The 57,091-nt window shown below is 71.1% G+C and carries 53 protein-coding genes (2 of these 53 running past the window's edge); 37 read left to right on the top strand and 16 right to left on the bottom strand.

Annotated elements, in window-relative coordinates; all coding sequences use genetic code 11:
* The 7 genes from ACFQVD_RS18655 to ACFQVD_RS18625 all read left to right on the top strand — a co-directional run.
* Positions 1-5 carry the 3' portion of a sugar ABC transporter ATP-binding protein gene (locus ACFQVD_RS18655; protein WP_343964633.1) on the top strand. 1,513 nt of this gene lie to the left of the window's left edge, so only the last 5 of its 1,518 coding nucleotides appear in the window; the start codon falls outside the window, past its left edge; it ends in the stop codon at positions 3-5.
* A complete protein-coding gene (locus tag ACFQVD_RS18650) occupies positions 2-1,051 on the top strand; it encodes an ABC transporter permease (RefSeq protein WP_343964634.1) in 1,050 nt (349 codons plus the stop codon). Before ACFQVD_RS18655 ends, ACFQVD_RS18650 begins: the two co-directional genes overlap by 4 nt.
* On the top strand, positions 1,048-2,034 hold the full coding sequence (yjfF, locus tag ACFQVD_RS18645) for a galactofuranose ABC transporter, permease protein YjfF (protein WP_343964635.1): 987 nt from the start codon (positions 1,048-1,050) through the stop codon (positions 2,032-2,034). Before ACFQVD_RS18650 ends, yjfF begins: the two co-directional genes overlap by 4 nt.
* 63 nt (positions 2,035-2,097) lie before the next feature.
* A complete protein-coding gene (araB, locus tag ACFQVD_RS18640) occupies positions 2,098-3,810 on the top strand; it encodes a ribulokinase (protein WP_343964637.1) in 1,713 nt (570 codons plus the stop codon).
* Positions 3,807-4,475 (top strand): L-ribulose-5-phosphate 4-epimerase, encoded by a 669-nt coding sequence (locus ACFQVD_RS18635; RefSeq protein ID WP_343964639.1) that lies wholly within the window; start codon positions 3,807-3,809, stop codon positions 4,473-4,475. The genes araB and ACFQVD_RS18635 overlap by 4 nt, the downstream gene beginning before the upstream one ends.
* Entirely contained in the window at positions 4,472-5,968 is a 1,497-nt protein-coding gene (gene araA, locus ACFQVD_RS18630; RefSeq protein WP_343964641.1) for an L-arabinose isomerase, read from the top strand. Before ACFQVD_RS18635 ends, araA begins: the two co-directional genes overlap by 4 nt.
* 567 nt (positions 5,969-6,535) lie before the next feature.
* Positions 6,536-7,234: a hypothetical protein gene (locus tag ACFQVD_RS18625; RefSeq protein ID WP_343964643.1), complete on the top strand. Its 699-nt coding sequence runs from the start codon at positions 6,536-6,538 to the stop codon at positions 7,232-7,234.
* Here the strand turns inward: ACFQVD_RS18625 and ACFQVD_RS18620 are convergent.
* Complete coding sequence (locus ACFQVD_RS18620) at positions 7,221-8,345, bottom strand: transposase domain-containing protein (RefSeq protein ID WP_343964645.1); 1,125 nt, start codon at positions 8,343-8,345, stop codon at positions 7,221-7,223. The genes ACFQVD_RS18625 and ACFQVD_RS18620 overlap by 14 nt on opposite strands.
* 127 nt (positions 8,346-8,472) lie before the next feature.
* Between ACFQVD_RS18620 and ACFQVD_RS18615 the strand changes: the two genes are divergently transcribed.
* Positions 8,473-8,835: a hypothetical protein gene (locus ACFQVD_RS18615; protein WP_343964647.1), complete on the top strand. Its 363-nt coding sequence runs from the start codon at positions 8,473-8,475 to the stop codon at positions 8,833-8,835.
* A gap of 25 nt (positions 8,836-8,860) precedes the next feature.
* Here the strand turns inward: ACFQVD_RS18615 and ACFQVD_RS18610 are convergent, their stop codons facing one another.
* Positions 8,861-9,499 carry a hypothetical protein gene (locus ACFQVD_RS18610; protein WP_386271625.1) on the bottom strand — a complete coding sequence of 213 codons (639 nt, stop codon included), beginning with the start codon at positions 9,497-9,499 and terminating at the stop codon, positions 8,861-8,863.
* A 138-nt stretch (positions 9,500-9,637) separates the two neighbouring features.
* On the opposite strand from ACFQVD_RS18610, the gene ACFQVD_RS18605 reads away from it, so the two are divergent.
* Positions 9,638-9,964: a Scr1 family TA system antitoxin-like transcriptional regulator gene (locus tag ACFQVD_RS18605; RefSeq protein WP_364155266.1), complete on the top strand. Its 327-nt coding sequence runs from the start codon at positions 9,638-9,640 to the stop codon at positions 9,962-9,964.
* Here ACFQVD_RS18605 and ACFQVD_RS18600 read toward each other — a convergent pair.
* Entirely contained in the window at positions 9,876-10,274 is a 399-nt protein-coding gene (locus tag ACFQVD_RS18600) for a hypothetical protein (protein ID WP_343964653.1), read from the bottom strand. The genes ACFQVD_RS18605 and ACFQVD_RS18600 overlap by 89 nt on opposite strands.
* A gap of 15 nt (positions 10,275-10,289) precedes the next feature.
* Complete coding sequence (locus ACFQVD_RS18595) at positions 10,290-10,523, bottom strand: type II toxin-antitoxin system CcdA family antitoxin (RefSeq protein ID WP_343964655.1); 234 nt, start codon at positions 10,521-10,523, stop codon at positions 10,290-10,292.
* A 344-nt stretch (positions 10,524-10,867) separates the two neighbouring features.
* On the opposite strand from ACFQVD_RS18595, the gene ACFQVD_RS18590 reads away from it, so the two are divergent.
* The 13 genes from ACFQVD_RS18590 (at position 10,868) to ACFQVD_RS18530 (ending at position 27,993) form a co-directional block, all read left to right on the top strand.
* A complete protein-coding gene (locus tag ACFQVD_RS18590) occupies positions 10,868-12,544 on the top strand; it encodes an ABC transporter substrate-binding protein (RefSeq protein WP_343964657.1) in 1,677 nt (558 codons plus the stop codon).
* Between the two features lie 3 nt (positions 12,545-12,547).
* A complete protein-coding gene (locus tag ACFQVD_RS18585) occupies positions 12,548-13,558 on the top strand; it encodes an ABC transporter permease (RefSeq protein WP_343964659.1) in 1,011 nt (336 codons plus the stop codon).
* Positions 13,558-14,409 (top strand): ABC transporter permease, encoded by an 852-nt coding sequence (locus ACFQVD_RS18580; RefSeq protein WP_343964661.1) that lies wholly within the window; start codon positions 13,558-13,560, stop codon positions 14,407-14,409. The genes ACFQVD_RS18585 and ACFQVD_RS18580 overlap by 1 nt, the downstream gene beginning before the upstream one ends.
* A gap of 6 nt (positions 14,410-14,415) precedes the next feature.
* Positions 14,416-16,428: an ABC transporter ATP-binding protein gene (locus ACFQVD_RS18575; protein WP_343964663.1), complete on the top strand. Its 2,013-nt coding sequence runs from the start codon at positions 14,416-14,418 to the stop codon at positions 16,426-16,428.
* Positions 16,429-16,436: 8 nt separating this feature from the next.
* Positions 16,437-18,494: a hydantoinase/oxoprolinase family protein gene (locus tag ACFQVD_RS18570; RefSeq protein WP_343964665.1), complete on the top strand. Its 2,058-nt coding sequence runs from the start codon at positions 16,437-16,439 to the stop codon at positions 18,492-18,494.
* Entirely contained in the window at positions 18,491-20,167 is a 1,677-nt protein-coding gene (locus ACFQVD_RS18565) for a hydantoinase B/oxoprolinase family protein (protein WP_343964666.1), read from the top strand. Before ACFQVD_RS18570 ends, ACFQVD_RS18565 begins: the two co-directional genes overlap by 4 nt.
* Before the next feature lie 16 nt (positions 20,168-20,183).
* A complete protein-coding gene (locus ACFQVD_RS18560; RefSeq protein ID WP_386368577.1) occupies positions 20,184-21,884 on the top strand; it encodes a hydantoinase B/oxoprolinase family protein in 1,701 nt (566 codons plus the stop codon).
* On the top strand, positions 21,881-23,125 hold the full coding sequence (locus ACFQVD_RS18555; RefSeq protein WP_343964130.1) for an amidohydrolase family protein: 1,245 nt from the start codon (positions 21,881-21,883) through the stop codon (positions 23,123-23,125). The genes ACFQVD_RS18560 and ACFQVD_RS18555 overlap by 4 nt, the downstream gene beginning before the upstream one ends.
* A gap of 73 nt (positions 23,126-23,198) precedes the next feature.
* Positions 23,199-23,588 (top strand): DUF4440 domain-containing protein, encoded by a 390-nt coding sequence (locus tag ACFQVD_RS18550; RefSeq protein WP_343964128.1) that lies wholly within the window; start codon positions 23,199-23,201, stop codon positions 23,586-23,588.
* An 18-nt stretch (positions 23,589-23,606) separates the two neighbouring features.
* Positions 23,607-24,008, top strand: coding sequence for a TIGR04076 family protein (locus ACFQVD_RS18545; RefSeq protein ID WP_343964126.1), 402 nt, complete (start codon positions 23,607-23,609; stop codon positions 24,006-24,008).
* Positions 24,009-24,019: 11 nt separating this feature from the next.
* Positions 24,020-25,066: an LLM class flavin-dependent oxidoreductase gene (locus ACFQVD_RS18540; protein ID WP_343964124.1), complete on the top strand. Its 1,047-nt coding sequence runs from the start codon at positions 24,020-24,022 to the stop codon at positions 25,064-25,066.
* A 162-nt stretch (positions 25,067-25,228) separates the two neighbouring features.
* Positions 25,229-26,656, top strand: a complete 1,428-nt coding sequence (gene kynU, locus ACFQVD_RS18535; protein WP_343964146.1) for a kynureninase — start codon at positions 25,229-25,231, stop codon at positions 26,654-26,656.
* Positions 26,653-27,993, top strand: coding sequence for an FAD-dependent oxidoreductase (locus ACFQVD_RS18530; RefSeq protein WP_343964122.1), 1,341 nt, complete (start codon positions 26,653-26,655; stop codon positions 27,991-27,993). The genes kynU and ACFQVD_RS18530 overlap by 4 nt, the downstream gene beginning before the upstream one ends.
* A 76-nt stretch (positions 27,994-28,069) precedes the next feature.
* On the opposite strand, the gene ACFQVD_RS18525 is transcribed toward ACFQVD_RS18530, so the two are convergent.
* From ACFQVD_RS18525 to ACFQVD_RS18510, 4 genes are all read right to left on the bottom strand, one after another.
* The gene (locus tag ACFQVD_RS18525; RefSeq protein WP_343964120.1) at positions 28,070-28,699 is read right to left on the bottom strand and encodes a helix-turn-helix domain-containing protein; all 630 of its coding nucleotides are present in this window, start codon (positions 28,697-28,699) and stop codon (positions 28,070-28,072) included.
* A gap of 128 nt (positions 28,700-28,827) precedes the next feature.
* Complete coding sequence (locus ACFQVD_RS18520) at positions 28,828-29,487, bottom strand: DUF47 domain-containing protein (protein ID WP_343964118.1); 660 nt, start codon at positions 29,485-29,487, stop codon at positions 28,828-28,830.
* Positions 29,484-30,464 (bottom strand): inorganic phosphate transporter, encoded by a 981-nt coding sequence (locus tag ACFQVD_RS18515; RefSeq protein ID WP_343964116.1) that lies wholly within the window; start codon positions 30,462-30,464, stop codon positions 29,484-29,486. Before ACFQVD_RS18515 ends, ACFQVD_RS18520 begins: the two co-directional genes overlap by 4 nt.
* Before the next feature lie 64 nt (positions 30,465-30,528).
* Positions 30,529-30,678, bottom strand: coding sequence for a hypothetical protein (locus ACFQVD_RS18510; protein WP_343964114.1), 150 nt, complete (start codon positions 30,676-30,678; stop codon positions 30,529-30,531).
* Between the two features lie 163 nt (positions 30,679-30,841).
* Here ACFQVD_RS18510 and ACFQVD_RS18505 point away from each other — a divergent pair, with 163 nt between their 5' ends.
* The 5 genes from ACFQVD_RS18505 (at position 30,842) to ACFQVD_RS18485 (ending at position 36,404) form a co-directional block, all read left to right on the top strand.
* Positions 30,842-31,540, top strand: coding sequence for a RibD family protein (locus tag ACFQVD_RS18505; RefSeq protein ID WP_343964112.1), 699 nt, complete (start codon positions 30,842-30,844; stop codon positions 31,538-31,540).
* Positions 31,541-31,566: 26 nt separating this feature from the next.
* Entirely contained in the window at positions 31,567-32,019 is a 453-nt protein-coding gene (locus ACFQVD_RS18500) for a dCMP deaminase (RefSeq protein WP_343964110.1), read from the top strand.
* A 170-nt stretch (positions 32,020-32,189) separates the two neighbouring features.
* Positions 32,190-33,311 (top strand): RNA ligase, encoded by a 1,122-nt coding sequence (locus tag ACFQVD_RS18495; RefSeq protein WP_343964108.1) that lies wholly within the window; start codon positions 32,190-32,192, stop codon positions 33,309-33,311.
* Between the two features lie 442 nt (positions 33,312-33,753).
* Positions 33,754-35,001: a glycosyltransferase family 9 protein gene (locus ACFQVD_RS18490; RefSeq protein ID WP_364155191.1), complete on the top strand. Its 1,248-nt coding sequence runs from the start codon at positions 33,754-33,756 to the stop codon at positions 34,999-35,001.
* Positions 34,998-36,404 (top strand): glycosyltransferase family 9 protein, encoded by a 1,407-nt coding sequence (locus ACFQVD_RS18485; protein ID WP_343964104.1) that lies wholly within the window; start codon positions 34,998-35,000, stop codon positions 36,402-36,404. The genes ACFQVD_RS18490 and ACFQVD_RS18485 overlap by 4 nt, the downstream gene beginning before the upstream one ends.
* Positions 36,405-36,798: 394 nt before the next feature.
* Here the strand turns inward: ACFQVD_RS18485 and ACFQVD_RS18480 are convergent, their stop codons facing one another.
* The 7 genes from ACFQVD_RS18480 to ACFQVD_RS18450 all read right to left on the bottom strand — a co-directional run bounded on the left by ACFQVD_RS18480 (position 36,799) and on the right by ACFQVD_RS18450 (position 44,724).
* Positions 36,799-37,302, bottom strand: coding sequence for a GNAT family N-acetyltransferase (locus ACFQVD_RS18480; protein ID WP_343964102.1), 504 nt, complete (start codon positions 37,300-37,302; stop codon positions 36,799-36,801).
* Positions 37,303-37,394: 92 nt separating this feature from the next.
* Entirely contained in the window at positions 37,395-38,576 is a 1,182-nt protein-coding gene (locus tag ACFQVD_RS18475) for an ROK family protein (RefSeq protein ID WP_343964100.1), read from the bottom strand.
* A 130-nt stretch (positions 38,577-38,706) separates the two neighbouring features.
* Complete coding sequence (locus ACFQVD_RS18470; protein WP_343964098.1) at positions 38,707-40,170, bottom strand: hypothetical protein; 1,464 nt, start codon at positions 40,168-40,170, stop codon at positions 38,707-38,709.
* Between the two features lie 185 nt (positions 40,171-40,355).
* Positions 40,356-41,855, bottom strand: coding sequence for a S1 family peptidase (locus tag ACFQVD_RS18465; protein WP_343964096.1), 1,500 nt, complete (start codon positions 41,853-41,855; stop codon positions 40,356-40,358).
* 85 nt (positions 41,856-41,940) lie between these two features.
* On the bottom strand, positions 41,941-42,900 hold the full coding sequence (locus ACFQVD_RS18460; protein WP_343964094.1) for a LysR family transcriptional regulator: 960 nt from the start codon (positions 42,898-42,900) through the stop codon (positions 41,941-41,943).
* A gap of 386 nt (positions 42,901-43,286) precedes the next feature.
* Entirely contained in the window at positions 43,287-43,895 is a 609-nt protein-coding gene (locus ACFQVD_RS18455) for an AAA family ATPase (RefSeq protein ID WP_343964092.1), read from the bottom strand.
* Positions 43,896-43,902: 7 nt separating this feature from the next.
* A complete protein-coding gene (locus ACFQVD_RS18450; protein WP_343964090.1) occupies positions 43,903-44,724 on the bottom strand; it encodes a patatin-like phospholipase family protein in 822 nt (273 codons plus the stop codon).
* Positions 44,725-44,841: 117 nt separating this feature from the next.
* On the opposite strand from ACFQVD_RS18450, the gene soxR reads away from it, so the two are divergent.
* The 6 genes from soxR to ACFQVD_RS18420 all read left to right on the top strand — a co-directional run bounded on the left by soxR (position 44,842) and on the right by ACFQVD_RS18420 (position 53,151).
* Positions 44,842-45,318, top strand: a complete 477-nt coding sequence (soxR, locus tag ACFQVD_RS18445; RefSeq protein ID WP_343964088.1) for a redox-sensitive transcriptional activator SoxR — start codon at positions 44,842-44,844, stop codon at positions 45,316-45,318.
* A 234-nt stretch (positions 45,319-45,552) separates the two neighbouring features.
* Positions 45,553-48,495 (top strand): cellulose binding domain-containing protein, encoded by a 2,943-nt coding sequence (locus tag ACFQVD_RS18440; RefSeq protein WP_343964086.1) that lies wholly within the window; start codon positions 45,553-45,555, stop codon positions 48,493-48,495.
* Positions 48,496-48,939: 444 nt separating this feature from the next.
* Positions 48,940-49,446 carry a TIGR02611 family protein gene (locus ACFQVD_RS18435; protein WP_343964084.1) on the top strand — a complete coding sequence of 169 codons (507 nt, stop codon included), beginning with the start codon at positions 48,940-48,942 and terminating at the stop codon, positions 49,444-49,446.
* Between the two features lie 219 nt (positions 49,447-49,665).
* On the top strand, positions 49,666-50,040 hold the full coding sequence (locus tag ACFQVD_RS18430; protein WP_343964082.1) for a hypothetical protein: 375 nt from the start codon (positions 49,666-49,668) through the stop codon (positions 50,038-50,040).
* Positions 50,041-50,430: 390 nt separating this feature from the next.
* Complete coding sequence (locus ACFQVD_RS18425) at positions 50,431-51,630, top strand: PucR family transcriptional regulator (protein ID WP_343964080.1); 1,200 nt, start codon at positions 50,431-50,433, stop codon at positions 51,628-51,630.
* Between the two features lie 375 nt (positions 51,631-52,005).
* Positions 52,006-53,151 (top strand): AI-2E family transporter, encoded by a 1,146-nt coding sequence (locus tag ACFQVD_RS18420; RefSeq protein ID WP_343964078.1) that lies wholly within the window; start codon positions 52,006-52,008, stop codon positions 53,149-53,151.
* Positions 53,152-53,285: 134 nt separating this feature from the next.
* Here the strand turns inward: ACFQVD_RS18420 and ACFQVD_RS18415 are convergent, their stop codons facing one another.
* A complete protein-coding gene (locus ACFQVD_RS18415) occupies positions 53,286-54,056 on the bottom strand; it encodes a TetR/AcrR family transcriptional regulator (RefSeq protein WP_343964076.1) in 771 nt (256 codons plus the stop codon).
* 125 nt (positions 54,057-54,181) lie between these two features.
* Here ACFQVD_RS18415 and ACFQVD_RS18410 point away from each other — a divergent pair, with 125 nt between their 5' ends.
* The 4 genes from ACFQVD_RS18410 to ACFQVD_RS18395 form a co-directional block, all read left to right on the top strand.
* Positions 54,182-55,174, top strand: a complete 993-nt coding sequence (locus tag ACFQVD_RS18410) for an ATP-binding cassette domain-containing protein (RefSeq protein WP_386271613.1) — start codon at positions 54,182-54,184, stop codon at positions 55,172-55,174.
* Positions 55,175-55,298: 124 nt separating this feature from the next.
* Positions 55,299-56,129 (top strand): ABC transporter permease, encoded by an 831-nt coding sequence (locus ACFQVD_RS18405; protein WP_343964074.1) that lies wholly within the window; start codon positions 55,299-55,301, stop codon positions 56,127-56,129.
* A gap of 178 nt (positions 56,130-56,307) precedes the next feature.
* Positions 56,308-56,580, top strand: a complete 273-nt coding sequence (locus ACFQVD_RS18400; RefSeq protein WP_343964071.1) for a hypothetical protein — start codon at positions 56,308-56,310, stop codon at positions 56,578-56,580.
* A gap of 116 nt (positions 56,581-56,696) precedes the next feature.
* On the top strand, positions 56,697-57,091 hold the start of the coding sequence (locus ACFQVD_RS18395; protein ID WP_343964069.1) for a TolB family protein. Its footprint extends 559 nt past the window's final position; only the first 395 of its 954 coding nucleotides appear in the window; its start codon is at positions 56,697-56,699; its stop codon lies beyond the right edge, outside the window.

Below are 57,091 nucleotides of genomic sequence, written 5' to 3'. Positions count from 1 at the left end.
CATGAACCGTCTTGCCAGGCACCGCCTGCTGTGGCCGGTGCTCGTTCTCGTCCTGCTGCTGGCGACCAACGTCGTGTTCACCGACGGCTTCCTGTCGGTGCAGATGAAGGACGGCCACCTCTACGGCAGCCTCATCGACATCATCCGCTTCGGCGCGCCGCTGATCCTGGTGGCGGTCGGCATGACACTGGTCATCGCCACCGGCGGCATCGACCTGTCCGTGGGATCGGTGGTGGCCATCTCCGGGGCGCTCGCCTGCCTTCGGATCAGCGAGCTGGACGACCAGAGCGCGGTGGGCGGCGTCCTCGCGGCGATCGGCCTGGCGCTGGTGCTCTCCCTGGTGCTGGGGGTGTGGAACGGGTTCCTCGTCGCCGGGATCGGCATCCAGCCGATCATCGCGACGCTGATCCTCATGGTCGCCGGGCGAGGGCTGGCCCAGCTGGTCACCGACGGCCAGATCATCACCGTCAACAGCGTGCCGTACAAGCTGGTGGGCGGCGGCTACTGGCTCACCGTGCCCTTCTGCATCCTGGTCGTGCTGGTCGTGCTCGCGGTGACCGCCTTCCTCACCCGGCGCCTCGCCCTCGGCCTGCTCATCGAGTCGGTCGGCGGGAACGCCGAGGCCAGCCGCCTGGCGGGCATCCGCTCCCGGGGCCTGACCATCGTGGTCTACGCGTTCTGCGGCCTGTGCGCCGGCATCGCGGGGCTGATGATCAGCTCCAACGTGTCCAGCGCCGACGGCAACAACGCCGGGCTCTGGATCGAGCTCGACGCGATCCTCGCGGTCGTGATCGGCGGCACCTCGCTCGCGGGCGGCCGGTTCTCGCTCGGCGGCACCGTGCTCGGCGCGCTCATCATCCAGACGCTGACCACCACGATCTACTCGATCGGCGTGCCGCCGGAGACGACGCTGCTCTTCAAGGCGCTCGTCGTCACCCTGGTCTGCCTGCTGCAGTCACCGACCTTCAGGGAGAAGGTGTTCCACCGCCCGCGGCGCGGCGCTCCACCCGCCTCCGCGGACGCCGACACGAAGGTGAGGATCACGGTATGACCAGCCTGGGCGTGCTTTCGCCGAACCGGTCGACACCCCGCAAGTACCTGCCGGTCCTGGTGACCGGCGGGTTGTTCCTCGCGATGTTCGTGGTCGGCGGCATCCGCTACGAGGGCTTCGCCTCCGGGCAGGTGGTGCTCAACGTCTTCATCGACAACGCGTTCCTGCTGGTCGTGGCGGTCGGCATGACGTTCGTGATCCTCACCGGCGGCATCGACCTGTCGGTGGGGGCGGTGGTCGCGCTCGCCACGATGATCTCGGCGAGCCTGGTGACGGACGGCGGCTGGCCGCCCGTGCTGGTGATCCCGCTGGTGCTGGCGGTCGGCGCGGTGCTCGGCCTCGCCATGGGCTGCGTGATCCACTACTTCGACATCCAGCCCTTCATCGTGACGCTGGCCGGCATGTTCCTGGCCAGGGGGCTCTGCTACACCATCGGCACCGACTCGATCTCGATCACCGACCCGACGTACACCGGCCTCGCCCAGGCCAGGATCGACCTGCCGGGCGGCGCGTTCGTCTCGCCGAGCGTGCTCGTCGCGGTCGTGGTGATCCTCGCCGGGGCGTACGTGCTGCACTACACCCGGCTGGGCCGCAACGTCTACGCGACCGGCGGCGGCGAGCAGTCGGCGCTGCTCATGGGCCTGCCGGTGGCCAGGACGAAGATCGCGGTCTACACGATCAGCGGTTTCTGCTCCGCGCTGGGCGGTGTGCTGCTCTCCTTCTACATGCTGTCGGGCTACGGGCTGCACGCGGTCGGCATGGAACTGGACGCGATCGCCGCGGTCGTGATCGGCGGCACGCTGCTGACCGGGGGGTACGGCTACCTGCTCGGCACCGTGCTCGGCGTGCTCGTCCTCGGGCTGATCCAGACGATCATCAGCTTCGAGGGGACCCTCAGCTCCTGGTGGACCAAGATCTTCATCGGCCTGCTGCTCTTCGCCTTCATCCTGCTGCAACGCCTCGGTGTGGCGCGGCGCACCTGAATCCCCGGCTCCGGCGCGGGGATCCGCGCCGGAGCTCTCCCCTGTCGAGGTCCTGGAGATTGTGTGAACGCTAACAATGACCGCTACGTGGTCGGAGTCGACTTCGGCACGCTGTCCGGCCGCGCCGTGGTGGTGCGGGTGAGCGACGGCGCCGAGGTCGGCACGGCCGTGCACGAGTACGCACACCGGGTGATCGAGGAACGGCTGCCCGGCAGTGCCGTGCGGCTGGGCCCCGACTGGGCGTTGCAGTCGCCGGAGGACTGGCGGCAGGTGCTGCGCGTGGCGGTGCCCGGGGCGGTGGCGGCGGCCGGGATCTCCCCGTCGAAGGTCATCGGCCTGGGCACCGACTTCACCGCCTGCACCGTGCTGCCCGCCACCGCGGACGGTACCCCGCTCTGCGAGGTCGACGGGCTCGCGGAGCGCCCGCACGCGTGGCCGAAGCTGTGGAAGCACCACGCGGCGCAGCCGCACGCCGACCGGATCAACGCCGTCGCCGCCCGCAGGAAGGAGACGTGGCTGTCCCGCTACGGCGGGAAGATCTCCGCGGAGTGGGCGTTCGCCAAGGGCCTGCAGGTACTGGAGGAGGACCCGGAGGTCTACGGCCGCGCCGAGCGCTGGATCGAGGCCGCCGACTGGATCGTCTGGCAGCTCACCGGCGTGGAGACCCGCAACGTGTGCGCCGCCGGGTACAAGGCCATCCACACCGGCGGCGGCTACCCCTCGGCGGAGTTCCTGGCCGAACTCAACCCGGCCTTCACCGGTTTCACCGCCAAGCTCGGTCAGGAGCTGTCGCCGCTCGGTGGTCTCGCGGGCCGGCTGGACGCCCGCGCCGCGGCCTGGACCGGGCTGCCCGAGGGAATCGCGATCTCGGTCGGCAACGTGGACGCCCACGTCACGGCCGCCGCCGCGGACGCCGTGCGGCCCGGTCAGATGGTCGCCATCATGGGCACCTCCACCTGCCACATCATGCCCTCCGACGCGCTGGCGGAGGTGCCCGGCATGTGCGGTGTGGTGCGCGACGGGATCGTGCCGGGGCTGTGGGGATACGAGGCGGGCCAGTCGGGAGTCGGCGACATCTTCGGCTGGTTCGTGGAGACCTCGGTGCCCGGTTCCTACGAGCGGGAGGCCGAGCGGCGCGGGCTCACCGTGCACGAGCATCTCACCGAACTCGCCGCCGCGCAGCGGGTCGGGCAGCACGGCCTGGTGGCGCTCGACTGGCACAACGGCAACCGCTCGGTGCTGGTCGACCACGACCTCTCGGCCGTCATCGTCGGCCAGACCCTCGCGACGAGGCCCGAGGACACCTACCGGGCGCTGATCGAGGCCACCGCGTTCGGTGCCCGCGTGATCGTGGAGACCTTCGAGGACTCCGGGGTGCCGGTGACCGAGTTCGTCGCCGCGGGCGGCCTGATCAAAAACCGGTTCCTGATGCAGGTCTACGCCGACGTGCTGCGCCGCCCGATCTCGGTGATCGGCTCGGAGCAGGGGTGCGCCCTGGGATCGGCCATCCACGCCGCGGTCGCCGCCGGGGCCTACCCGGACATCACCGCGGCCTCGGCCGCGATGGGCAGGCGCGCCGAGGCCGTCCACCTGCCCGACGCCGGGCGCGCCGACGCCTACGACCGGCTGTACGCCGACTACCGCCGCCTGCACGACCACTTCGCCGACGGGGAGATGCTGCACGGCCTGCGGGCCCTGCGCAACGAGGCGAGCACATCGAAAGAACAAGGAGGACGTGTGACCGGACTACCACGAGTGATGGGGGCGGCCGGATGAGCGCCGTCGTCGGGAAGCTGCGGGAGACGGTCTGCCGGCTCCACGACGAGCTGGTCCGCTACAACCTCGTCGCCTGGACCGCGGGCAACATCTCGGGGCGGGTGCCGGGTGAGGACCTGTTCGTCATCAAGCCGTCCGGGGTGTCGTACGACGAGCTGAGCCCGGAGTCGATGGTGGTGTGCGACCTGGACGGCGAGCCGGTCGGGGGCGAGCTGTCGCCGTCCAGCGACACCGCCGCGCACGCGTACGTCTACCGGGAGATGCCCCAGGTCGGCGGGGTGGTGCACACCCACTCCACGTACGCCTCCGCCTGGGCGGCGCGGGGCGAGGCGATCCCGTGCGTGCTGACGGCCATGGCGGACGAGTTCGGCGGGGAGATCCCGGTGGGGCCGTTCGCGCTGATCGGCGGGGACGACATCGGCAGGGGGATCGTCGCCACCCTGAAGGGGCACCGCTCCCCGGCGATCCTGATGCGCAACCACGGCGTCTTCACCGTCGGCGCGGACGCCCGTGCCGCGGTCAAGGCCGCGGTGATGTGCGAGGACGTCGCGCGCACCGTGCACGTGGCCCGCCAGCTGGGCGAGCCGCTGCCGATCCCGCGGCCCGCCGTCGACAGTTTGTACGACCGCTACCAGAACGTCTACGGGCAAAGGAGTCCGCGTTGATCCTCCACGAGCGTGAGATCTGGTTCCTCACCGGAAGCCAGGGCCTGTACGGAGAGGAGACGCTGGCCCAGGTGGCCGAGCAGTCCCGGCGGATCGCCGAGCAACTCGGCGAGTCGCTGGCGTTCCGGCTGGTGTGGAAGCCGGTGCTCACCGACGCCGCGTCGATCCGCAGGGTCTGCCTGGAGGCGAACGCCTCGGACGCCTGCGTCGGGGTGATCGCCTGGATGCACACCTTCTCCCCGGCCAAGATGTGGATCGCCGGGCTGGACGCGTTGCGCACGCCGCTGTTGCACCTGCACACCCAGGCCAACGTGGCGCTGCCGTGGAGCTCCATCGACATGGACTTCATGAACCTCAACCAGGCGGCCCACGGCGACCGCGAGTTCGGCTACATCCAGTCCCGGCTGGGCGTGGCGCGCAAGACCGTCGCCGGGCACGTGAGCGACCCGGCGGTGGCCGCGCGCATCGGGGCGTGGGCACGGGCCGCGGCCGGACGCGCGGAGGTCGGCTCGCTGCGGCTGGCCCGCTTCGGCGACAACATGCGCGACGTGGCGGTCACCGAGGGCGACAAGGTGGAGGCGCAGCTGCGCTTCGGCGTCTCGGTCAACACCTACGGTGTCAACGACCTGGTCGCCGTGGTCGACGCGGCGGCGGACTCCGAGGTGGACGACCTGGTCGCCGAGTACGAGGACAGCTACAAGGTCGCCCCCGAGCTGCGGGCCGGCGGCGAGCGCCACGACTCCCTGCGGTACGCCGCCCGCATCGAGCTGGGGCTGCGCCACTTCCTCACCGAGGGGGGCTTCGGCGCGTTCACCACCAACTTCGAGGACCTCGGGGGCCTGCGGCAGTTGCCGGGGCTGGCGGTGCAGCGGCTGATGGCCGACGGCTACGGCTTCGGCGGGGAGGGCGACTGGAAGACCTCGGTGCTGCTGCGCACCCTGAAGACGATGGCGGCCGGTCTTGAGGGCGGCACCTCCTTCATGGAGGACTACACCTACCATCTGGCCCCGGGCCAGGAGGTCATCCTGGGCGCGCACATGCTGGAGGTCTGCCCGACGATCGCCGCCGGGGTGCCCTCGTGCGAGATCCACCCGTTGGGCATCGGCGGGCGGGAGGACCCCGTCCGGCTGGTCTTCGACGCCGAACCCGGACCGGCGGTGGTGATCGGTCTGTCGGACATGGGGGAGCGGTTCCGGCTGGTGGCCAACGAGATCGACGTGGTCGCCCCGGCCGAGCCGCTGCCCAACCTGCCCGTCGCCCGCGCGGTGTGGCGGCCCCGCCCGAACCTGAGCACCTCCGCCGAGGCGTGGCTCACCGCCGGGGGCCCGCACCACACGGTGCTGTCGTCCGCGCTGACCGGCGAGGAGCTCACCGACCTCGCCGACATGCTCAGCGTCGAGCTGCTGGTCATCGACGCCGACACCACCCCCCGCCAGTTCGCCAAGGAGATCCGCTGGAACCAGGCCTACTACCGGCTGGCGCAGGGCTTCTGACCCGAAGGGCCCCGCCGATCGGCGGGGCCCGTTCCGCTGCTACGCGTATTGTCATCCGAACACACGAAACGCCCGGAAGAATTGTCGGCGACCGCGTATTTTCAAACGCGCGGTCGTCGCGTTTGTTTTCGGATGGCGACAACGGCGGGGTGCGGGCAAAGGGGCGTCCGATTCAACCGTCGGCGACGGGGTGGAGCGTTTTCCCCGAGATTTCGTCTTCGGGTGACGCGGCAGACTCGATCGGCAGAACGGTTGAGAGAAGCGCTTGGGAGGCCGAATTCCCGTCGGCTCCGCCGCTCGGAGACTCCTGCGCTGTTCAGGCGGGGTGGGAGAGGCGGTGGGTGCCGGTGAAGGAGTCCGGCGGCCGGTCGGACCGCCTTCCTTCGCGGGAATCCGGTCGGCCCGCCGATCGATTCATTCAATGGCGAAGCGCTTATGTCAACGGTGCTTCAATTGACTTAGGAGGTGATATTCGGCTCCGATCGCGGTGTTTGGGTGATTGATATTGACGGTGTATATGCGGCTATCTACCCTCACGATGTCCGGCACATTACAAGGGAGTGGCCGATGAAACGCATCCGAAACCTCGCCGTCGCCGCCGTCGCCATGGCGGCACTCGTTCTCGCCCCGCTTCCCGCCTCGGCGGCCGGCACCACGATCCACCGGGACACCGACATGGGCGCCGCCTATTCGGGCAAGATCCGGGCCACGCTCATCGATCCGGTGTCGGTCTCGACCACGCTCGCCACCGCCACCTGCAACACGGGCAACATCGACGGGACGGTCCAGTCGGACGGCACCGCGCTGGACATCGCGGTCTTCAACTTCAGCAACACTCCCGGCCCGGCCTGCCCGAACAGCGCCGGAGGCTCCTCCACCGTGTCCCCGGTAGGGGTCTCCACCTGGACCGGCGGCAGCGTCGTCTACAACAGGGTGATCCCCGGGCGGGACGGCATCGTGACCCTGAAGGGCGTCAAGGTCTCCTCGGTGTCCACCGGCTGGTTCGGCACCATCAGCTGTGTCTACCGGGGCTCCGGCGCCGGTAACAGCATCGCCCTGGACACCTTCAACCCCGACAACGCCAGCCGCCCGAAGCCGGCGATCGCCCAGGCCCAGGCCAAGGCCACCAACTACGCCCTCACCAAGGACAGCGGCAGCATCCTGTGCCCCGGCACGGCCAACTACACCGCCACCTTCCAGCTCATGGGGGAGACCGTCGCCAACTCCGGTGTCTTCGACCAGAAGCTGTACCTCACCAGCCCCTGAGAACGCCCTCGCCCCTGAGAACACCCTCGGCCCGCCTTCCGGTACGCATCCGGGAGGCGGGCCGCACCCGTGCGCGGCCGGCCCCCCGGCAGGTCAGGGCTCGTACCGCCTGGTAGACGCAGAGCAGCGCCCAGATCTCCTGGGCCACCGTCTCGGGGGTCCTGGAACGGAGCGTGACCGTCGCGCCGCTCCGGTCGGATCGCAGCCAGGCCAGCGCGCCGTCCATGACCCAGCGCTCCGCGTACCGCGCCACCAGCTCCGGCGCCGGGGCCCGTCCCGGGTCGAGCAGCGTGGTGACCAGCCGTTCCGTGCCGGGCAGCGGGATGACCCGCAGCAGGGCGTCCGCCCAGCCGGGCGGCCTGGACAGGAACGACCCGTCGCCGAGACGGCGCGCCACGGGGAACCCGCCCGCTTCGCCGGTCCGCCACAGCAGGTGCGTGCCGGTTCCCGCCGCCTTCCGCCACAGCTCGGCCCCTCTCGCCCCCGGACCGGCGAGCAGCAGCACGCCGGGCTCCAGGCGGCGCAGCAGCCTCGGCGCGAGCGCCTGCCGCCCCGCCCCCGAGCCGCCGATGGTCGCGTCGATCAGCGCGTGCGTCCCGCCGTCGACCACGGCCACCACCCGGACGCACGGCAGGCGGGCGCTCTCGTCCGGGTAGCCGAACGCCGCGTTGTCGCGGGTCTCCGGGACGGTCAGCGTGGTGCCGTCCATCATCACCGCCCGCAGTCCGGCCAGCCGCGACCCGGTGGCCCCGGGCTCCGGCAGCGGCACGGCCACCCGGCGGAACAGCACCCGCAGCGGCTCCGCGCCGAGCCGCGCGCGGGCCCGGCTGATCGCCGACACGCTGGGCACCTCCCAGCTCTTGGCCCAGTGCGAACGCCACGACAGGCCGTTCAGCAGCAGGCGCATGACCTCGTCGTAGTTCCGGTCAGGGAACATGCACAGGGCCAGCACGTAGTAGATCGTCAGGCGGGCGGGCAGTGCCCGCCGCCGCTGGTCGGCGCAGCCGCTGGCCAGCACGACCTCGTCGAGGAGCGGTACGGGGAAGGCGGAGGTGAGGATCCCGATCGCCAGATGATCGGCCAGCCGCCCATGGACCGGCTCAGTCTTCACTCGCCTAGTCATGCCCTTGTGCACTCGCTGTCAAGCCCTAGGCGGTCAAACGCTTTATTTCCTATACAAACCTATCTAAATCAGCTCAAAAAATGCGCACGAGGTGAGTGCCGTAGCCGGTTGCTGCATGCCGGATGTAGACCTCACGTGCAGCGTCAGGCCGAAGAACCACCGCAAGGGCGGGTGGCCGGTCTCCACCCCCGACCCCGCCGATGTCCACGCCCACGAACAGGCCGTCCTCGCCTCCGACCAGCTTGTCGGAGACGCCCGCGAGACCCTGGCGCGCATGCCCTCTCAGGCCCGCACCTCCAGGCTCCTGGCCGAAGCGCGCCGACCTCAGCAGGAGTCTCAGCGAGAATCTCAGCGAGGAGCGGCCTACATGCTGGCCGCCGAGAACGTCACCGCTATGCAAAAGGTGCTCGACATGCGCCCCCTCGACATGATCCGCGCCGAACGTGAGCAGGCGAAGGCACTCATCCCCCAGACCTGAGTGCCCCCGCCCGTTGTTGAACCCCTCACACGCCCATGGCGGTGAACACCGCCCACGCCACGGCCGCCCCGGCTGCCGCGCCCGCGACGGCTTGGGCGAGCGTGTGGTGAGAAATCCGCACCCGCGCCCACCCGATCACCGCCACCAGCGCCGCACCCACCGTGAGCGTCACCGCGGCCGAGAGCACGTACGCCAGCACGACCGCGACCCCGGCGGCCGTGCTCGTGTGAAACGAGATCTTCCACACCAAGGTGATCGGGCCCAGCACCGCCAGCCAGCCCAGCATCACCACGACCATCGCCGTCAGCTCGGCCGGATCCCCCTCGGCCACCAGCAACACCAGCAGCGTCACGACCACGGCGGCCAATGCCGCCAGCATCGGCTTGAATCGGCTCGACCGCTCCACTATGTGCCGCGAGTCCAACCGGCCCCGCCGCACACCGACCGCAATCACCGTGGCTGGCACCCCGCCGCACACCGCCGAGACCGCTGCACCCCACGCCGCACCCGCCCAACCGGCCGCCAGCCCGCCGACCACCGGCGGCAGGCTCAGCATCAGATGCTGCGGCGCGAACACCTCCGTCACGGCCCACGCGAACCCGTTCAGGCCAGTTCGGGCATCGGCTCCAGACGCCTCCACGCCCGCCACAGACTGATCAGCCACTGCGCCTCCTGTACGTCGTTTCCACCTTCGACCGCCTGACCGGCCACCAACCTGTCACCCGGGGCGCCGGTCTGCCTCACCGTGAGAGCCTCACGCAGCTGGAGCGCGCAGGTGTAGCCGCCCTGGGGCTCTCACTTGGTGCACCGCCATCAAGTAGGCAACCGCAACGCACGCCGCAAAGGATGGTGGGACGCCTGCGGCGACACCCTGCCCACCGAACTCGCCTCCTACATCGCCCCCGAAGCCGAAGCCGCGTCAATTCGCGGCTTCTCGGCGCAGATCATTCCCGGGATGCTCCAAACGGACGAGTACGCACGCTCCATTGCATTTGATCACCTTCGCGCGACCGCATACGAGGTCGAGGAGTCTTTCTCCTTTATTGGTCGGGGTCGGCGATCTCCCGGATGTGTAGTGGCTCGTCGAGGGTGCGGGAGGGCTCTTCCCATTTGGTCCGGTCGAGAGTGAGGATCGGGAGTACGGCCACGTCGGCTATGGCTGCCACGTGCGCGTCCCAGGGGGTGAGCCCTGTTCTGGAGATCATGGAGGCCAGGGCCAGGGCCTGATCGGTGCCGGCCAGTGGTGCGATCGTCACCTGGTCGAAGAGGTCGAGTCCTCCCAGCAGATCGTCGCCTTCTTCGCTTCGAACGTCGAGCGAGGCTCCGGTGATCGCCAGTGCCGGGATGACCATCGGTTGTTCCTGGGCGTCGTAACGCTGAACGAGTCCGATCAGATCGCTGTCGCCGCGGGCGATCTCCGTCAGGACGCTCGTGTCCAAGAGGTAGGGGGCCGGTCACCGGTCGGGCTCGCCCTGGCTCTCGACATGGGCCATCATGCGGGCCACGCGATCGGGGTCGGCGTCAGCGGCCTTCGCGTTCCAGAGTGCGCGGCGATGGCGCTCCCGCTGGACTTTCAGGGCGAGGGCCTCGTTGACGTAGGCGGACAGTGAGCCGGTGCCGACCCGCTGCCTGGCGTGATCGAGCAGATTGCGATCGACGGTCACGCTGATGGTCTCCGGTGTGGCCATGGTGACACGGTAGTACCGCACTAAGATCTTTTCCGCTGGCCGAGGTGCCGGGCGGAAAGTGGTCCTGTCACCGCTCCGGGCCGGGCCGCCGGGCGGAGGCGATTCTGCCGATACGGTACGGGATATCGGTCACATGCGGGCGACGGTCTTGTGAAATTCAGTGAACATGCCTGTTGGGCATGATCTCCATGCTGTCCTGCCGCTTTTTAAGCACCGGCCTCGTTCGTGAACAGAGATTGATCACTTGTTCACCAAACTCAGGTCTGATAGAACAAATGCCACATGTAGGTCGGGTGGACCGTCTCCCTCGCGGCCTATCCCTCGTGGCCCCCTGGAGGACTGCCGTGCCCGGCTTCTCTCGTCCCAACGGTCCGGGATCCCCGGCGCTGTCCCGCCGCTCGGTCCTGCAGCTCGGCAGCGGGGTCGCCCTCCTCCTGGCGACCGGGTGCGCCGCCGGCACCACGGGTGGCGACGGATCCACCGCGCCCGCGGCGAGCACCGCCCCCGGCGGGGCCCCGGCCGCCTCGAAGTTGCGGATCGCGGTGAGCAGCTATCTGAGCAGCTGGGACCAGGACTTCGTCGGGTTCGACCTGACCGCCCTGATGCTCTACAAGAACGTCTTCCCCTACATGATCGACTATGGGGTCGCCTCGGTCGGCGACGGCCAGATCCTCGACACCGAGGCCATCGCCCCCACCTTCGCCGAGTCCTTCGAGCCCGACGCCGACAACAAGGTCTGGACCCTCAAGCTGCGCAAGGGCGTCAAGTTCGCCAGCGGCAACGAGATGACCGCCAAGGACGTCAAGTGGTCCAAGGACCGCGCGTTCGCCGCGAAGGCCAACGTCGCCGGCGTCTACCGGCTGATCGGGCTCACCAAGGCCGACCAGATCGAGGTGGTCGACGACTACACGGTGACCTTCACCCAGGCATTCCCCAGCGCGCTGACCCGGCAGATCCAGGCCATCTCGCTGTACGTCTTCGACTCGGAGGAGGCGAAGAAGCACGCCACCGACGCCGACCCCTGGGCCAAGGAGTGGTTCGCCAAGAACCCCCCGACCGGCGGCTACTTCAACGTGGAGAAGGCGGTCCAGGGCCAGGAGATCGTGCTCACCGCCAACGCCGGCTACCCGGGCACCGACGGTGCCAAGAGCTCCGAGATCAGGCTGAGCGTGGTGCCCGCGGCCTCCAACCAGCGCCTGCAGCTGCAGAACGGCGACATCGACGTCGCCTTCGGCATCGGCCAGCGCGACATCAAGGACCTCAAGTCCACGAAGGGCGTCAAGGTCATCTCCGCGCCGAGCAACAACCAGCTCGCCATCCAGATGTCGGTGACCACCGCCCCCTTCGACGATCCCGCGGTGCGCAGGGCGCTCGCCCAAGCGGTGCCGTACGAGCAGATCATCGCCAACGTCTACGGCGGCGACGCGCGGGCGGCCAAGAGCGTCGTCCCGCTGGACATGCCCGGCTACTCCGAGACCGGCTACCCCTACGCCTACGACGTCGCCAAGGCCAAGGAGACGCTGGCCGCGGCGGGCAAGACCTCGATCACCTCCGAGCTGGTCTTCCAGACCGACAGCGAGGAGCAGCAGCAGATCGCCGTGCTCGTGCAGAGCGAGGCCAGGAAGGCGGGCATCGAGCTGAAGCTCACCCCGCTCGACCCCGCCACGCTCGGCGAGCGCAGGGCGAAGAAGAACATCCCCCTGCAGATCACCCTGGGCCAGCTCTGGGTCAACGACGTGGAGTACATGCTCGGCACCAGCTTCACCAAGGGGGCCAGCCTCAACTACTCCAACTACGTCAACCCCGAGATCGAGAAGATCTTCGAGGAGTCCCACACCGTCGTCGACCCGGCCGAGCGTGCCAAGCTCTGGCTGCGCGTGCAGGAGATCCTGGCCGAGGACGTGCCATGGGTCGTCATCTGCCAGCCCAACTTCAACCTCCCGGTCCGGGAGGAGGTGGCGGGGTGGGTCCAGCCGATGGACGGCCTGGCCCGGCTGCGCTACCTGAGCAGCTCCTCCTGATCCATGCGTATCATCCGGTTCGTCCTCAGGCGGCTCCTCCAGCTCGTCCCGGTGCTCCTCGGGGTGGTCGTGCTGACCTTCCTGCTCGTCAGGGTCCTGCCGGGTGACCCGATCCGTACCATCCTCGGCCCCAACGCCACGGAGGCGGACGCCGCCGCGGCGCGGGCCAGGTTCGGGCTGGACCGGCCGCTGTGGCAGCAGTTCCTCGACTATGTCGGGGGACTGTTCACCGGTGACTTCGGCACCTCCATCCAGAGCGGTGCCCCGGTGGGCTCGGAGATGGCCCTGCGGATCGGGCCGACCATGGAACTCGTGGTGATCGCGCTGGCCGTGGCGCTCGTGCTGGCGGTGGTGCTCGGCATCTGGTCGGCCAGGCACGCGGGCCGGTTCGGCGACCACACGGTCCGCGTCGCGGCGCTCATCGGCAACTCGGTACCGGAGTTCTGGCTCGGACTGGTGCTGGTCCTGGTGGGCTACAGCGTGCTGGGCTGGTTCCCGGCCCCCAGCGGCCGGGTGGACCCCGACACCGAGCTGAACCTGATCACCGGTGCCGACCTGCTCGACGCGGCGCTGACCGCCAACGGCCCGGCGTTCGTCTCCGCGCTGGAGCACCTCGCGTTGCCGGTGGCCACGTTGGTCATCGTCATCGTCGCGCCGCTGTTGCGCAGCGTCCGGGCCTCCGCGCTTGAGGTGCTGGCCTCCGAGGCGTACACGGCCGCCGCCGCGCACGGCCTGAAGGACCGGCTGCTGCTCCGCGGCTACCTGGTGCGGGCCACGCTGGTGCGGCTCCCCGCGCTGGCGGCCCTGGTGTTCGGCTTCTCCATCGGCTCGACGGTCCTCGTGGAGTACGTCTTCTCCTGGCAGGGCTTCGGGCAGTGGGCGCTGCGCGGCCTGCTCTACCGGGACTACCCGGTGGTTCAGGCGTCGGTGCTCGTGATCGCGCTGTTCTACGTGGTGGTCTTCCTCATCGCCGACGTCGTCCACGCGATCCTCGACCCGAGAGTGAGGATCTGATGGCCGAGGCTTCGGGAGTCCGGGAGGCGGGCGCGGACCGCCGCTTCGCGTCGTCCCTGATCACGGTGGGGTCCGTCATCCTGGCCGTGGTCGCGGTGGCGGTCCTGTTCGCGCCGCTGCTGAGCTCCTGGGGGCCCGAGGAGATCGACCCTCTCGCCTCCCTCGCCCCGCCAGGTGGCGCACACCTGCTGGGCACCGACCTCAACGGCATGGACGTGTGGAGCCGGGTCCTGCACGCCGCCCGGCTCGACGTCGGCATCGCCGTCGCCGCGGTCGCCCTGGCCGTGGTCGCGGGCAGCCTCGTCGGCCTGGTCGCCGGATACCGGGGCGGCTGGGCCGACGACGTGCTGATGCGGGTGCTCGACGTCTTCCAGGCGTTCCCCACCTTCATCCTGGCCCTGGCGGTGGCCGCGCTGCTCGGCGGCGGTACGGCGAACCTGATCGCGGTCATCGCCCTGGTGAACGCACCCGCCTACGCCCGGCTGGTCCGCGCCGAGGTGCGATCCATCAGGGAACTGCCCTTCGTGGAGGCGTCCCGCACCTCCGGCTCCTCCTTCTGGGGGGTGCTCTGGCGGCACGTACTGCCCAACAGCCTGACGCCGGTGCGGGTCATCGCTCCGCTGAACTGCGGCTGGGCGATGCTCACGCTGGCCGGGCTGTCCTTCCTGGGCCTCGGCGTGCCGCTGCCCACCGCGGAGTGGGGCGCCATGATCAGCCTCGGTTCCGGCGACGTCGTCGCGGGCCGGTGGTGGACCTCGGTCCCGCCCGGCCTCTTCCTGCTGATCTGCGTCCTGGGCTTCAGCCTCCTCGGTGAGGGCCTGCAGGAACGCGCCGACTCCACAAGGAGGTGACAGACGATGACACTCCTGTCGATCGAGGACCTCTCCGTCGTGATCCAGCGGCCGGGACGCCGGGTCGCCGCGCTGAGCGGGGTGAACCTGAGCGTCGAGCCGGGCGAGGTGGTCGGCCTGGTCGGTGAGAGCGGCGGCGGCAAGAGCATGGTGGCCCGCTCGATCGTGGGCCTGCTGCCCGGTGGCTCCCGGACGAGCGGACGCGTCATGTTCGACGGTGCCGACGTGCTGACAATGGACGCCGCCGAGCTGGAGGCGTTCCGCGGGCACGGCGCCGCGATCTGCTTCCAGAACCCGCGCGGCGCGCTCAGCCCCACCCGTACCGTCGGCCGCCAGCTCGTCGACCGGCTGGTCACCCACCGGTCGCTGGCCCCGGCTCCGGCCAGGGAGGTCGCCGCCGAGCTGTTCGAGTCGGTCGGCATCCGCAGCCCGAGGCGCCGCCTGGACGCCTACCCGCACGAGCTCTCCGGCGGCATGGCGCAACGCGTCATGATCTCGCTGGCCACCGGGTGCGCGCCCGGCCTGCTGATCGCCGACGAGCCCACCACCGGGCTGGACGTCACGCTCACCAGGGAGATCCTCAACCGGTTCCGGCTCGCCGCGAACGCGGAGCGGCGCGGTGTGCTGCTGATCTCCCACGACCTGGCGTCCATCGCGGAGGTCTGCGACCGCGTCGTGGTGCTCTACGCGGGGACGGTGGTGGAGAGCGGCCCCGGCCCGCAGGTGCTCCATGAGCCGGCCCACCCCTACACGCGGGCGCTGCTGCGCTCGGTGCCCGACATCGACGGGCGCCCGGTGACCGCGACCCCCGGCGCGATGCCGCTGCTGACCGAGGCGCCGTCATCCTGCCCGTTCGCGCCGCGCTGCGCGCACGCGACGCAACTGTGCACGGCGGACCTGCCCGTCGCCGGGCCCCTGGCCATGGACTGGAGCGCCGCCTGCTTCCACCCCCGCTCGGGTCCACTCGACGATCCCGCCGAGCCGCCGGTTCCGGCGGAGACCCCGCCCGCGGGAGCGGTCCCGTCCGCCGGTACGGCCACCTCGCCCGATGCGAAGGGGAGCGTGCTGCGCATCGAGGACGCGCACGTCGTCTACCGCGGCCGCTTCGGCGGCGGGGGTCACCACGCCCTGCGCGGGGTCAGCCTCAGCGTCGCCGCGGGCGAGCGGCTGGGCGTCGTCGGGGAGAGCGGCTGCGGCAAGAGCACCCTGGCCAGGCTGATGCTCGGCCTGGTGCAGCCCTCGCGGGGCAGGGTCGAGGTGGCCGGTCACGCCCTGGCCGAGCTGCGCGGCGCCCGGCTGCGCCGGCTGCGCACCCGCGCCCAGCTGGTCTTCCAGGATCCGATCGGGTCGCTCAGTCCCCGGCGGACCGTGCAGGACGCGATCGGCGAGCCGCTGCGCGCCGCCGGGGTGCCCGCCGCGGAGCGCGCCGCACGCGTCGCCCGCGCCCTGGAGCGGATGGAGCTGGACCCGTCGATCCTGGGGCGGCGCCCGCACGAGCTGTCCGGCGGGCAGGCGCAGCGCGTCGGCATCGCCCGCGCGCTCGTCGGCGAACCCGATCTGATCGTCTTCGACGAGCCGACCTCGGCGCTTGACGTCACGGTACAGGCGCAGATCCTGAAGGTGATCGCCGAGGTGAGCGGCGACAGCTCACGTGGCTCGGTCTTCATTTCCCACGACCTGGCCACCGTACGGGGGTTCTGCGACCGCGTCGTGGTGCTCTACCTGGGACGGATCGTCGAGGAGGGGCCGGTGGAAGAGGTCTTCGGCAATCCCGGGCACCCCTACACCAGGGCACTGCTGTCCAGTGCCCCCAGCCTCGGCTCCGGTTACGGCGGCCCGCAGGTCGAGTTGACCAAGGATCTGGAGGAGGCGGACGCGGCCGGGGGCTGCGCGCTCGCGCCGCGCTGCCCCTTCGCGACAGACGAGTGCGGCGAGCAGGAGCAGGAGCTCCGCCCGTACCACGCGAGCCTGGTCGCCTGCCGCCGCGCCGCCGAGATCCCCGCGCTGATCGAAAGGTGACACCCTCAATGCCCGACCCGAAGCACATCCGGCTGGCCGTCGACATCGGCGGCACCTTCGTCGACGCGATGGAGCTGAACACCCGTACTCACGAGGTGCGTTTCAGGAAGGCCTCGACCACCCCGGCCCGTCCCTGGGAGGGCGTGCTCGACGCGGTCACCGCGCTCGGCACCGACCTGTCGGAGGTGGAGTTGTTCATCCACGGCACCACCCTGGGTCTCAACGCGGTCCTGGAACGGCGCGGCGAGCCGACGGGGATCATCACCAACGACGGCTTCCGCGACATCTTCCTGATCGGCCGGGGCAACGTGCCCGCCGACCACATGTACGACTTCCAGTACGAGCGCCCCGAGAGCCTCGTGCGGCGCCGTCACACCGCGGGGGTACGGGGACGGCTCGACCACCGGGGCCGCGTGGTCGAGGAGCTCGACGCCGAGGGCGTCAGGGAGGCGGCCCGGGTCCTGGTCGAGGAGGAGGGCGTGGTGTCGATCGCCGTCTGCTTCCTGCACTCCTTCCTCGACCCCTCCCACGAGCGCCAGGCCGCCCGGATCATCCGCGAGGCGTATCCGGAGGTGACGGTCTCGCTCTCCACCGACATCGTCAGGGAGTACCGCGAGTACGAGCGGACCAGCACGACGGTCCTCGACGCCTACATCCGGCCGATCTTCGAGAGGTACGTCGACAGGCTGGAGCACGGGCTGGCCGAGCGTGGGTTCGGTGGGCAGTTCCTGATCATGAGGTCCGGCGGCGGTTCCATGACGTCGTCGGTGGCCAAGACCTCCCCGACGCACACGGTGCTGTCGGGTCCGGCGGGCGGCATCGTCGGCGCGGCGCACCTCGCCGCCGCCCTCGGCCGCCGGGACCTGCTCACCTTCGACATCGGCGGCACCTCGCTGGACGCGTGCGTGATCGAGCACGGGTCCCCGGTGGCCGCCTACGAGGCGCAGCTGGAGCATTTTCCGCTGCTGATCCCCACTTACGACATCCGCACGATAGGGGCCGGAGGGGGCTCGATCGCGTGGTTGGAGAGGGGATTGCTCAAGGTGGGTCCGCACAGCGCGGGTGCCGACCCCGGCCCGGTGTGTTACGGCCGGGGCGGCACCCGCCCCACTGTCACCGACGCGGCGGTGGTCCTCGGCTACGTGGACCCGGGCCGTTTCCTGGCCGGGACCATGGACCTGCACGCCGACGCCGCCCGCGCGGCGCTCGACGAGCAGGTGGCCCGGCCCCTCGGGCTGAGCACGGAGGCCGCCGCGGCGGGCGTCTTCGACGTGCTGCTGGCCAAGACCGTCGGCGCGGTCCGGCAGATCACCGTCGAGCGGGGGCACGACCCCCGGGGCTTCTCGTTGCTCGCGTTCGGCGGGGCCGGACCGCTGCTCGCCCCGCTGCTCGCGGCGGAGATGGGCATCGGCGAGGTCATCGTGCCGTTCGCGCCGTCCGGTTTCTCCGCCTGGGGCATGCTCAGCGCGGACATCGTCGACGACTTCTCCCGCACGGTGATGGCCACCCTGGACGACGCCGACCTCGACGAGCTGGAGACGATCTTCAAGGGCATCGAGGCCGAGGCCGTCGACTCCCTGGAGGCGCAGCGGGTCCCGGCCGAGCGCATGGTCCTTGAGCGCCAGTTCGAGCTGCGCTACCTGGGGCAGGAGCACTCGCTCATCGTCACCGCGGGCCGCGACCTCGACCGGGACGCGATCAGGCGGGCGTTCGAGGAGACCCACGTGGCGCGCTACGGCCACGCCATGGACAACCGGCTGCAGATCCTCAACCTGCGGGTGCGCGGCATCGGCCGTACCGACCGGCCGGAGCTGGTGGTGCGCCCGCCGGGCGACGGCGACGCGGGCCGGGCGCTGTTCGCCCGCAGGGACGCCTACGACTTCGGTACCCGCGCCACGGCGTCGTTCGCCGTCTACGACCGGGCGCTGCTGGAGCCGGGCGACGCGTTCGACGGACCCGCCCTCATCGACGAGGGCACCTCGACCACCGTGGTCCCCTCGGGGCAGCGGGTCGAGGTCGACGAGCACGGTTACCTGCTGGTCAGGCTTGTGGAGGTGGCATCGTGACCGAGCAACCGGGCAAGACCCTTGACGGGGCGACCGCGGAGGTGGTGCGCAGCTACCTGCTCGCCGCGGCGGAGGAGATGCGGGCCACGCTGATCCGCACGTCGTTCAACCCGGTCATCTACGAGGTCCACGACTTCGGCATGTCGATGTACGACGCCGACCTGCGGCTGATCGCCGAGGCCACCGGGCTCACCTTCTTCCTCGGCGCCAACGACTTCTCACTGCGCAAGGGTGTGGAGTACGTGGGGCGGGAGAACCTGCGTCCGGGTGATGTGGTGCTGCTGAACTATCCGTACTGGAACGCGGCTCACGCCTATGACGCGACGTTGTTCTCGCCGGTGTTCCTGGCCTCCGAGTTGGTGGGTTTCCTGTGTGTGCGGGCTCACTGGATGGATCTGGGGGCCAAGGATCCGGGGTATGTGCTGGATTCCACGGACATGCATCAGGAGGGGATGATCTTTCCCGGGACGAAGGTGTTCTCGGGGGGTGAGCCGAACCGGGAGATCATCGAGTTGATCCGGTTCAACTCGCGGATGCCGGATCTGGTGATCGGTGATCTGAACGCGCAGGTCGCCGCGTTGCGCACCGGAGAGCGCCGGTTCCTGGAGATCCTGGAGAAGTTCGGCCGCCCGACGGTGGAGGCCGCCGTCGGGCGGATGATCGAGGACGGCGAGGCGCGCACCCGCGCCGCCCTCGCCGAGCTGCCGCAGGGGTCGTGGACCGCGGTCGACTGGGTCGACGACGACGGCATCACCGAGGACCCGGTCCGCATGCAGGTCACCGTCACCATCGCCGACGGCACCTTCACCGTCGACTTCGACGGTTCCGCGCCGGCCACGCCCGGTCCCATCAACATGCCGTTCGGCGCCACCGAGGCGATCTGCAAGGTGGTCCTCAAGTCGCTCACCTCGCCCGACGAGCCGTCCAACTTCGGCACGACCGTGCCCCTGCGGGTGCGGGCCGAGCCTGGAACGCTCTTCCACGCCGTCTACCCGCAGCCGACGTTCACCCTGTGGACCGGCATCGTCGCGGTCGAGCTCATCCTGAAGGCGCTGGCGCAGGGCATGCCGGACAGGCTGCCCGCCTCCTCCGGAGGGGACGTGCCGGGGTTCATGATGGTCGGGGTCCACCCGGAGACCGGGCAGATGTTCGCGGTCAGCAACAACGACCCGGTCGGCTGGGGCGCCACCCCCTCCCACGACGGCATGAACGCCGCCACCCACGTCTCGGGCAGTACCGGGAGGATCACCCCGATCGAGGTCCTGGAGGCGCGGACCGGGATGTTCTTCGAGCGGATGGAGATGCGCGAGGATTCCGGTGGTGCCGGGCGGTTCCGCGGTGGGGTGGGGTTGCGAAGGGACATCCGGTTCGTGACCCCGGGGGAGTTCCTGTCGGTCATCAAGAAGACGCGGTCGCGGCCGTGGGCGCTGGAGGGCGGGCTGGAGCCCGAGCCCAACCAGGTGGTGATCTTCCCCGACACCGAGCGCGAGCATCGGGTCAGTACCAAGCGGACCAGGGTGCGGGTCGGTGACCGGATCAGGTTGCTGACCGCGGGAGGCGGCGGGCACGGGGATCCGTGCGAGCGCGACCCGGAACTGGTCCGCCGCGACGTCGCCGAGGGCTATGTCTCTCCCGACGCCGCCCGCAGGATCTACGGGATCGACGGTGTCTGAGACGATGTCTGAGACGGTGTCTGAGACGGTGTCCGAGCCGCCCGGCACGGCTCTGCCGCGGGTGGACGGCGCGACGGTCGAGGTGGTGCGCAGCCATCTCGCCTCGGCCGCCGAGGAGATGCGGGCCACGCTCGTGCGTACCGCCTTCAACCCGGTCATCTACGAGGTCTTCGACTTCGGCATCTCCGTCTACGACTCCGGCCTGCGCCTGGTCGCCGAGTCGACGGGGCTGAGCCGCTTCCTCGGCGCCAACGACTACTCCATCCGCAAGGGTGTGGAGTACGTGGGGCGGGAGAACCTGCGTCCGGGTGATGTGGTGCTGCTGAACTATCCGTACTGGAACGCGGCTCACGCCTATGACGCGACGTTGTTCTCGCCGGTGTTCCTGGCCTCCGAGTTGGTGGGTTTCCTGTGTGTGCGGGCTCACTGGATGGATCTGGGGGCCAAGGATCCGGGGTATGTGCTGGATTCCACGGACATGCATCAGGAGGGGATGATCTTTCCCGGGACGAAGGTGTTCTCGGGGGGTGAGCCGAACCGGGAGATCATCGAGTTGATCCGGTTCAACTCGCGGATGCCGGATCTGGTGATCGGTGATCTGAACGCGCAGGTCGCCGCGTTGCGCACCGGAGAGCGCCGGCTCCAGGAGCTGTACGCCCGCTACGGCACGGCGGTCGTCGAGTCCGTCGTCGAGACCGTGGTCGAGGCGGCCGCCCAGTCCGCGGCCGAGGCCGTCGCCCGCCTCCCGCAGGGGTCGTGGACCGCGGTCGACTGGCTGGACGACGACGGCATCACCGAGGACCCGATCCGGATGCGGGTCACCGTCACCGTCGCCGACGGCACCTTCACCGTCGACTTCGACGGATCGTCCGGCGCGACCGCCGGGCCGGTCAACCTCCCGTTCGGCGCGACCATCGCGACCTGCCGGGTCGCGTTCAAGGCGATCACCACCCCGGGGGAGCAGACCAACGCCGGGCACTTCGCCCCCCTGCGGGTGCGGGCCGAGCCTGGAACGCTCTTCCACGCCGTCTACCCGGCGGCGACCTTCACCCAGTGGACGGGGACCGTCGCCCTGGAACTGATCTACAAGGCGCTGGCGCAGGGCATGCCGGACAGGCTGCCCGCCTCCTCCGGAGGGGACGTGCCGGGGTTCATGATGGTCGGGGTCCACCCGGAGACCGGGCAGATGTTCGCGGTCAGCAACAACGACCCGGTCGGCTGGGGCGCCACCCCCTCCCACGACGGCATGAACGCCGCCAACCACCTGTGCCAGACCCAGGCCCGCAACACCCCCGTCGAGGTCCTGGAGGCCAAGACCGGGATGTTCTTCGAGCGCGTCGAGATGCGCGAGGATTCCGGTGGTGCCGGGCGGTTCCGCGGTGGGGTGGGGTTGCGAAGGGACATCCGGTTCGTGACCCCGGGGGAGTTCCTGTCGGTCATCAAGAAGACGCGGTCGCGGCCGTGGGCGCTGGAGGGCGGGCTGGAGCCCGAGCCCAACCAGGTGGTGATCTTCCCCGACACCGAGCGCGAGCATCGGGTCAGTACCAGGCGGACCAGGGTGCGGGTCGGTGACCGGATCAGGTTGCTGACCGCGGGGGGCGGCGGGCACGGGGATCCGTGCGAGCGCGACCCGGAACTGGTCCGCCGCGACGTCGCCGAGGGCTATGTCTCTCCCGACGCCGCCCGCAGGATCTACGGGATCGAGGCCGTCCGATGAACGACGTGGTCATTGTCAACTGCACGGTAACCGACGCCCGCGCCGGCGCCTCGAAGAGCGCCGAGGGGCGGATCGCGGACGCGGCGGTGTGGATCCGGGACGACCGGATCGCGGCCGTGGGTCCCCGCGAGCAGGTCCTGGAACGGGTGGGGGAGGCCCAGCGGCTCGATCTCGACGGCGCGTACCTCACCCCCGGCCTGGTCAACATGCACACCCACCTGTCCCTGTCGCTGCCCGGCCAGGGCGGCGACAACGTCAAGAACATGACGGCGCACGAACTCGTCCTCTACATGGCCGACGGTGCCCGTCGTACCCTGCGGTGCGGGGTCACCACGGTGCGGTGCGTGGCCGAGAAGGACCACGCCGACTTCGCGCTGCGCCGGGCCATCGAGTCGGGCAGGGCGACCGGGCCGCGCATCTTCACGGCGGGCCAGGCCCTGGTCTGCACCGGCGGCCACGGCCACGAGGCGAACGACACCATGGAGTGCGACGGAGTCGACGGGTTCCGGCGCGGGGTGCGCACCCAGGTCAAGGCGGGTGCCGACCTCATCAAGATCATGATCTCCGGCGGTATCGCCGGAGAGCACGAGAGCATCGACACCCCTCAGCTGTTCTCCGACGAGATGGCGGCGGCGCTGCAGACCGCGCACGCCTGGGGCCGGAAGGTCACCGCGCACGCGGGGCCGGCGGCGGTCATCGCCGAGGCCGTCGAGCTGGGCCTCGACTGCGTGGAGCACGGCTACCAGCTCACCCCCGAGGTCGCGAAGAGAATGGCCGAGCGCGGCACCGCCCTGGTGCCGACGCTGCTCGTCACCCGCTGCAAGGAGTTCTTCGACGAACTCGGGGTGCCGGAGTGGATGCAGTGCCGCTCGCTCGGCGCGGGCCCCCGGCATCTGGAGAGCTACGCCATGGCCCTCGACGCCGGGGTGGACGTCCTGCTGGGCAGCGACATGCCGCCGTTCTGGGACTTCGAGGGGACCAACGCCTCGGTACGCGAGCTGGAGTGCATGTCCGAGGGAGGTCTCGGCCCGGCGGGAGCGCTCTACGCGGGCACGCTCGGCCCGGTGCGCTGGCTCGGCGCCGACGCCGACCTCGGCACCGTCGAGGTCGGCAAGTACGCGGACCTCATCGCCATGGACGCGGACCCGCTCACGGACACCTCGGCCTTCCGGGGGGTCCGCTGGGTGATGAAGGGCGGCCGGGTCGTCCGCGACGACCGGTCGGGATGGGAGAAGCAGTGAACGCGATTTTCCCGGGGTCTGAAGACCGGGACATCTGGGTGAGGTACTGGTGAACGGCCCTATGAACGGTTCTGTGAACGACACGGAGACCGCCGCGATCGCGGCGGGCATCGACGACATGTACGACGCCTTCCTCGCGGCGGACCGTCGCCGGTTCGACAGCCACCTGCACGCCGAGGTGACCACCTGGGAGACGCACCTGCCGGGACCGCTGCGCACCCGGTCGGAACTCGACGCCTACCGCGACGAGAGGGACGGCTCGGGTGCCCGTCCCACACTCGACAGGCTGGCCGCCGAGAACAAGCGGATCGACGTGTGGGGCGACGCCGGGGTGGCGCGCTACGTGCTCGTCGCCGAGGCGCCGGGCGAACCCGCGCAGTACAGCCGGGTGACCGACGTGCTGCGCAGGACCGGCGACGACTGGCTCATCGTGCACCACCACTCCGAGCTGGTCGTGCCGTGAGCCGAGGAAGGGACCGACATGGACGACGGTGACGTGACTCCTCCGCTCCCCGAAGGGAGCGGCTCCTCGGTCGAGGCGGGCGACGGCCAGGCCCCGACCGCTTCGAACACGGAGATGGAGCTGTACGACCTGCGGGTCGTGGTCGACCGGATCGAGGGCAGATCCGTCTGCGGCATGGAGGTGGGCGACTGTTTCACGCTGGAGCAGAGCGCGCACCTGCGGCTCCCGGAAGGCAGGCACTTCTGCGTCTACGCGCTCGCCTCGGTCCTGCCGTTCCTCGCGGCCAAGCAGCGCGACCTCGCCCAGGGCGACTGGCTGGCGCAGGACTCCCACTTCAGCTGCCCCGACCCGGAGGAGCGGCTGGTGATGCGGGTCGAGCGGACCCGCCGCCGCCGGATGAACTCCGCCGACCTGACCTGAGGTGATCCCCGATGACCACTGTCGAGATCGGTCTCGGCCTGCAGAGCGACAAGCGGGCCGGCGACTACGCGCGGCTCGCGCGCCGCGCCGAGGAGCACGGCTTCGACGTGCTGAGCGTGTTCGGCGACCTGATGTACCAGCCGCCGATCTTCCCGCTGCTGGAGATGGCCGCCGCCACCGAGAGGGTGCGGCTCGGCGCGGCCTGCCTCAACCCCTACTCGGCGGCGCCGTACGAGGTCGCCGGGCAGCTCGCCGCCCTTGACCTGGCCTCGCACGGCCGCGCCTACCTGGGCCTGGCGCGTGGCACCTGGCTCGGTGCCGTGGGCATCGCCCAGCCCCGGCCGCTGACCGCGCTGGCGGAGGCCGTCGAGGTGGTCTACCGGCTGCTGGCCGGCGACGCCGGAGGGTACGAGGGGGAGATGTTCCGTCTGGCGCCTGGCACCCGGCTGCGTTATCCCGTACACCGCGCCCGGCCACCGCTGCTGCTCGGCGCCTGGGGGCCGAAGGGCGCGGCGCTGGCCGGGCGGATCGCCGACGAGATCAAGGTGGGCGGCAGCGCGAACCCGGCGATGGTCGGGGTGATCCGTGAGCGGGTCGCGGCCGGGGCGGCGGCGGCCGGACGCGACCCGGGCGAGGTGGGCGTCGTCCTGGGCGCGGTGACGGTCGTGGACGTCGACGGCGCCGCGGCCAGAGCCAGGGCGCGCAGCGAGGTCGCCATGTACCTCGCGGTGGTCGCCGACCTCGACCCGACCGTGGAGATCCCGGCCGACCTGCTCGGCCGGGTCAAGGAACTGGTCGACGACGGCAGGGACGAGGCCGCCGGACGGCTGATCCCCGACGACCTGCTCGACCTGTTCGCCTTCTCCGGTGACCCGGAGCAGGTCGCCGCGCAGGCACAGGCCCTCATCGACGCGGGCGCGCACCGGGTGGAGTTCGGCACGCCGCACGGCCTCACCGACGACCGTGGCGTGGAGTTGCTGGGCACCGAGGTGCTGCCGTTGCTGAACCGCGCGCCGAGGAGGGCGGCGGTGTCCATGGGTGACGCTCCGTCATCCTGAAACCGGATTCCCGCAGAACCTTTCGTCCGCAAAGCGCGCTGCCCGAATCGTCTCGCACTCTCAATTTCACTTGAGTTCAGCATGAGTGAACATTGGCGGGGAAGAAGGAGACGATGTGATGAGCGAGCGTGCCGGAGGTCCGGCGATCAGGACGTCGGCGTGATGGCCGCGCGGGCCGAGGACCTCCGCGATCCGAGCGCGGCCGGCTCGGCGGGATCCGGCCGGGGCGGTGCCGAGGGCTCCGGCGGTTCCGCCGGGCTCGGCGCGCCGCGCGCTCCCGGCGTGTTCGGCGAGGACGGCGAGTTCGGTGAGCGGGCGGCGCTGGCGGCCGACGCCGAGGACTCGGTCTGCCGTCGCGAGGAGTTCCTGCTGCCGCCCGCCCCCGCCTCCTGCGGATATTCCGAGGTCGCCTACTTCGCGGGCAACTCGCTCGGCCTGCAGCCCCGCGCCGTCCGCGCCGCGCTCTCCGCCGAGCTGGACGACTGGGCGCTGCACGCGGTCGAGGGGCACCACCGGGCGGCACACCCCTGGCTGCCCTACCACGCCGAGCTGCGCGAGGACGCCGCCGCGCTGGTGGGCGCGGCCCCCGAGGAGACCGTGGTGATGAACTCCCTCACGGTCAACCTGCACCTGATGATGGCCACCTTCTACCGCCCGGCGGGCGAGCGCACCCGCATCGTCATCGAGGACCACGCCTTCTCCTCGGACAGCTACGCGGTGCGCAGCCAGGCGGTCCACCACGGCCTCGACCCCGACGAGACGGTGGTCCGGCTGCGCCCCCGCCCCGGCGAGGACTGCCTGCGCACCGAGGACATCGTGGACTACCTGGCCCGCGAGGGGCACCGGGTGGCGCTCGTGCTCCTCGGCGGGGTCAACTACCTGACCGGAGAGTTCCTCGACATCCCCGCCGTCACCGCCGCCGGGCACGCGGCCGGGTGCGTCGTCGGCTGGGACCTCGCGCACGCCGCGGGGAACGTGCCGCTGGCGCTGCACGACTGGGACGTGGACTTCGCGGCCTGGTGCTCGTACAAGTACCTCAACGCCGGCCCCGGCGCCGTCGCGGGCTGCTTCGTGCACCGGCGCCACGTGACCGACCCCGAGCTGCCCCGGCTGGCCGGGTGGTGGAGCACCGAGCAGGCGACCCGCTTCGAGATGCGGCCCGAGCTCGTCCCGGTGCCCACCGCCGACGCCTGGCAGATCTCCAACCCGCCGATCCTGGCCATGGCACCGGTCAGGGTCTCGCTGCGGATGTTCGCCGAGACCGGGATGGCGGCGCTGCGGGAGCGGAGCCTGGCGCTCACCGGCTACCTGGAGCGGCTGCTCGCCGAGGTCGCCCGCGACCGCCCGCTGGAGATCGTCACGCCCGCCGACCCGGCCAGGCGCGGAGCACAGCTCTCCCTGCGGGTGATCGGGGGCGCTGACGCTGCGGACGCCGCTGCCGTCGCCGCCCGGTTGCACGAGACGCACGGCGTCCTCGCCGACGTGCGGCGGCCGGACGTCATCCGGCTGGCCCCCGTGCCGATGTACTCCACGTTCCACGACTGCTGGCGGGCGGCCGCCGCGCTCGCCGAGGAGGTGAACCCGGTATGAGCTCCCGTGGTGAGGTCGCCGTGGTCGGCGCCGGGCTGGTCGGCTGCCTGACGGCCTGCTACCTGGCCCGCCGGGGCTACCGGGTCACCCTGTACGAGCGCAGGTCCGACCCGCGCCAGGCGACGCCGGAGCGCGGGCGCTCGATCAACCTGGCGCTCTCCGAGCGGGGGATCGACGCGCTGCGCGGGATCGGGCTGGACGAGGCGGTGCTGAAGGCCGCGCTGCCGATGCCGGGCCGGATGGTGCACGCCCCGGACGGCACGCTCAGCTTCCAGCCGTACAGCGCCGGAGGGCAGCGGGCGATCAACTCCATCAGCCGCTCCGAGCTCAACCGCACGCTGCTGGAGGCGGCCCTGGCCATGCCCGGGGTCCGCGCCCTCTTCGAGCACCGGCTGACCGGGCTCGACGTCGACTCGGGGCGGATGGACTTCGACACGCCCGCCGGGCCCGTCACCCACAGCGCCCCGGTCGTGCTCGGCGCCGACGGCGCCTACAGCGCGGTACGCGGACGGCTGCAACTGCTGCCCGGCTTCGACTTCAGCCAGGACTACCTGGACTACGGCTACAAGGAACTGACGATCCCGGCACGCGACGGCGGGTTCGCCCTCGATCCCGGCGCGCTGCACATCTGGCCGCGCGGCAAGGCGATGATGATCGCGCTGCCCAACCCGGACAGGTCCTTCACCTGCACGCTGTTCTGGCCCAAGTCGGGGCCCGGCAGCTTCGAGGAACTGGACACCGCGGAGCGGTTCGAGGAGTTCTTCGCCGCCAACTACGCCGACGCCCGCGCGCTCATGCCCGACCTCGCCGGGGACTACGCGCACAACCCGATCGGGCACCTGGTCACCGTGCGGGCACACCCCTGGCAGGTGCGCGGCACCGGTGCCGTGGTCGGCCTGCTCGGCGACGCCGCCCATGCCATCGTCCCCTTCTACGGCCAGGGCGCCAACTGCGGCTTCGAGGACTGCGTGGAACTCGACCGCTGCCTGCAGGAGACCGGCGACGACTTCCCCGAGGCCCTCGCCCGGTACGGCGCCCGCCGCAAGGAGCACGCCGACACCATCGCCGAACTCGCGCTCGCGAACTTCGTCGAGATGCGCGACAAGGTCGCCTCCCGGACGTTCCTGCTGGGCAAGCGCGTCGAGCACGGCCTGGAGCGGCTGCTGCCAGGCCGCTACACCTCGCGCTACGAGCTCGTCTCGTTCAGCACCGTGCCGTACGCCGAGATCCAGCCGCGCATCTCCCGCCAGCGCCGGGCGGTCGCCGCCGGAGCGCTCGGCGCGCTGGCCGTGGCCGGGCTGGCAGTGTCGGCGATCCGCGCCCTGCGCCGGCACTGACCGCGGCTCCGCCGCCGCGGGTCCGCCCTCGCGAGGGTCCGCACCCGCGAGGCGAGAGCGCGAGCGGCGGAGAAGGTCAGAACAGCCGAGGGGTCACCACGGACACGACGGTGGTGACCCGGTCGGTGTCGTTGAACATGCTGTGCGGGACCGTCGACCTCAGGTGGACGCTGTCGCCCGGGTGCAACCGGTGCTCGACGCCGTCGACCTCGTACAGCAGCTCGCCCTCCAGCACGAAGGCGAACTCCTCACCGGCGTGCCCGTAGGAGTTCTCCCGCCTGCCGCCGGGCGCGATGTGCACCAGCAGCGGTTCGAGCACCAGGTTCGGCCCCCTGGCGGAGAGCATGCGGTAGGTCTGCTGGCCCGAGATGTACTCGGTGGCGGCCGTCGCGGAGCGGGTGAGCGTGAAGTGGCTCGGCAGCGGGGAGGCCGATGGCTGCCTCTCCTCGGTCTCTCCCTCCGGCGGGGTGTCGTTGAAGAACTCCGCCACGCTCCGGTCGAGCGCCGTGGCCACACTGTTGAGCGCGGTCAGGCCGATGGAGGAGATGCCCCGCTCGACCTGGGAGAGGAACCCGATGGAGAGCCCGGAGTGGGTGGCGAGACCGCGCAACGTCAGGCCGCGCTCCTTGCGGAACTGCCGCATCCGGGCTCCGACGGCGCCTTGGCGGTCCGGCTCCTCACCGCCATGACGCTCCGATGTGCCCACCCGCGGCTCCCTCCGTCAAGCGGCATGGCCGCCTGTTCGCTCTAGCTAAACATATTTCATAACAAGAGTCGTCCTTCGTCAAAAGGGAGTGGGAAATGGCAGACGGTGATGGGCAGGGCGGTGCGGTTTCAGTGGCTCCGCTTGAGCATCGCGTCCGCGAGCGCGTCGGCGGCCTCGCCGAGCCGACGGCCCACCGCGTCGAGCCGTGACAGCAGCTCGCGCCTGCGCAGGGTGTCCATGTTCAGCGGTTCGGCGAACAGTTCGGCGAGCCGGGCCTGGTAGAGCTGGCGGACCCGGCTGCACGCCTTGCGCGTGTCCAGCACGGCCATGGTGACCGAGCCCGGGGCGTCGATCATCTTCAGCACGGCGCCCTCCAGTTCGTCGAGGCCGTCGATCACCGCCTGCAGGGGCTCGACCGCGAACCGCAGGTCCTCCGGGCCGAACAGGTCGAGCTCGCGCACATAGTCGCGGAGCTGGTCCAGCACGTCGTCGATCGAGCGCGAGATCCGGAACAGGTCCTCCCGGTCGATGGGGGTCGCCAGCACCCGCCGCAGTATCCGCACCAGCTCGGCCCGCGCCTCGTCCCCCTCGTGCTCCACCTCCGCCATCCGGGCGCGCGCGGCGGACCGCTCGATCTCGCCGGCCGCGGTCGAGCGGGCCAGTTCGGCTCCCGCCCGCGCGACGGCGACCTGGCCCCTCACCAGTCCGACGATCCGCCGCCCCGACCGGCCGCGCAGGTCGTCCCAGGCGCGCGCGAACCTCCGGGTGCGACCGTCCTTGCCGCTCACATCAGTCTCAGCGCGAGACCGCCGAGGCAGCCCAGCGCCATTGACGACGGCAGCGTGACCAGCCATGCCGTACCCACGTTCACGACGCCCTGCCATCGCACTCTCCTCATTCCCTCACTTGCCGCCGAGCCGACCACCCCTGCGGTGATCGACTGAGTCATGCTCACCGGGCTTCCCAGAGCCGAGCTGCCGAGGACGGCGCCGGTGGCCGCCGCCTCCGCGGAGACGATGTGCAGCGGGCGGGTGATGACCAGCCCGCGGCCCAGCCGCCCTCCGACACGGATCAGGCTGGTCAGCGCACCGGCGAGGAAGAGCGCCACCAGGGCGGCCATCCACGCCGGCGGGACCTCGATGGGACCGACCCCGCCGAGCCCGCCGCGGCCCACGCCGACCGCCACGCTCACCACCGCGATCATCTTCTGTCCGTCGTTCAGCGCGTACGCCGCGCACTGGGCCGTGTAGGCCAGCAGGTGGGTGCCGGACACCAGCCGCGACATGCGGCGGTAGGAGGGCACCCGGCGCGAGACGGCCCCCAGCAGGTAGCCCAGGACCAGCCCGGCCATGGGCGCGCAGGCCCCGATCGCCAGGACGGCGCCCAGGTCGGTCCAGGAGACCGGTAGTCCGGCACCGAGCCCCGCGCCGCCGATGCCTCCGATCACCGCGAGCGTCAGGCTGGTCGGCAGTCCTCTGCCGGTCAGCACCGCGACCACCGCCACCGCGACCACCACCCCCACCAGGAACGCCGCCGCGCCGCCGCTCGTGCCGAGCCCGGCCAGCCGCTCGGTGAAGGTGCGCGCGACGGTCACCCCCAGCAGGTAGGGGACGGCGAAGAGCACGACCACGAGGATCGCGGCGGCGGCCCATCCGGGGAAGCGGGGGAACCTGAGCCCGAGGCCGATGAGGGTGGCGCCGTCGTTGGCGCCGCTGACCAGCACGAAGAGGATCGCCACGGCGGCGAACGCCAGAGTCCATCCCATCAGAGGCGGTGCCGCCGGTCGTGCTCGGCGCCTTCTGGACACTCGCGTACCGGGTGGCCCGCCGTCATGTGCCTTCCCCGCCCCGGCCGGTGCCGGTCGCGCGGACGGTGGTTCCCGGCGGCACGCCGGGGTCGTGGAGGGGGCGGCCGATCGGCTCCTCGACAGGAGTGGAGCAGGCGCCTTTGTGACCAAGGTCCGGCAGAACCGCACGCATGATGAACTCCTCACCCCGGGAAGCTTCAGTTTCAGGTTAACAGAAGGTAAACAAACAGGGGCATGTGCCGCTGATCGGAAGACCTGTCGTAGCGGTTCACCAGGGGAAACCGGAAGGTGGGCGGCAGCGCGCGGGAAGGGCGGCGGGTTGTTACGATCGGTCGGTGCCTGACCGGGGGAGGCGGGGAGTGGGCGAGCGCCCGTACGTGCTGCTGAGCTGCGCGATGTCCGTCGACGGCTACATCGACGACCGTACGCCGCAGCGGCTGCTGCTCTCCAACGACGAGGACTTCGACCGGGTCGACGAGGTCCGCGCCGGCTGTGACGCGATCCTGGTCGGGGCGGGCACCGTCCGCCGCGACGACCCTCGGCTCCTGGTCAGGTCGCCGGAGCGCGGGCGGGAGCGGGTCGCGCGCGGCCTGCCGCCGTCCCCGGCGAAGGTGACGCTGACCGCCACCGGGGACCTCGACCCGGCCGCCGCCTTCTTCACCGCCGGCGACCCGGAGAAGATCGTGTACGCCGCGTCGCCCGCCGTGGCGAAACTCACCGTCCGTCTCGCGGGGGCCGCGGAGGTGGTCGACGCGGGAGAGCCGATCGATCTCGACCGGGTCCTCGCCGACCTGTACGGGCGGGGAGTGCGCCGTCTGATGGTCGAGGGCGGCACCTCCGTCCACACCCGTTTCCTGCGCCAGGACCTGGTGGACGAGCTCCATCTCGTCGTCGCCCCGTTCTTCGTCGGGGACCCCGCCGCCCCGCGTTTCGTCCTGGAGGGGGACTTTCCCCGGGACCGCCACCGCAGAATGGACCTGGCGGAGGTCCGCAGGATGGGCGACGTCACCCTGCTGCGGTACCTGCTGGCCTGACACGCACCGTCTACCGGGAGGTCCGGATGAACGACCACGACTGGCTGGGGCTGGCATGCGACCTGGCGAGGCTGTGCCCGCCCTCCGAGACGGCCTTCTCCGTCGGCGCCGTGGTCGTCTCCGCGGACGGTGAGGAGATCTCCCGCGGCTACTCGCGGGAGGGCGACCCCCACGTCCACGCGGAGGAGTCGGCGCTCGGCAAGATCTCCCCGGACGATCCCAGGCTGGCCGGGGCCACGGTCTACAGCAGCCTGGAGCCGTGCAGCGCGCGCAGTTCGCGCCCCAGGACCTGCACCCGTCTGATCCTGGACAGCGGCGTCCGGAGAGTGGTGCTGGCGTGGCGGGAGCCGCTGCTCTTCGTCGACTGCCACGGGGCCGAGGAGCTCGCGGAGGCGGGGGCGACCGTGGTGGAGATCCCCGAGTTGGCCGGGCTCGCCCGCCGGCCCAACGCGCACCTCCTGCCCGACATCCCCGGCTGACCGGTTTCCCCCGCTTTCCGCGCTTCGCGAACCAACGGGCCGTCGGACTCGTCTCAGGAAGCACGCCCTCCCGCAAGGCGGGCGTTCCGCAGACCGCCGACACATCGGCCGCGCCCGGCCCGGGACCATCGTGCCTGGCGTGGTCGCCCGTACAAAGGACGACCCCATCGATGAGCGACTCCCTCCGTCCTCCCTCCGGGGCCCCCGCGGACGCCCCCCTGCACGCCGCCGACCTGTTCGACCCGAGCGAGCTGGACGCCGCGATCGCGGCCGGTCACGTCCGTGGGCAAAGCCACCCGGACGAGCCGCTGCGGATCCTCAACTACACCGAGAAGGCCCAGGTGGAGCGAGCCTGGAACGCGGCGACCCTCGCCTGCCGCGGGCTGATCGTCGACGACGAGGGCCGGATCGTCGCACGGCCGTTCCGCAAGTTCTTCAACTACGGCGACCCGCTGGCCGGGGAACTGGACCTGTCGGCTGAGGCCGTGGTGGTCGACAAGCTGGACGGATCGCTCGGTGTCCTCTACCCGACCTCGTCCGGTCCCGCCGTCGCGACCAGGGGCTCCTTCACCAGCGACCAGGCCGTACACGCCACGAACCTGCTCCGCGACCGCTACGGCGACTTCGTCCCGCAGCAGGGGCTGACGGTCCTGTTCGAGATCGTCTACCCGGGCAACCGGGGTGTCTGCCACTACGGCGACACCGACGACCTGTTCCTCATCGGGGCTGTGGAGACGGCCACCGGCAGGGTCCTGGCACCCGGCGAGATCCAGGGCTGGCCCGGGCCGTCGGCCCGGGTGTTCCCCGTCGCGGCCCTGTCGGACGCGCTCGCCATGCCGCCCAGGCCGGGTGCGGAGGGGGTGGTGGTACGGCTGGTCGGGACCGGCCGGATGCTGAAGGTCAAGCAGGCCGACTATCTGAGGCTGCACCGTATCCTCGCCGGTCTCAACGCCCGCGTCGTGTGGGAGGAGCTTGACGCGGGTAAGAGCGTGGCCGACATCTGCGAGCGGCTGCCGGACGAGTTCCACGGCTGGGTCCGCGACCTCGCCGGACGGCTCGGCGGCCGTGCCGACGAGATCGTCAAGGAGGCCGAGTCGGCCCACGAGCGGATCGTCGCCATGCTGCCGGAGGGCTGGGGGCGCGGCGAGTACGCCGCCGCCGCGGCCCGCTCACCGATGAGGAAACTGCTGTTCCTGCTCCTGGACGGCAAGGACCCGCGTCCGGCGGTGTGGAGGTCGCTTCGGCCCTCGGGTGACGACCGCCCCATCCAGCTCGGCGAGGACACGGCCTGACGTTTTCCGGCTCTCGCCTACGCGAACCTCTCCGAGCGGCTGATCCCCCGGCGCGGCCCGCCGCGCCGGGGGTCCGTGCTTCCCGGGTGAACCCCGCAGATCCGCGAGGCCGGAGTCCGCCGATCGGCCATGGGTCTCCCGCCGGAGCTTCGGGGCTTTTGAGCCGCTGCCCTTTCGGAGGGGCGGATAAACCATCGGGCGGCCACTCAGCGCGATGTTCTTTAGTCATAAATCCCCTTAACTGAATTTATGTCCGGTTCTTCTGTCTGAAGGGCATCACTGTTGGTAGTCAGTAGATGTCGGACGGGAGGCCAAATTCAATGAGATTTATCGGCATAAAGGGGATTTTGGGCGATCTAGTGGTACCCCTCGCCGTCGACGCCCCCCGCGGCGCTCTCGAGCGACCCGGACCCGCCTCGGTGGACCCACCGGTGTCCCGGCGATGACCGGCACCGTGACCGGCACCGTTCTCGTCGCCCGTCTGGACAACGCGGGCGAGGTCCTGCTGGCGGGGCCCGCGATCCGTGCGGTGGCCGCGGGCGCGCGGCAGGTCGTGCTGCTCACCGGGCCGCGAGGCCGGCCCGCGGGCGAGCTGCTGCCGGGGGTGTCGCGGGTGGTGGAGTGGCGTGCGCCGTGGATCGACCCCACCGCGCCGCCGGTGACCGGCCCGCACGCGCTGAGACTGCTGCGGATCATCCGGGACACGGCCCCCGAGCAGGCACTGATCCTCACCTCGTGCCACCAGTCCCCGTTGCCGCTGGCCCTGGTGCTCAGGCTGGCGGGCACGCCGAGGGTCGCCGCCGTCTCCGCCGACGACCCGGGCTCGCTGCTCGACGTGCGGCACCTCGTCGACGAGGACGTGGACGTGCCGGAGAGCGAGCGCATGCTCGGGCTGGCCAGGGCGGCCGGATTCGAGCTCCCGCGCGGAGATTCGGGGGGACTCGCCGTACGGCACCCGTTGCCCGAGGTTCGCCACCTCACCGGGCCGCCGGGGTACGTGGTCGTGCATCCCGGCACCTCGGTCCCCGCCAGGGCATGGCCCGCGGAGAGGTGGGCGCGCGCGGTTCGGGACCTCGTCCGCTCGGGCCGCAGGGTCGTCGTGACCGGTGGCCAGGACGAGCACGGGCTCACCGCGCGGATCGCCGCGGGTGCCGGGCAGCACGGTCTGTCGCCGGGACCCGTCTTCGCGGGCGGCTGGACGGGCGGCTGGACGGGCGGCGGGCCCGCCCGGCTGCGCGGCTGGAGGGTGGACGAGCCCGCCTTCACCGCCGGCTGGGTCGACGGGACGTGTGCCGCGACGGGCGGCCGGAACTGGAACGGCCCCTCGGCCGCGCACGGCGGGCAGCGGGGAAGGTCCGTCGTCGACCTGGGCGGCAGGACCACCTTTCCCGAACTCGCCGCGGTGCTCGCCGGGGCGTGCGCCGTGGTCGTCGCGGACGCGGGGCCCGCCCACCTCGCGGCGGCGGTCGGCACGCCGGTCGTCAGCCTGTTCGCCCCGCTGGCCCCCGCGGGCCGCTGGGCGCCGTACGGCGTGCCGGTGGTGATCCTCGGCGACCAGCGGACCCCCTGCCGGGTGACCCGGGAGGGCGCCTGCGCCGTCACCGGTCATCCCTGCCTGTCGTCGGTGCCGAGCGCGCGGGTCGTCGAGGCGGTCGACCAGCTGACCCCCGTCAAGGAGACGATCAGATGAGCACCGCTCCGGCCCGGGAGAGTCTCCGCGAGACCGGTGCCGCCGGGCCCGAGGCGGACCGCCCGGTCATGGTGGTACTGCGCGGGCTGGGACTCGGTGACCTGCTCACCTCGGTCCCCGCCCTGCGCGCCCTGCGCCGCTCCCACCCCGGCCACCGGATCGTGCTGGCCGCGCCTTCCGCGCTGGCGCCCCTGGTGCCGCTGATCGGCGCGGTGGACGAGGTGTGCGACGTGTCGGGGCCCGGCCGTGTACCGCCGCTCGGCCGGCGCGTCGACATCGCGGTCAACCTGCACGGCGCCGGCCCGCGCGGCATCGCCGCGCTCCACCGCACCGCCCCGGCCCGGCTGCTGACCCACTCCCACCCCGCCTTCCCCGGCGCGCGCGGACCGGTCTGGCGGGACGGCGTGCACGAGGTGCGGCGCTGGTGCGACCTGCTCGCCTGGTACGACATCGCGGCGGACCCCGCCGACCTGGGGCTCCGGCGCCCCGCTCTCCGCGAGGAGGAGCCGCGGCCCGTCGTCGTCCACCCCGGGGCCGGGTACCCGGCCAGGCGCTGGCCGCCGGAGCGGTTCGCGCTGGTGGCCGCGGACCTGCGGAGGAACGGGTACGAGGTGGTGGTCACCGGGAGCGTGGGGGAGCGGGACCTCGCCGAGCGGGTGGCCATGCTCGCCGGGCTGCCGCCCTCGTGCGTGCTCGCCGGGCGCACCGGGCTGCGCGAGCTGGCCGCGCTGGTGGCCAGGGCCAGGCTGGTGGTCTGCGGGGACACCGGGGTGACCCATCTGGCGGCCGCGTTCGCCACGCCCTCGGTGGCGCTGTTCGGCCCCGTCGCACCCGCCGTGTGGGGCCCTCCGGAGACGGGACCGCACGTCGTCCTGTGGGCGGGCGGCCACGGCGACCCCTACGCCTACCGGCCCGATCCGGGTCTGCTGGAGATCGGTGTCCGGGACGTCCTCGGCGCCGCGGCGCGGCTGCTGGAGGTGGTGCCCCGGGTACGGCGCGGGTCAGGCCTGGCCGTGGGCGTCGGCCCGGACCAGGCGCAGGAAGGCCTTGAGCCCGGTGATGACCTCGTGGTTGTCGGTGAGACCGTCCACGGTGTCCTCGAAACGCCGGGCGAGCCCGGTGATCCGGCGCTCCAGGGCCTCGTCGCCGTCGCGCAGGTCGGCGCCGAGCGTTCCGACGTCCTCCCGGAGCCGCTCGGCCGACTCGGTCAGCGCGGTCACCTCGGCGGCCAGGCCGTCCACCCTGGCGGCGAGCGAGACGATGTCCTCGCGGGGGTGGCGGGCCTCGCTCATCAGCGTGGTGACCCGATCGCGCAGGTGGGACAGGTAGGCCCCGGCCGGACGGAAGCAGGTGCTCAGCAGGTAGAAGCCGGCGAAGTAGTAGCCCACCGAGGCACCGGATAGGTAGGTGATGACGGCCAGGATCACCGCGGAGAGGAGGTGACCGCCGATGGCGAACCGGCGCATCCGCCCGGCGATCTCCAGCGCCTCGGCCTCGTGCCCCTCCGGCACCTGGATGCCGCGCTCCCTGGACACGTGGATCTCGTGGACCACCTGGCGTGCCCCGAAGTAGAGGTTCCACGGCAGGGTGAGGAGCACGATCAGCCAGATCAGGCTGATCGCGCCGAGCCCGAGCGACAGGAACGTGGAGAGCGGGACGTCGGCGTACACGAGCAGCCACGCCGCGACCACCGTGCTGACGAGCGCGACCAGGAAAATCCACCATTTCATGAGCTGAGAATTTCGAAGATCGCCAAGCCGGGGGAGAGCGTACGCACTCAGCGGCGGCTGAGCACTCCTACTCAGGTTCGCGCCCGCCGTATCTCCAGACGACCTCCCCGTCCACCCGCTCGCCGGTCGGTACCAGTCCCGCCCCACGGGCCACGGCCGACGAGGCGGCATGGTCGGGATGGATGGTGGCGACGACGGCCGCGCCGCGTGCCCTGAGCCAGTCGACGAGGGCGACCGCGGCCTCCCCGGCGATGCCCCGGCCCTGCCAGCGGGTTCCCACCACCCAGGCCACGGCCGCGTGGTCGCGGGTCACCGTCGCCTGGACGTGGCCGACCAGCCGATCCGGGCCGTCGAGGTGGATCACCCAGTTGAGCCACGACTCCTCCCGGCCCGGTGGCGGTCCGGCGACCAGGCGGGCGTAGCGGTCGCGGAGTCGTCCGGGGGTCTCCGGAGAGCCGCCGATGAAGGTGTGCAGGGCCGGATCGCCGAGCACCTCGGCCATCTCGGCCGCGTGGCGCACCGCCAGCGGTTCGAGCGTGAGCCGGGCGGTCCTGATGGTTTCTGCGTCCATGGCCGGACGAGTGTCCCACGGCCGCCGATCGGTCCGGGCTCGCCGGGGCGCGGGCCTCCCCGGCGGAACCGCGGCGCCGGAGCCGCACGCGGTCAGGCCGGGCTGACGGAACGGTCGACGCTGCCGGGGGCCAGGACGTGCTCGATGACCATGACGGCGGCGCCGATCACGCCCGCGCGGTCGCCCAGCTCGCTGCCGGTGATCGTCAGATGCTGGGTGGCCAGCGGCAGCGACCTGCTGTAGATCACCTCGCGAAGGCCGGCGAGCACCTGCTCCCCGGCCTCGGAGATGTCGCCGCCGACCACGATCACCGAGGGGTTGAAGAAGTTGACGATCGAGGCGAGCACGTCGCCGACCTCGCGGCCCGCCTGCCGGATGAGCTGGACGGCCTGGGTGTTGCCGCCGCGCACCAGACGGACCACGTCGCGGCTGTCCTCGGCCGTCACCCCGGCCGCGCAGAGTTTGGCCGAGATGGCGGCGCCGCTGGCGACGGCCTCCAGGCAGCCGACGTTGCCGCAGCGGCAGACGGTATCGAGGGCCGAGGCCACCTGGATGTGGCCGATGTCGCCCGCCGCGCCCTGGGCGCCCCGGTGCAGGCGGCGGTCGCTGATGATGCCGCAGCCGATGCCGGTACCGATCTTGACGAAGATGAGGTGGTCGGCCTCGGGGCGGGCGGCCCAGTGCTCGCCCAGCGCCATGATGTTCACGTCGTTGTCGACGAGGACGGGCGCGCCGAGGCGCGAGCCGAGCCACTCCGGGACGGGGAAACCGTCCCAGCCCGGCATTATCGGCGGGTTGACCGGGCGTCCCGAGCTGTGCTCGACCGGGCCGGGGAGACCGACGCCGATGCCGCAGATCTCCTCGGGGCGGTGGCCGGTCTCGGCGAGCATCTCCTCGAAGGTGTGCTGTAGCCAGCCGAGCGTCTCCTCGGGGCCGCGGTCTATCGGCACCTCGGCCGCGCGCTCCGCCAGGACCGCGGTGCCGAGGTCGGTGACCGCCACCCGGGCGTGGGTGGCGCCGAGGTCGGCGGCGAGGACGACGCGGGCGGTGCGGTTGAACGTGAAGGCGACGGCGGGCCGGCCTCCCGAGGAGATGGCCTCCTCGGTCGGGACGATCCACTGCCGGCTCAGCAGCGCGTCGAGGCGCTGGGCCAGGGTGGACCTGGCCAACCCGGTCAACTGGATCAGCTCGGCCCGCGTCCTGGCCCGACCGTCGCGCATGATGTTCAGAAGCGCCCCCGCGCCGGCGATCGAGCCGTTCGCTTCGCTAAGCATGCGCACAGTCAACACTCCTTGTTTCCGCCACGTCAAAGCGACTTACGCCCTCCACCTGCTCCATTATGCCTATTGGTGATTTTCTTTTGCTTAGTCATCGACATAAGGGAGCCCGCGTGCCCGCGGGAGGTCAGGGCCGGGCGTCCCCGCCCGTCGCGCCGGGGGTCCGGCCGAGGCGCCTGAAGAAGGCGGCCACCGCGTAGGGGTCGACGGGGTCGGTGAGCAGCTCCAGCATCTCCTGCCTTCGCTCCGGGGCGACCTTGAACGGGTGGCCGAACACGTGCGGGCCCTCCCCGTCACCCAGCAGCCGGGTCAGCATCAGGTCTCCCGGCAGCGCCTGCCCGGAGAGCAGCTCGTCGGCCAGCGTCACCCGCCCCCCGTCCCCGTCTCCGCCCTCGGCGGCGGCCACGGTGATCTCGTGCCCGGAGACGTCGAGGACCTCCCACAGGCGCAGCGGCGTCCGCCGCCACGACTCCAGCAGTGCCACCTCGTCGTCGCGCAGCCACTCGGCGCGCGCGTCCAGGAACTCGCCGACCACGTCGTTCTCGAACAGGGCCAGGTCCGCCAGGGCGGGCTCGGCCACCCGGACGCTCAGCGCGATCAGGTCCTCGATCAGCCGCCTGCGGGCCGGGCGGTAGGCGTACGCGAGCAGCTGCCGGTACAGGTGCGCGGCGCGCTCGGGCAGCGGGGCGCCGGGGTCGGTGCGGCACGCGGCGTACTCGGCCGCGTCGTGCACGGCCGGAGCCAGGCCGGGGGCCAGGGAGAGCACCTCGGAGATCAGCCCGGACGCCTCGAACGAGCGGCCCTCGCCCTCGGCGGACCTGGCGATCAGCAGCAGCGCGGCCGGTTCGGTGCGGGGCAGTGCCTCGACCAGTGCCGGGCCGAGCGGCTCGCGCTCCACCTCGTCGGCGATCCTCGCCAGCACCGTGTCGGAGCGGGACAGGTAGGTGACGGCCTTGGAGAGGTCGGCGCCCTCGCCGTAGGTGCGCAGCGCGCTGCGCACCAGGGCCAGCCTGATGATGTCCAGCGGCGCCAGGTCGGCGACCGACGCCGTGTCCCACGGCGCCCCCACGATGCCCACCCTGCCGCCGCGCACCTCCAGCGAGGCGTTGCGCAGCAGCGGGGCCAGCGGCGGCAGCGGGTCGGCGAACGTCTCCGGGGCCTTCATCAGCAGCTCCAGGACCACCACGTCGACCGGTACGCCCGGGCTGGGCTCCAGCCCCTCCGCGAAGGCGCGCAGCGCGTCGAGGGCCTGCTCGCCGAACCCCTGGACGACCCGCATCACCCGTTCCGCCGGAACGTCGTCCAGCTCGACGGCCGACAGCTCCAGGACGCCGTCGCGCAGGCGCAGCGCGATCACCTGCTCGGGCTCCAGGCGGGCCAGCCAGCCCTCGGGGCCGGTCAGGGCGGGCTCCCCGGTGTCGAGGGAGGTCAGCACCCGGCCGCCCCCGGCCAGCGGCACCCCGTCGCCGTCGGCCAGCCGCGCCCACAGCCGCAGGTCGTCGGAGGCCGGCAGCACCCCGCTCGCCAGCTCGGCCCGGGTGACGAGGTGCGTCAGCACCGCGCCCTCGCTCAGCGTCAGAAGGTCGCTCATCATCCCATTGTTCTCGACGTCCGGGCATGGCGACGCCGCCCTCCCCGCCACGAGGTCGCGCATGCTCGTGGCGGGGAGGGCGTCCGGGACACCTCCCCGGGATCTGCTCGGGATGGGCGATCCCCGGGGCCCGTGTGCCCGGCGTGTTCCCCGCCGGACTCGATCGAGCCCGGCGGGGAAACCCCTTACGGCCTGGTCAGGCCGAGGGTGTAGGAGCCGGAGCCGCTGTAGGCGTGCACCCGTACGCGGTAGGTGCCCGCGGTGCCGCTGTAGGTGAAGGCCTCATCGGGGTTGGGGGAGGTCCCGCTGGCCACGGTCGTCCAGGTGGAGCCGCTCAGCTTCTGCAGGTAGGCGTCGTAGTCGGTGCCGTTGGGCCCGTCCAGGCAGACGCGGTGGACGCCAGCGGCGGCGCTGTAGCCGGCGGTGCCGGGCTGGTAGGCGTTGGCGTTGGAGGTCAGCGAGCCGGTGTAGGAGTTCTGGTAGCCGCTGCAGCCGGGGGGCGGGGTCCCGTTGGTCACCAGGGTGAGCCCGTACGCCGACAGGATCTCGTTGATCGGCTGGTGGTAGGTGGTGCCGCCGACGGTGCAGTTGCCCGAGCCGCCGGAGGTGACGCCCTGGGCCTGGCTGCCGGAGATGTAGGAGCCGCCGGAGTCGCCGGGTTCGGCGCACACGGTGGTGCGGGTCAGGCCGGTGATGGTGCCCTCGGGGTAGGTGACGCTCGTGTTGTGCTGGCTGATGGTGCCGCAGCGGTACTGGGTGGTGGAGCCGGAGCGGCAGATGGAGCTGCCCACGACCTGCTGGGTGGAGCCGGTCACCGGAAGGATGCCCGCGCTGTAGCCGTTCACCACCCCGGTCGGGGTCCAGTTGGAGTTGACCGCGACCCACGCGTAGTCGTTGCCGGGGAAGGACGAGCCCTGGAAGGTGCCCTGGGCGACCTGGTTGTAGCCCTGGGTGGCGGTGCCGGCCGTGCCGCAGTGGCCGGCGGTGGCGAAGCCGCCCTGGCCGCCGCGGGTGACCGAGAAGCCGACCGAGCAGCGTCCGCCCATGTAGAAGGCGTCGCCGCCGCGGACGTCGTAGAGCGGCCTGGGCTTCTCCTGCGAGGCCTCGACGCGGACGAGCGCCTTGTCCACGCCGCTGCCGTCCACGAACGCCTGCGCCTCGGCGACGTCACCGGCCAGCACGACGACGCTGTTGCTCCGCACGTCGACGTACCAGGACGGGACCGACCTCGGCGCGGAGGCCACGAGCCGGTCGAGCCGCTCCTTGGCCATGTCGAGCGTGGCCAGGGAGTTCTTGAAGAGCTTGACCTCCGCGCCCGACTTGGCGAGCGAGGCGATCTTGGTGGAGTCGTTGGTGGCGACCACGAGGTCGGAGGTGGGGCCGGTCACCCAGGCTCCGGCGAAGGAGGTGCCGAGCCGCCCGCGGAGGACGGGCTCGACCTTGGCGGCGGCGGCCTCGTTGACCAGCCGGGCCGCGGCCTGCTCGCCGGTACCGCCGAGGTCGCGCCGGATGGCGTCGACCAGACCCGGAGACGGCTTGGCGGTGGCCTCCACCAACGTTCGGGCCTCGGCGAGGGTGTAGGGGGCGGCGGCGGTCTCGCCAGGTCCCTGATGGGCGACGGCGGGGGTGGCCACCATGGCGACGGCGAGTGCGAAGCCCGCTGTCACGGCACTTCTGCGGAGCATGGGTTCTCTCCTCATGTGGGGGGTGCCGTAAAAGTAACGGTATGCACATGAGGCTCACCTCTACCGAATGTCCCCTACCGTCACGTTATGGAGAGGTGCCCAGCCCGGGGTTGTCGACCAGCCAGGCGGCGTACCGCCTGCTCCGCCCGACCGCGTCGGCGTGCGCGGCCTTCGCGTGTTCGAGGATCGCCGCGGCGGCTCTGGCGGTGGCCGCCTCCGGGTGCCAGCCGAACAGCTGCCGCCAGCGCAGCGGGGCTCCGGCCAGCGGCACCAGCTTCAGCCCCTCGGCGGGCTGGAAGGTCGCCTGGCAGAGCGCGGCGGCGCGGCCGACCTTGGCCAGGTGCATGCAGGTGGCCACGTCGGTCTCGTAGATGGTCTTGGGGGTGAAGCCGGCGCGGGCGCAGGCCGTGGCGAAGCAGTCGCCGAAGCAGCTGTCGCCGGGGGTGACGGTCCACTGCTCGTCGGCCAGCTCGGCCAGTTCCACCTCCTCTCTGTCGACCAGCGGATGGTCCTCGTTGAGCAGTACGAAGACCGGGTCGGTGCCCACGGTCGACCACACCACCGGCCCCTCCACCGGGGGCGGGCTCTCCCCGCAGGCGCCGATGAACGCGAAGTCGATCCGGCCCAGCATCACCATGGTGGTGAGCTCCTTGGCGGACCAGGAGGTGTGGGTGCTCACGGGGGTGGACGGCCAGGCGGTGGCCAGGCGGTCCATCAGGCCGCCGAGTATCGGGCCGTTGGTGGCGCCCAGCCGGTAGCTGGGGATGTCGGCGTTCGCGTTGGCGAATCGAAGCGCCTCCTCCTGGAGTTCCCGGGCCGCGGGCAGGAGCACCATCGCGCGTGACAGGACCAGCTCCCCCAGGGGCGTGGGCCGCGCGCCGTTGTGATCACGTTCGAAAAGAGCTCCCCCGAGGACCCGCTCTATTCGTTTGAGCTGTGCCGTCAGTGCGGGTTGGGCCAGTCCGAGGTGGGTGGCGGCCTTGGTGACGCTACCGGCCTGCGCCACCGCGCGCACGATCTTGAGGTGTCGGAGCTCGAGATCCATACCGGGAACGTAAGGCCGCTACGTTATGCCTGCAATGCAAACGTGTCATGAAATATGACTCAATTTTGTCGAATCGTTCCAAAAAGGGTTCTGGTCCGGAAATTGGGGCATCTTGGGGCGACCGTTGGCGCCTGCCGGGGGCCGAATCCAGAAGATCCTGATTCTCGTGGTGGACAGCCGGCTTCGGTGTCCGGCATCCGAGATTTCCGCGATTCGGATTTCACCCGTGTTTCGGGCGCCGGGCACGCCGATATCCGGCGTCCGGGATTCCTGTACGAGTGCGAGAGGCGGACGCGCCGATGTCCGCCGTCATACTCGGCGAGGGGGCTGCCGGGTTTGACCGGCGGGTGAATCGCTTCCCTGTCACGGGGCCGGGACCGGGCCGGTCAGGGCTCGGAGACGCCGCGGCGGGCGGCCTGCCGGGAGGCGATGATCCTCTCCAGCTGTGCCGTCAGGGCGGGCGCTCCTGGACGGTTGTCGATCTCGTCGTGCGGCACGGCGGGTGGTTCGTCCACCCTGATGGCCCGCAGGTAGTCCTCGAAGCGGTCGAGCTTGCCCGCGTCCCTGGCGAGCCCCCTGGCCTCCAGCCGGGAGCGCAGTGCCGCGCCGTCCGAGCGGACCCAGAGGAGGTGTACGGGCGGCCCGCCCAGCCGCCCGACCCAGCGCTCCCACACCGCCGCGTCGTGTACCTGGGTGGTGAAGGGACCTTCCAGTATCACCGGGCAGCCGTGCGAGCGGATCTGCCGGGCGACCTCGGTCAGCCCGTCGTACTCGTACCGCTTGATGTGCTCGTCGTACCAGGGGCCCTCGCGTTCCCCGTCGTCGCGGCCGTGGGCGCGGAGGGTGGCGGCGACGAAGCCGCCGTAGACGGTGTCCTTGTCGAGCAGCGCGGGAGGTGGGTCGAGCAGCGCCGGCAGCGCCGCCGCGACCGTCGACTTCCCCGCTCCCGGGGGCCCGCTCACCACCCAGAGCGGTGCCGCCACGTCCGCGCCCACCTCGCTCTCAGTCCTTCCAGGCGCCGGCCACGCTCTCCGCGACGGCGGGCGCCTGGGCGAGGCCGGCCTGGAAGGCGGGGCGCCACAGGGCCGGGTCGAGGACGTTGACGCCGAACACGGCGACCGACGCCTCGTCGGGGACGATGTGCGCCACCGCCGCGTTCCCCAGCTCGGCCAGCTCGGCCTCGAAGCGCGCCCTCGGTGAGACGTGCGCCAGCGGTTCCAGGATGACCACGGCCGAGCTGCCCGCCGCCAGGTCGGCGTTGGTCGCCGAGCGCACCCCGCCGTCCATGTAGCGGCGCCCGCCGATCTCCACCGGCGGGAACACACAGGGGACCGCGCAGCTGGAGGCGACCGCGGACACCAGCGGCGCCCCCGAGTCGCGTTCCCAGACCACGAACTCGCCGGTCGCCGCGTCGACCGCGGTGATCAGCAGGCGGCGCTCCGGCCACTCCTTGACGGGCAGCCGGTCGCCGATCGTCTCGATCCTGGCGCCGGTGTCCTTGGTGGCCAGGGCCAGCTCGCCGACCCGGCGCCGGGCCTCCCGCGGCTCCAGGGACGGGTCGTACAGCACGCCGAAGGCGGCCATGACCGCCTCCATGTCCACCGCGGAGACGGTCGCGGACTCGGTGTCCGCCTGGACGCCGACCGAGCTCTCCAGGTCGACCTCGGTGGCGACCAGCGTTCCGACCACCGAGCCGGCCGAGGTGCCGACCACCAGGTCGGCCTCTCCCAGCTCCAGCCCCGCCTTGCGCAGGCCCGTGATGATCCCCGCCTCCCAGGCGATGCCCGCCACGCCTCCGCCGCCCAGTACCAGTGTTCTCGTCATGCGGCCTATTCTTACCCGAATATCCCTCTGGAGCCGAGGGGGAGGCGGCTGGGCGAGCTCCGGTGAACGGGCCGGCCGATAACCTCAATGTAAGTTGAGGTCAAGATAGACTGCCCTATGCCCAACAATCCGGAGATAACCGTCGGCCAGCTCTCCTCGCGCAGCGGGGTCGCCGTCTCCGCCCTGCACTTCTACGAGGCCAAAGGTCTGATCCGCAGCCGCCGCACCGCGGGCAACCAGCGCCGCTTCTCCCGTGACACGCTGCGCAGGATCGCCTTCATCCGGGTCTCCCAGCGGGTCGGGATCCCGCTTCGGACCATCCAGGAGGCGTTGTCCGCGCTTCCCGACGGGCGGACCCCCACCCGGGAGGACTGGGCGAGGCTCTCGGCGATGTGGCAGGACGAGCTCGACGACCGCATCAGGCAGCTCGAACGTCTCCGGCACGGGCTGACCGAGTGCATAGCCTGCGGCTGTCTCTCGCTGGACCGCTGTGCGCTGGCCAACCCGGACGACGTGGCCGCGGCGAGCGGGCCGGGCTCGCGGCTGATGGTCGCCCCCCGCCGGGAGAGCGCCCCCGGCTGCGGGTCGGAGTAGCCCGGGGACGGACGCGGCGGGCGGGACACCTTCCCGACCGCCGCCCTCTCCGTGCGGTACGCGGTGATCCGGCACGGGTTTGTTAGTTGTCTGTTCAAACTATTGACGGCGCGGGGTCCGGCATGTGAACCTCTGGGCGTTCATGCACGCGCATCATGGGCGGTTGAAGGTCAGGGCCCCGTCACCTGATCGTGCATGGCGGTTTGTCCGTTGCATTGCGAAGGGAAGCCGTACATGCGAAGAAGGCTGTTCAGCATGCTCACCGCCGCGGCGGTGGCGTGCGCGTCGGTCGGCGTGGCCGTCGCGGGCGGGGTCGCCCCGGCGTCCGCGTCCGGGACCGCCGCCACCGCCGCTGCCGCCGAGACGTACACCTGGAAGAACGTCAGGATCGACGGTGGCGGGTTCGTGCCGGGGATCGTGTTCAACCAGAAAGAGAAGAACCTGATCTACGCCCGCACCGACATCGGCGGCGCCTACCGCTGGGAGCAGGCGAGCAAGACCTGGACTCCGCTGCTCGACTGGGTGGGCTGGGACAAGTGGGGCTACAACGGTGTGGTCAGCCTGGCCACCGACCCGGTGGAGACCAACCGGGTCTACGTCGCCGCCGGGATGTACACCAACAGCTGGGATCCCAACAACGGCGCCATCCTGCGCTCCGCCGACAAGGGCGCGACCTGGCAGGCCACCGCGCTGCCGTTCAAGCTCGGCGGCAACATGCCCGGCCGGGGGATGGGCGAGCGGCTGGCCGTCGACCCCAACAAGAACAGCATCGTCTACCTCGGCGCGCCCGACGGCAACGGCCTGTGGCGCAGCACCGACAAGGGCGTGACCTGGGCCAAGGTCACCTCCTTCACCAACCCGGGTGACTACGCCGCCGACCCCTCCGACCCCAACGGCTACCTCAGCCACCGCCCCGGCGTGGTCTGGGTGACCTTCGACCCGAGCTCGGCGACCGCGGGCAACACCACGCAGAAGATCTACGTCGGCGTCGCGGACAAGGCGAACACCGTCTACAGCTCCTCCGACGGCGGAACCACCTGGAGCAGGGTGGCCGGGCAGCCCACCGGCTACATCGCGCACAAGGGCGTGCTGGACCACGTCAACCACACGCTCTACATCGCCACCAGCGACACCGGCGGCCCGTACGACGGCGCCAAGGGCGACGTGTGGAAGCTCAACACGACCACCGGCGCCTGGACCCAGATCAGCCCGGTCCCCTCCAGTTCGGCCGACGACTACTTCGGCTACAGCGGTCTCACCATCGACCGGCAGAACCCCGGCACGATCATGGTCGCCACCCAGATCTCCTGGTGGCCGGACGTCATCTTCTTCCGCTCCACCGACTCCGGTGCGACCTGGACCCGCGTCTGGGACTTCACCTCCTACCCGAACCGTAGCTTCCGCTACACGATGGACATCTCCTCCTCGCCGTGGCTCACCTTCGGGGCCAACCCCCAGCCGCCGGAGACGACGCCCAAGCTCGGCTGGATGACCGAATCGCTGGAGATCGATCCGTTCGACGGCAATCGCATGATGTACGGCACCGGCGCCACGCTCTACGGCACCGAGGACCTGAAGAAGTGGGACACCGGCGGCCAGTTCACCATCAAGCCGATGGTGAAGGGACTCGAGGAGACCGCGGTCCTCGACCTGATCAGCCCGCCCTCGGGAGCTCCGCTGGTCAGCGGTCTCGGCGACATCGGCGGCTTCCGGCACACCGACCTCGACGCCGTACCGCCCATGATGTTCACCTCGCCCGTCTTCACCTCGACGACCAGCCTCGACTACGCCGAGACCAACCCGTCGGTCATGGTCCGCGCGGGCAACTTCACCGACTCCGACCGGCCGAACGACAGCCACGCCGCGTTCTCCACCGACGGTGGCGCCAACTGGTTCCAGGGCACCGAGCCGAGCGGGATCAACGAGGGCGGCACGATCGCGGCCGCGGCCAACGGGTCCAGGTTCGTCTGGGCGCCCAAGGACGTGGGCGTGCACTACTCGGTCGGCTACGGCAACTCGTGGACCGCCTCCACCGGGCTCCCGACCAATGCCGTGGTGGAGTCCGACCGGGTGAACTCCAACAGGTTCTACGGCTTCAGCGCCGGGAAGTTCTACGCCAGCACCAACGGCGGCGCCTCCTTCGCGGCCACCGCCGCGACCGGGCTGCCCACCGAGGGCAACGTCAAGTTCAAGGCCGTACCCGGCCGCGAGGGCGACATCTGGCTGGCCGGGGGATCGACGACCGGCTCGGGCATCTGGCACTCCACCAACGGTGGCGCGTCGTTCACCAAGCTCTCGAACGTCACGAGCGCCGTCAACATCGGCTTCGGCAAGTCCGCCACCGCCTCCGGCTACCAGGCGCTGTACGCGGTCGCCACGGTCGGCGGCGTCAACGGTGTGTTCCGCTCCGACGACGCCGGCGCGAGCTGGGTCAGGATTAACGACGACCAGCACCGGTACGGCAACGCGGGTGAGGCGATCACCGGCGATCCGCGCGTCTACGGCCGTGTCTACCTCGGCACCAACGGCCGAGGCATCCTGTACGCCGACAACGGCGGGGTCGTTCCGCCGGTCGACACCGTCCCGCCGACCAAGCCGGGCACTCCGGTCGCCTCGGCGATCACCTCCTCGGGGGCGACGCTCACCTGGACGGCCTCGACGGACGCCGTCGGGGTGAGCGGTTATGACGTCTACCGTGAGGCCGGGGCGACGGATGTCAAGGTCGGCTCGCCGACCTCGGCGTCGTTCGCGCTGACCGGGCTGACCTCCGACACCTCGTACACCTTCTACGTGATCGCTCGTGACGCCGCGGGGAACAGCTCCACCGCCTCCGACCCGGTGACCTTCAGGAGCCTCACCGGGCCGGTCGGCGGCGGCTGCACCGCGACCTACGCGGTGTCCAACTCCTGGCCTGGCGGCTTCCAGGGTGAGGTGACCGTGAAGAACACCGGCACCTCGGCGACCACCGGCTGGACCGTCAAGTGGTCGTTCCCGAACGGTCAGACGATCACCCAGCTCTGGAGCGGTGTGCACACCCAGACCGGCGCCGACGTCACCGTGAAGAACGCGAGCTGGAACGGGGTCCTGGCCGCCGGAGCCTCCACCTCGTTCGGCTTCGGTGCCTCCTGGACAGGTACCAACGGCGTTCCCGCCAACGTCACCTGCACCGCCCCCTGACGGCGCTTTCCGCGCCCACGAACGGTGTTTTCCTGACGGTCTGGTCACCCCGGAGGGGCGGCCGGTGAGGGAGACCTGCCGGTGCGGCCCGTCGCCGAGGCCGGGGGGTCCAGGCCGTCGGACGCACCGGCGCTTCCGGTGCCCCGTGAAGAACCACGGGGCACCGGGAGTCCGTACGGCCCCGCCCACGCCCCGAACGGGCGTGGGCGGGGCCGTTCCGCTTCCGCCGTTCCGCTGGACGATTCGCGGCTTAAGCGCCACCTTTCGTCCTATACGTTGTTTGCGGGTATGTCTGGGTATCCCGGCCGAGCCGCAGGCGGGGTCTCGCGGCCTCCACCCGGAGAACCCCATGGCCTCAGCCTTAAGGATGATGTAAGGCGTCAACGACGGCCGGGCCGCTTGGCAGAGCCTATTGTGAAAGAAACCGATTGTCCGGGGGAGAGCATGGCGATCTCAGACGGGGTGCGCAGCCCTCAGGACGAGACGGGACGCCCGTCGGAAACCGGCGCCGGCGACGCTCCGAACGAGATCGTTGACGCCGGCGTGCCGAAGGACGAGGCCGCCGCGCGGCCAGGTATCCACGGCTGGCTCGACGGGATCAGGTCCACCCGCGCCGGACGCCTCACCCTGAAGATCGTCATCGGCACCATCGGCGCGGTGCTGGTCATCGGCGGTCTCATCATGGTGCCCTTCCCCGGCCCCGGCTGGCTGGTCGTCTTCGCGGGGCTGGCGGTGCTGGCCACCGAGTTCCACTGGGCACACCGGCTGCTGGAGTTCGGCAAGCGGACCCTGTCGGCCTGGACGGCCTGGCTGGGCCACCAGGGCTGGAGCGTCAAGATCCTGGTCGTCCTCACCGCCGCGGTGACCGCCACCGCCATCGTCTACTACGGCCTCAAGCTCAGCCTCGACCTCGACCTGATCGTCGAGGCACAGAAGCTCCTCACCCGATAGCCCGCCTCCAACGCGAGGCGGCGCCCTCTTCGGCAACGGCCAGGGCTGCCGCTCTGACCGGCAATGGCGAGGTATGTCGGGGAAACGAGATCGGCACCCCGGGAGTTTTACCCGGACTCGGTCACCTCGTTATCATCCCTGGATGTGACTCTCCGTAGTGTCTCCACGTCCGATCCGCAGGGACGGATCGGTAGAGACGAATAAGGAGAGTGACGTTCGATGCGCGCCCTGTCCTCGATGTTGGTCCTGGCGGCCGCCGGAGCCGTCGCCCTGACCGGCACTCCCGCCCACGCCGATGACGTCAACCTGTCCGCGAGGGTGCAGCCCGGCGAGGAGGTGTTCCTCACGCCCGAGCTCGTCCCCGGGCGCCAGTACAACGGAAACGTGCTGGTCAAGCTGGAGAACAACAGCGTGCCCGTCAAGGTCAAGGTCGGCAACTGCCGTGGCCGGTACATCGGGTCGGTGCCGATCGCGGCCAACGACCACGCCGCGTACGTCGCCGCCAGCGCCCCCCAGCCCGCCCAGTGCATCCGCTACCGGGTGAAGAACATGGGCGACACGACGGCCGCCATCACGGGCACCGGCTACTTCTAACCGGTATTCACCGCGACGCTGTACTGACTGCGACGCTAACGCGTCGCGGCTCGGCCGCTCTTGCCCGGCTCCTTCCCTCGTCGAGAGGGGTCGCTCGTTCCTCGCGACCCCTCTCTCCTCAGTCCAGTCCCCGGCGCGGCCTCACGAGTCGTCCCTCAAGGCAGAGAGCGTGGAACACGTCCCCGGGGTGGTTCTTGGGACGGCTCGGCGGCTTGGTTCGAGGGGGTGTGGCCGGGTGCTGGGGGGATGTGGGAGCAGCCTCACGGGGGGCGGACGCGGGGGGTGATTTCTTGTTACGGGGGTGAGTGGGGGCGCCGGGGAAAATGTGCGCTTCGGTCAGAAGACGCTTTCCTGACATCGGAGTAGCGTCCGAAGTCAGGAGGAGTCCCCGTGAGCCTTGCCCGTGTCGTCGAACAGCCGCAGGCGGACATCCCCCGGGAGTTCGCCGAGGCCCTCCGTCCCTATCTGGACGTCCTGGCCGAGGAGATGATCGGCGAGATCCAGGCCAGCGTGCCGGAGTACTCCCGGCAGAGCGGCGCCTATGCCCGCATCGTCAGGCACGCCGTCGAGGAGGCGCTCGCCGGATTCGTGAACCGGGTCGGTGACCGGGGGGCGAGCCGGTCCCGGCTGCTGGAGGTCTTCCGTGCCGTCGGCAGCGGGGAGGCCGCGGAGGGGCGACCCCTCGACTCGCTCCAGTCCGCGCTGCGGATCTGCGCCAGGGTGGCGTGGCGGCGGCTGGCCGAGGAGTCCGAGCGGCTCAACCTGTCCCGGCAGCGCATGTGCGACATCGGGGAGGCGATCCTGGTCTATCTCGACGAGATCGCCGCCGCGGCGGCCGACGGCTACTCCGAGGCCCAGGTCCGGGTGGCCGGTGAGCTCGAACTCAGGCGCCGCAGGCTGCTCGACCTGCTCGTCGCCCACCCGGCCGCCGACTCCCGTGCCGTGGCCGACCTGGCCAGGTCGGTGCGCTGGACCATGCCGCGGACCCTGGCCTGCGTCGCCCTGGCGGCCCGCGCCCAGGGCGATCTGCCCAGGCCGGGTCTCCCGCCCGACGTGCTCGTCGACCTCGACCGCTCCGACCCCTGCATGGTCGTGCCCGACCCCGAAGGCCCAGGACGGCACGGCCTGCTGAACGCCATGGCGGCCGACTGGACCGTGGTGATCGGCCCCGCGGTCGCGGTGGGGGAGGCGGGTCTCTCGCTCAGGCTCGCCAGGGACGCACTGGCCCTGGCCAGGCGCGGGGTGCTGGACGGTCGCCGGATCATCCGGGTGTCCGAGCACCTCGCCACCCTGATGATCTTCCAGGACGAGTCGCTGATCCAGATCATGGGCCGGACACGGCTGGAACCCCTGCTCGCCCTGCGCCCCTCCCAGCGCGACCGGCTGGCCGAGACCCTGCTGGCCTGGTTGCAGAGCGGCAACGCCACCGAGGTCGCGGCCAGGCTGCACATCCACCCGCAGACCGTCCGCTACCGCCTCCGTCAGGCCACCGAACTCTTCGCCGACCAGCTCGGCACCTCCGGCGACCGCTTCGAGCTGGAGGTGGTCCTCCGGGCCCGCGCCGCCGGTCTCACCCCCGCGCCGGGCTGAGGCGATCCCACACTCACCCGGCACCCGGGGCGGACGTCCCGTCCTGCGGGACTCCGTCGCCCGATTCGGCGTCTCTCCCTGCGATGATCGTTCTTGAACACGGGATGTCTGGGACATGGTCGTTCTGCCGGGTTGTGATGAGGAGAGTGTGATGTCGGCGCAGCCGCGCCCATGACCTGGAATCCAGGAGGTGACGGCGTGGACGCCCTCTCCGCCGGGCTTCTGGGAGAAACGGATGCATGACTCCTCATTACTATGAAGCAGGGCGCCGTTTTAACAGGACAAGACGGGGCAAACGGTGCCACGCCAGTCTGAGTCCGCCTGAATCCTGTGCGTTGATGCGGGCCCGATCATGAGGATGCATAGGGTGATCACATGCCTGCCACGCTGAGTACCACGAAGACCAGGGCCGCACTGCGCACCTCGGCGCGCATCTCCGCGGAGATGCTGCTGGTCCTGCTGATGAGCGCGGTGACCCTGTGGATCCTGGGCCAGATGTGGTCCGTGGTCTGGCCGCTCGTGGTCGCCCTGCTGCTCACCACGCTGACCTGGCCGGTGACCCGTTTCCTGCGCCGGCACGGCTGGCCTCCCGCGCTGGCCGCGTCGGTCGTGACCCTGCTGTTCCTCCTGGTCGCCGCGGGCATCGTGGTCCTGATCGTCGTGCCCGTCGTGTCGCAGTCCGGAGAGCTGGCCACCGGCGTGGTCAACGGCATCAAGCAGGTGCGCGCATGGGCCGCCGGGCCGCCGCTGAACATCGGCAACGACCAGGTCACCAGCGTGCTCGACACCGCGATCGCCCGCCTCCAGGACAGTGTCGGCGGCATCGTCAGCGCCACCGTGACCGGGGTGGGCACCGTCGTCAACGGTCTGGTCACCACCGTCCTCGCGCTCTTCCTGATGTTCTTCTTCCTCAAGGACGGCCCGCGGTTCCTGCCGTGGCTGACCCGCCAGCTCCCCGGCCGCCTCGCCGGGGACGTGCCGACCGTGGCCGCACGCGGCTGGGACACCCTCGGCGCCTTCGTCCGCTCCCAGGCGTTCGTCGGCCTGCTCGACGCCGTCTTCATCGGCCTCGGCCTGTGGATCGTGGGTGTGCCGCTGGTGTTCCCGCTGGCGGTCCTGACCTTCGTGACGGCGTTCGTGCCCATCGTCGGCGCCCTGTTCGCCGGCCTCGTCGCCGTGCTCATCACGTTGGTGTCGAACGGCCCGACGGACGCGCTGATCGTGCTGGCCATCATCGTCGCGGTCCAGCAGCTGGAGGGCAACGTGTTCCAGCCGATGGTGCAGAGCCACGGCCTGGGCCTGCACGCGGGGGTGATCCTGCTCGCGGTGACGCTGGGCGCCAGCCTGGCCGGCATCGTGGGCAGCCTGCTCGCCGTACCGGTCGCCGCCCTGATCGCCATGGTCTGGAACTACCTGCGCGAACAGCTCAGCGACCCACCCCGGGAGCCCGAAGCCGCCGCGGCCGTACCGGCGCGGGAGCCCAAACCCGACGCGGCCGCACCGGCGGAGAAGCCCGCCTGATTCGAAGACGAGCACCCAGACGTCGGGTATGCCGCCGTCCTCGCCAGGAGGGATCGGGCCGAGGACCGACGGCCGGGATCCTCCCGCCGGCGAGTCGGATGGGCCCTGGGGTGAGAACCCGGCGAATGTCCGGCCTACGGGTGCTCCCTGCTCGCGATCAGGGCGGCGACCCCGTCCAGGATGCGGTCCAGGCCGAAGGTGAGGGCGTGGGCGGGATCGGAGATCGCATGATGGGCCTGGCCCGCGGCCTGGCCGACGCGGGAGGCGACCGGGAAGCGGGCCTCGTCCATGATCTTGTCGAGCAGCGGGGCGTTGGACAGCCACCACTCGACGTCGGTCATCCCGCTCTCCCGCTGGACCCGTGCCTGGTTGGCCGCGGCCCTGGCGGTGCTCTGCACGTGGCTGAGGACCAGGGCCAGCACGGAGTCCATCTCGACGTCCGTCAGGCCGACACCGTCCAGCGGGCGCAGCTCGGCCTCGTACTTGAGTGAGGCGTTCGGTCCCAGCGTGGAGCGGGCGTCGATGACCTGCAGCAGCCACGGATCGCGCCGGTAGAGGTCCCAGTTGCGCGCGGCGACGAACTCCATCGCGCCCCGCCATCCGCCCGCCTGCCGGGACGGGGCGTCCACATCGGCGTACAGCTCCCCGTACGCGGTGTCGACCATGAGGTCGACCAGCTCGCCCTTGCCGGGGACGTGGGTGTAGAGGGACATGGTCCCGGCCCCCAGCCGCTCGGCGACCTGGCGCATCGAGACCGCTTCGAGCCCCTCGGCGTTGGCCAGTTCGATCGCCGCCAGGACGATCGAGCGCACGGTGAGCCCGGAGCGCCCCGGCTTGCTGTGCGAGCCCCACAGGAGCGCCAGGCTGCGTGCCGGGTCGGCGTCGGAAGCTTTCTTCGCACTCAAGGGAACAGTCTCCAGATTTTCGTCGTTGGGACCACCGTAGCCGAGTCGTACGATGTACGGTACGGTCTACGCCACGAAGGCGTGACGGCGCCGGGCGGGAAGACGGGCGAAAAGGGGTGAAACAGGTGGCTGTGCGAGCGACGGAGTTCGCGATCGCCGCGTACGACGTGCGCAAGAACTACGCGGGTGCCTCCGAGGGGGCGGGTCTCAACGGGTTCGACCTGCGGGTGGCGGCCGGAACGGTCTGCGGCCTGCTCGGGCCCAACGGTGCGGGCAAGACCACGGCCGTCAGGATCCTGGCCACGCTGCTGCGCCCGGACTCGGGCCGGGCGAGCGTCGCGGGATTCGACGTCCGCACCCAGGCGCGGCAGGTGCGCGAGCGGATCGGGCTGGTCGGCCAGTACGCGGCGGTCGACGAGATCCTCAGCGGGCGGCAGAACCTGGTGATGTTCGGCAGGCTGAACCACCTGCCGGCCGCCGGGGCACGGAGGCGGGCCGACGAGCTGCTGGAGCGCTTCTCGCTGGCGGATGCCGGGGCCAAGCCGGTCGGCGCGTACTCCGGCGGCATGCGCAGGCGTCTCGACCTGGCGGCGAGCCTCATCGTCGCACCCCGGGTGCTCTTCGTGGACGAGCCCACCACCGGCCTCGACCCGGCCGCCCGCCAGGAGGTGTGGTCGGCCATCCGCGACCTGGTCGGCTCGGGCACGACCGTGCTGCTCACCACCCAGTATCTGGAGGAGGCGGACCGGCTGGCCGACCGGATCACCATGCTCGGGGCGGGCCGGGTCGTCACCGAGGGCACTCCCGAGGAGCTGAAGTCGGCCATCGGCGGCGACTGGCTCGACCTTGTCCTCGCCGATCCGGCGGACGTGGCCAGGGCGGAGGCGCTCGCGGTGCGGGTCGCCTCCGGCGGGATCCTGGTGGACGCCGAGTCGCGCCGGGTCAGCATCCCGGTCGCCGAGCGCACCCGGGCGCTCGTCACCATGGCCACCGCGCTCGGCGACGCCGGGATCGAGCCGGTCGACGTCACGCTGCGCCGTCCCACGCTCGACGAGGTCTTCCTGCACCTGACGGGCGGGGCCGAGAACACGGCCACCCGTACCGGGGCGTCCGCGTGAGCGCCGCGACCGCGCTCTCCGGCGGCGATTCGGTATGGGCACCTCCACAACGGGCGGCCGCCCTTCCCGACGGGGACACCCCGGCCGGTACGACGACCCCAACCCCCGATACGGAGGCATCCGCGTGAGCACGACGACCTCGCCCCTGCCCGACACCTCCCCGCTCTCCCGGTTCGGCTGGGCGCTGGCAGACTCCTGGACCATCACCCTGCGCGATCTGAGCCACTGGGTCCGAACCCCGGGAACGGTGGCCGTCGGCTGGCTCTTCCCGGTCATGATGGTGCTGATGTTCGGCGGCCTGTTCGGCGGCGCCATCGGCGTCCCCGGCGGGGGTGGCTACTTCGACTTCCTGATCCCCGGCATGTTCGCGATGACCATGCTCTTCGGCCTGGAGAGCACGATGATGGCGGTCACCACCGACGCGGCCAAGGGGGTGACCGACCGGTTCCGCTCGATGCCGATGAGCGCCTCGGCGGTCGTCATGGGCCGCGGGATCGCCGACATGCTCAACTCGGTGGTCGGACTGGCCATCATGATCGGGGCCGGGCTGCTGCTCGGCTGGCGCGCCGAGGGCGGCCTGAGCGAGGCGCTGGCCGCGGTGGGCCTGCTCCTGCTGCTGCGCTTCGCCCTGCTCTGGGTGGGGATCTACATCGGCCTCGTGTCGGGAGGGCCGGAGGTGGTGACGTCGGTGCAGATCCTGGTCTGGCCGGTCGGCTTCCTGTCCAGTGTGTTCGTCGACCCCGCCACCATGCCCGGCTGGCTCGGCGCGATCGCGCAGTGGAACCCGCTCTCGGCCACCGCCACGGCCACCAGGGGGCTCTTCGACAACCCAGGCTGGGCGGGAGAGTCGTGGATCGTGCAGAACGCCACTCTCATGGCGGTGCTCTGGCCGCTGCTGCTGATCGCCGTCTTCCTGCCGCTGTCGGCGCACAGGTTCCGCCGGCTCGGCGGCTGACGGAGCCGGCCTCCCGGCCGCCGGCCCTCCGTGCGGCCGGGGGAGTCCTGTTTCCCGATGGATCACAACGTTTGCCGCCGGGAGAGGGTGCTCCGCGTTTTACATCGCCGCTCCGCGTTTTACACCGCGGTGACGGGATTCGCCGGGGCCTGTAACTGACGGTAGTGAGTCTGAGGGCATGAGTGAGACGGAACGGGAACGATCCGCCTCGGGGTGGACGCTCAACAGGGAACTGCTCAACGTCGGCGCGATCATCGTCGCCGCCGGTGTGGCCCATCTCGTCATGGGCCTGATCGGGCATGAGAAGCACGGGCCTTTCATGCTCCTGCTGCTCGGCGGGGTGCTCGTCGCGGCGGCGCTCGGTCACCGGTTCTACGAACATCGGCGCCATCGAGTCCCCGTGGCCGGGGAGTGTCTGAGGTGCGGGGCCGCGCCGGGGGAGGGGACATGACGTGGCACCGTCCAAGGAGAGGGCGGCCCTTCACCACCACCGGCCTCTCTTACACCTGTTCTAACCGATTCGGTCTAGATCGGGATCTTGAGGGATTTCCGGCTTAGGATTCCGGCGTGTCCGTGACTCCTGGGATTTACCGGTTCCTCGGCTGCCTTGTCGTGCTGGCTTCGGTGATCGTGCCGCTCCCCGCGGCCGCGCACGCCGAGGCCGCACCCGTCGACACCGTGCTGCCCGGCACCCGGGTCACCGTGCGGGAGGACGCCACGGACCCGCTCAGGGTGACGTCGTACTCCTCCGGAAAGATGACCTACCTGCGCAGGGGTGACGGGTTCACCCGGCAGGCCGCCTACCAGGAGATCACGGTCGCGCCGAAGGGGGCCAGCGCGCTGGCGGTGCCCACCTCCTACAAGAGCGGCTACGACTCGGTCGTCCTGCTCGACCTGGCGACCTCCAAGGGGACCAGGATCCGTACGGTGCGGAAACCGCTCGTCGCGCACTACGCGCACTG

It is taken from the genome of Streptosporangium amethystogenes subsp. fukuiense (assembly GCF_042665875.1).
Classification (GTDB): Bacteria; Actinomycetota; Actinomycetes; order Streptosporangiales; family Streptosporangiaceae; genus Streptosporangium; species Streptosporangium fukuiense.
This window is presented reverse-complemented; position numbering and strand designations above follow the sequence as displayed.

What these genes read in the sequence shown, in the direction of transcription:
- ACFQVD_RS18470 (WP_343964098.1), bottom strand. Translation starts at nt 40,170, where the DNA reads ATGAGCGACCTTCTGACGCTGAGCGAGGGCGCGGTGCTGACGCACCTC.
- ACFQVD_RS18495 (WP_343964108.1), top strand. Translation starts at nt 32,190, where the DNA reads ATGAGCGACTCCCTCCGTCCTCCCTCCGGGGCCCCCGCGGACGCCCCC.
- ACFQVD_RS18650 (WP_343964634.1), top strand. Translation starts at nt 2, where the DNA reads ATGAACCGTCTTGCCAGGCACCGCCTGCTGTGGCCGGTGCTCGTTCTC.
- ACFQVD_RS18555 (WP_343964130.1), top strand. Translation starts at nt 21,881, where the DNA reads ATGAACGACGTGGTCATTGTCAACTGCACGGTAACCGACGCCCGCGCC.
- ACFQVD_RS18635 (WP_343964639.1), top strand. Translation starts at nt 3,807, where the DNA reads ATGAGCGCCGTCGTCGGGAAGCTGCGGGAGACGGTCTGCCGGCTCCAC.
- ACFQVD_RS18570 (WP_343964665.1), top strand. Translation starts at nt 16,437, where the DNA reads ATGCCCGACCCGAAGCACATCCGGCTGGCCGTCGACATCGGCGGCACC.
- ACFQVD_RS18540 (WP_343964124.1), top strand. Translation starts at nt 24,020, where the DNA reads ATGACCACTGTCGAGATCGGTCTCGGCCTGCAGAGCGACAAGCGGGCC.
- ACFQVD_RS18625 (WP_343964643.1), top strand. Translation starts at nt 6,536, where the DNA reads ATGAAACGCATCCGAAACCTCGCCGTCGCCGCCGTCGCCATGGCGGCA.
- ACFQVD_RS18530 (WP_343964122.1), top strand. Translation starts at nt 26,653, where the DNA reads ATGAGCTCCCGTGGTGAGGTCGCCGTGGTCGGCGCCGGGCTGGTCGGC.
- ACFQVD_RS18510 (WP_343964114.1), bottom strand. Translation starts at nt 30,678, where the DNA reads ATGCGTGCGGTTCTGCCGGACCTTGGTCACAAAGGCGCCTGCTCCACT.
- ACFQVD_RS18515 (WP_343964116.1), bottom strand. Translation starts at nt 30,464, where the DNA reads ATGGGATGGACTCTGGCGTTCGCCGCCGTGGCGATCCTCTTCGTGCTG.
- ACFQVD_RS18500 (WP_343964110.1), top strand. Translation starts at nt 31,567, where the DNA reads ATGAACGACCACGACTGGCTGGGGCTGGCATGCGACCTGGCGAGGCTG.
- ACFQVD_RS18575 (WP_343964663.1), top strand. Translation starts at nt 14,416, where the DNA reads ATGACACTCCTGTCGATCGAGGACCTCTCCGTCGTGATCCAGCGGCCG.
- ACFQVD_RS18545 (WP_343964126.1), top strand. Translation starts at nt 23,607, where the DNA reads ATGGACGACGGTGACGTGACTCCTCCGCTCCCCGAAGGGAGCGGCTCC.
- ACFQVD_RS18430 (WP_343964082.1), top strand. Translation starts at nt 49,666, where the DNA reads ATGCGCGCCCTGTCCTCGATGTTGGTCCTGGCGGCCGCCGGAGCCGTC.
- ACFQVD_RS18420 (WP_343964078.1), top strand. Translation starts at nt 52,006, where the DNA reads ATGCCTGCCACGCTGAGTACCACGAAGACCAGGGCCGCACTGCGCACC.
- soxR (WP_343964088.1), top strand. Translation starts at nt 44,842, where the DNA reads ATGCCCAACAATCCGGAGATAACCGTCGGCCAGCTCTCCTCGCGCAGC.
- ACFQVD_RS18440 (WP_343964086.1), top strand. Translation starts at nt 45,553, where the DNA reads ATGCGAAGAAGGCTGTTCAGCATGCTCACCGCCGCGGCGGTGGCGTGC.
- ACFQVD_RS18475 (WP_343964100.1), bottom strand. Translation starts at nt 38,576, where the DNA reads ATGCTTAGCGAAGCGAACGGCTCGATCGCCGGCGCGGGGGCGCTTCTG.
- ACFQVD_RS18460 (WP_343964094.1), bottom strand. Translation starts at nt 42,900, where the DNA reads ATGGATCTCGAGCTCCGACACCTCAAGATCGTGCGCGCGGTGGCGCAG.
- ACFQVD_RS18480 (WP_343964102.1), bottom strand. Translation starts at nt 37,302, where the DNA reads ATGGACGCAGAAACCATCAGGACCGCCCGGCTCACGCTCGAACCGCTG.
- ACFQVD_RS18595 (WP_343964655.1), bottom strand. Translation starts at nt 10,523, where the DNA reads ATGGCCACACCGGAGACCATCAGCGTGACCGTCGATCGCAATCTGCTC.
- ACFQVD_RS18490 (WP_364155191.1), top strand. Translation starts at nt 33,754, where the DNA reads ATGACCGGCACCGTGACCGGCACCGTTCTCGTCGCCCGTCTGGACAAC.
- kynU (WP_343964146.1), top strand. Translation starts at nt 25,229, where the DNA reads ATGGCCGCGCGGGCCGAGGACCTCCGCGATCCGAGCGCGGCCGGCTCG.
- ACFQVD_RS18585 (WP_343964659.1), top strand. Translation starts at nt 12,548, where the DNA reads ATGCGTATCATCCGGTTCGTCCTCAGGCGGCTCCTCCAGCTCGTCCCG.
- ACFQVD_RS18435 (WP_343964084.1), top strand. Translation starts at nt 48,940, where the DNA reads ATGGCGATCTCAGACGGGGTGCGCAGCCCTCAGGACGAGACGGGACGC.
- ACFQVD_RS18400 (WP_343964071.1), top strand. Translation starts at nt 56,308, where the DNA reads ATGAGTGAGACGGAACGGGAACGATCCGCCTCGGGGTGGACGCTCAAC.
- ACFQVD_RS18615 (WP_343964647.1), top strand. Translation starts at nt 8,473, where the DNA reads ATGCCGGATGTAGACCTCACGTGCAGCGTCAGGCCGAAGAACCACCGC.
- ACFQVD_RS18450 (WP_343964090.1), bottom strand. Translation starts at nt 44,724, where the DNA reads ATGACGAGAACACTGGTACTGGGCGGCGGAGGCGTGGCGGGCATCGCC.
- ACFQVD_RS18580 (WP_343964661.1), top strand. Translation starts at nt 13,558, where the DNA reads ATGGCCGAGGCTTCGGGAGTCCGGGAGGCGGGCGCGGACCGCCGCTTC.
- yjfF (WP_343964635.1), top strand. Translation starts at nt 1,048, where the DNA reads ATGACCAGCCTGGGCGTGCTTTCGCCGAACCGGTCGACACCCCGCAAG.
- ACFQVD_RS18465 (WP_343964096.1), bottom strand. Translation starts at nt 41,855, where the DNA reads ATGCTCCGCAGAAGTGCCGTGACAGCGGGCTTCGCACTCGCCGTCGCC.
- ACFQVD_RS18485 (WP_343964104.1), top strand. Translation starts at nt 34,998, where the DNA reads ATGAGCACCGCTCCGGCCCGGGAGAGTCTCCGCGAGACCGGTGCCGCC.